We start from the raw sequence: 54,882 nt of genomic DNA, 5'->3' as shown, positions 1-54,882 counted from the left end.
CCAGGCCACCGGCCCCGGCGCTCTGGACACCGGGAACGGCATCGGCTTCCTGCACGTCCCCGCCATGCGGAACGGCGAGGTTCTGGTGGAGAAGGGCACGTCCACGAAGGTCCTCAACGACGGCGTCGCCGGCTACTACACGGACCCCGTCAAGGCGACCCTGCCGATGACCGGCAAGAAGGGCAACTTCACCCTCGCCGCCCACCGCGACGGCCACGGCGCGAAGTTCCACAACATCGACAAGCTGAGGGTGGGCGACCCGATCGTCTTCGAGACGAAGGACAAGTGGTACGTCTACAAGGTCTACGACATCCTCGACGAGACCTCGAAGTACGACGTCACGGTCCTCTCCCAGATCCCGAAGGAATCGGGCAGGACCAAGGCGGGCCACTACATCACCCTGACGACGTGCACCCCGGTCTACACGAGCCGGTACCGCTACGTGGTGTGGGGCGAGTTGGTCCGCGTGGACAAGGTCGACAACAAACGCACCCCACCGAAGGAACTGCGCTGACGCAGCCGAACAGCAGTGGGCCCCTGCCGGAGAGGTTCCGGCAGGGGCCCACTGCTGTGTGCGGCTCGGTCAGCCGTTCTGGCCGCCGAAGATGCCGCCGCCGTTGTTGCCGTTGCCGTTCTGGACCGTGATCAGGTTGACCGAGGTGCCCTGTTCGACCGTGTTGCCCTGGCCCGGGTCCGAGCTGAAGACGATGGCGTTGTCGTCCTGGGAGCCGGTGATGCTGCCGACCTGGAGGCCCGCCTGCTGCAGGAGCTGCTTGGCGTTCTTCAGGGTCTGGCCCTGGATGTTCGGCACCTGGGTCTGCTGGTTCTGCTTGGCCTTGCCGATCTGGATGTTGACCGTGGAACCCTTCTTGACCTCGGTGCCGGCCTGCGGGTCGGTGCTGATGACCTTGTCGACCTTGGAGTCGTCGTCGGTCTCGACCTGGGTGCAGTTGCCCGGAGTCAGGTTGTTGGCCGTCAGCTGGGCCTTGGCCTCGTCGCAGCTACGGCCGGAGACGTCCGGGACGGCGACCGTTTCCGGGGCCTTGGCGATGGTGAGGGTGACCGTCGTCCCCTTCTCCACCTCCTTGCCGCCGATCGGGTTCTGGTCGAGGACGGTGTTGGGGTCCTCCGAGGACTCACGCGTCTTCGTCTCGACCTTGAACTGGTAGTCGTCGCCCTCCAGCTTGGACTTGGCGTCGTCCAGGCTCAGGCCGATCACGCTCGGAACCTGCACCTTCGGCGCGCCGGTCGACACCACGAGGTTGACCGTCGACTCCTTCTTGACCTCGGTGTTCTTCGCCGGGTCCTGCGAGCAGACGTTGCCCTTGCTCTGGTTCTCGCAGGGCTGCTGCTTCACCGTGCCGAGCTTCAGGTCACTGTTGGTCAGCTGCTTCTCGGCGTCCGACTGGCTCAGGCCGACGAGGTTCGGCACGGAGACCGTGTCGTTGCCCACGCCCCCGCCGCCGAACGCCCACTTGCCGATCAGGATCGCGCCGACCAGCACCAGGATGCCCGCGACGACCAGCAGGATCGTCGAGGTGTTGGACTTCTTCTGGCGCCGCCGGTCGGGCCGGTCGTCGTAGCCGTAGCCGCCGTCGTCCGGGTTCATCGGCGGCAGCATGGTCGTCGCGCCGGCGCCCGCGTCGGCGCGCAGGGCCGTCGTCGGCTGGTCGTCGGGGTAGCCGCCGTAGCCGACCGAGCCCATCGCCGCCGTGGCCGCGACGGGCTGGCCGTCGAGGCAGGCCTCGATGTCGGCGCGCATCTCGTCGGCGGACTGGTAGCGGTAGTTGGGGTCCTTGACCAGCGCCTTCAGGACGATGGCGTCCATCTCGGGCGTGATCTCGGGGTCGAAGACGGACGGCGGCTGCGCCTCCTCGCGGACGTGCTGGTAGGCGACGGCCACGGGGGAGTCGCCGACGAAGGGCGGGCGGACCGTCAGCAGCTCGTACAGCAGGCAGCCCGTGGAGTACAGGTCGGAGCGGGCGTCCACCTGCTCGCCCTTGGCCTGCTCCGGCGAGAGGTACTGCGCGGTGCCGATCACGGCCGCGGTCTGCGTCATCGTCATGCCGGCGTCGCCCATGGCACGGGCGATGCCGAAGTCCATCACCTTGACCTGGCCGTTGCGCGTGAGCATGACGTTGGCCGGCTTGATGTCGCGGTGGACGATGCCGTTGCGGTGGGCGTACTCCAGGCCCTGGAGGATGCCGATGGTCATCTCCATCGCGCGCTCCGGCAGGAGCTTGCGGCCGGAGTGCAGGAGTTCGCGCAGCGTGGAGCCGTCGACGTACTCCATGACGATGTACGGGATCGAGACCCCGTCGATGTAGTCCTCGCCCGTGTCGTAGACCGCGACGATCGCGGGATGGTTGAGCGAGGCGGCCGACTGGGCCTCCCGGCGGAACCGGGCCTGGAAGGACGGGTCGCGTGCGAGGTCCGCGCGCAGCGTCTTCACCGCCACGGTGCGGCCGAGGCGGGTGTCATGCGCGAGGTAGACCTCCGCCATGCCACCACGGCCGAGCACCTGGCCCAGCTCGTACCGGCCGCCGAGGCGACGCGGCTCTTCCATGCTTCCTACCAGCCCTCTCCGTCGGTCCCGACCCGCACGGGTGTGCGGTCGGAGGCTGCCGTCCGGGCCTACCGTACCCGGCCCGCCTTGTGTGACCTGTCCAACCGCGTCACCCGATACAGGACCGGTATCGCAACGTGCACCGATGTGAAGGGGACGTGAGCGGGGTCACTTCTTGGAGTCGATGACCGCCTCCATGACGCTCTTGGCGATCGGGGCGGCGAGGCCGCCACCGGAGATGTCGTCGCGGTTGGCCTGGTCGTCCTCGATCACCACGGCGACGGCGACCGGGGAGCTGCCGTCGCTGAGCTTGGCGTAGGAGATGAACCAGGCGTACGGGTTCTCGCTGTTCTCGACGCCGTGCTGGGCGGTACCGGTCTTGCCGCCGACCGTGATGCCCGGGATCTGGGCGTTGGTGCCGGTGCCCTCCTTGACGACCGTCTCCATCATCGACTGCAGGATCTGCGCGTTCTTCGACGACAGGGGCTGGCTGAGCTCCTGCGGGTCGGTCTGCGCGATGGTGTCGAGGTTGGACGACTGGAGCTTGTCGACCATGTACGGCTTCATCAGCTTGCCGTCGTTGGCGACCGCGGAGGCGACCATGGCCATCTGCAGCGGGGTGGCGGCGGTGTTGAACTGGCCGATGGAGGACAGCGCGGTCTGCGAGGAGTTCATGTTGTCGGAGAAGACCGAGGCGCTGGAACGCACGGGCGTGAACTGCTCGGCGTCGAAGCCGAACTTCTTCGCCTCCGCCAGCATCTTGTCGTTGCCGAGGTCGGAGCCGATCTTGCCGAAGACGGTGTTGCAGGAGTACCGCAGCGCGACGCGCATGGTGGCGTCCTTGCAGGGGATGTTCCCCTCGTTCTTCAGCTCGGTCGTGGTGCCCTTCATGATGTAGGGCAGCGGCGAGTCGGTCTTGTCGTCGGCGGAGGTGTACAGCCCGTTCTCCAGCGCGGCCGCGGCGGTGACCACCTTGAAGGTGGAGCCGGGCGGGTAGGTCTCGCGCAGCGCCCGGTTGAGCATCGGGTCGTTCGGGTCGTACTTCTTCTGCAGCTTCTTCCAGGCGGCGGCGTCGTCGTTGGAGTTGCCCGCGAAGGAGGAGGGGTCGTACGACGGGTAGGAGGCCAGCGCCAGGATCTTGCCGGTGGAGGGCTCCAGGGCGACGACGGCACCCTTGCCGCCCTGCTTCTTCAGGCCGTTGTAGGCGGCCTTCTGCGCGGCGGCGCTGAGGGTGGTGACGACGTTGCCGCCCTGCTTCTCCTTGCCGGTGATCATGTCGAGGGTGTTGCGGAAGAAGAGCCGGTCGTCGTTGCCGGTGAGGATGCCGTCCTCGATGGACTCCAGCTGGTTGGCGCCGAAGGCCTGCGAGGCGTACCCGGTGACGGGCGCCCACATGGGCCCGTTCTTGTAGGTGCGCTTGTACTTCAGGTCGTTCAGGCCGCTGGTGCTGGTCTCGGTGGAGCCGGTGACCGGGTCGCCGTCGACGATGATGTCGCCGCGCGGGGTGGAGTAGCGGGCGATGGTGACGCGGCGGTTCTTGGGATCGTCCTTGAGGCTGTCGGCCTTGACGTACTGCAGCCAGTTGTCCCGGATGAGCAGCGTGAGGACCAGCAGGCCGCAGAAGATCGCGATCCGGCGCAGGGGCTTGTTCATGACGGACGGACCACCTGGGTCATCTCGGCGTCGGGGTTGATGGCGGGGGTGGGCGCCGGGCGGCGGGCGGTGTCGCTGACGCGGATCAGGATGCCGATGAGCGCCCAGTTGGCGATGACGGAGGAGCCGCCGTACGCCAGGAACGGCATCGTCATACCGGTCAGCGGGATCAGGCCCATGACGCCGCCCGCGACGACGAAGACCTGAAGGGCGAAGGCGCCCGAGAGGCCGGCGGCGAGCAGCTTGCCGAAGGGGTCGCGGGCGGCGAGGGCGGTGCGCACGCCGCGTTCCACGATCAGGCCGTAGATCAGCAGGATCGCCATGATGCCGGCCAGGCCGAGCTCCTCGCCGAAGGTGGCGAGGATGAAGTCGGAGTTGGCGGCGAACCGGATCAGCTCGGAGTGGCCCTGGCCCCAGCCGGTGCCGAGGGTGCCGCCGGAGCCGAACGCCCACAGGGCCTGCATGGCCTGCTCGGAGTGGCCGGCGACGCCCTTCTGGCTGAGGGTGTACTCGCGCATGGGGTCGAGCCAGGCCTGGACGCGCTGCTGGACGTGGGGTTCGAAGCTGGCCACGCCGACGGCGCCGGCCGCGGACATCAGCAGACCGAAGACGATCCAGCTGGTGCGCTCGGTGGCGACGTACAGCATGATGACGAACATTCCGAAGAACAGCAGCGAGGTGCCGAGGTCCGTCTCGAAGACCAGGATGAGGATCGAGATGAACCAGACCACCAGGATCGGCCCGAGGTCGCGGCCGCGCGGCAGGTACAGGCCCATGAAGCGGCGGCTGGCGAGGGCGAGCGCGTCGCGCTTGACCATGAGGTAGCCGGCGAAGAACACGGCGAGCACGATCTTGGCGAACTCGCCGGGCTGGATGGTGAATCCGCCGATGGAGATCCAGATCTTGGCGCCGTAGACGTTCAGGCCGAGGCCGGGCACGAGCGGGAGCAGCAGCAGGAACAGCGCGGCCACCATGGAGATGTAGGTGTAGCGCTGCAGAACGCGGTGGTCCTTGAGGAAGATCAGCGTGACGACGAACAGCGCGATGCCCATCGCGGTGTACATCAGCTGGTTGGTCGCCTTGCCGCCGGCCACGTTGATGGACTGCAGCAGTTTGGACTGGTCCAGGCGCCAGATGGCGACGAGTCCGAGTCCGTTGAGCAGCGTGGCCAGGGGCAGCAGCAGGGGGTCGGCGTACGGGGCGAACTTGCGTACGACGAGATGGGCCACGCCGGCCAGCAGGCCGAGCCCGAGGCCGTAGCTGAGCAGGCCCGCCGGCACCTGGTCGTCGATGGCGAGCCCGACGTTGGCGTAGGCGAAGACCGGGATGGCGACGGCGAACACCAGCAGCGCGAGCTCGGTGTTGCGTCTGCTCGGTGCTCCGATGGCGCCGATCGTGGACGTGTGGTGCGTCGGCGGGTTGGTAGTACTGCTCATCGTGTGACGGGGCCTCTCACGGCTTGCCTACTGCTTACCGCACATCGAGACGACCTTCTGCTCCTCCTCGGAGAGGCTGGGGCCGGGGTGGGGAGTGGCGGTCGCGGACGGGGACGTGGACGGGTTCGGGGACGTCGACTTGGACGGCGTCGGTGACGCCGTGGCCTTGGACGTGAGGGAGGTGGTGGTGGTTCCCGTGGTGCCGCCGGCCTGGCCCTGACCGGTCTTGGAGTTGTTCTCGCTCTCGGCGGCCTGCCGTTCGGCCTGCTTCTTGCAGGCGGAGGCCTGCACGGCGAGCTCGTCCACCTTCTTCCGGGCGTCCTTCAGGCCGCCCTCCGTGATCGTGTTCTTGACCTGCTTCTGCTGGTAGGGCGGCAGGTACTTGAGTTCGATCTCGGGGTGGTCCTTCTCCACCTTCGACAGCGACACCCAGGCCAGGTCCTGGCTGATGCCGCGGTACAGGGCGACGTGCTCGCCCTTGGCGCCGACGTAGTACTGCGTCTGCGTCCACCGGTAGCCGCCGTACAGGCCGCCGCCGACCACGGCGAGGGCGAGCACGGAGTAGAAGGATCTCTTCAGCCAGCGGCGGTTCTTGCGCGGCTTGACGAAGTCGTCGTCGGTGTAGTCGCCGAAGCCGCCGGCCGGGATGTAGCCGGTGGTGTCGCCGGAGCCGGGCGGGCCGAACTCGCCGCCTCCGCCGTGTCCCTGGCCCTGGCGGCCGAGTCCGGAGGCGCGGCCGGCCGGGGTCTGCATGATGCCGGGGTCGTGCAGGTGGTTCTGGTTCTCGGCGACGGCGCCGACCACCACCGGGGTGTCGGAGAGCTGTCCCGCGAGGGTGTCGCCGGTGTCGAGATCGAGGACGTCGGCGACGATGACGGTGATGTTGTCGGGGCCGCCGCCGCGCAGCGCGAGCTGGATGAGCTCCTGGACGGTCTCCTGCGGGCCCTGGTAGCTGGCGAGGGTGTCCTCGAGGGTCTGGTGGGAGACGACTCCGGACAGACCGTCGGAGCAGATCAGGTAGCGGTCGCCGGCCCGGACCTCGCGGATGGACAGGTCGGGCTCGACGTGCTCGCCGCTGCCCAACGCCCGCATCAGCAGGGAGCGTTGGGGGTGGGTGGTGGCTTCCTCTTCGGTGATGCGGCCTTCGTCGACGAGGCGCTGCACCCAGGTGTGGTCCTGCGTGATCTGGGTCAGCACGCCGTCCCGCAGGAGGTAGGCGCGCGAGTCGCCGACGTGCACCAGCCCGAGCCGCTGCCCGGTCCACAGCAGGGCGGTCAGGGTCGTGCCCATGCCCTCCAGCTGGGGGTCCTCCTCGACCATCGAGCGCAGCTGGTCGTTGGCGCGCTGCACGGCGGCGCCGAGGGAGGTCAGGATGTCGGAGCCGGGCACGTCGTCGTCGAGGGCGACGATGGTGGAGATGGCCTCGGAGGAGGCGACCTCGCCGGCGGCGGCACCGCCCATGCCGTCGGCGATCGCGAGCAGGCGCGGGCCGGCGTATCCGGAGTCCTCGTTGCCCTCCCGGATCATGCCTTTGTGCGATCCGGCGGCGAAGCGCAGTGACAGACTCATGCGCACCTCGCCCGTCGGCTCCGGGTACATCCGCACGGTGCCCACCCTCCGGTCGGGAGCGCGCCGGGGCCCGTCGTGGGGGCCGCCGCTGCGTGCTCGCTCCGCTCGCGCCTTTTCATTGATGTAGCACTACTTCCGCAGCTCGATGACTGTCTTGCCGATGCGGATCGGCGCGCCCAGCGGAACCGGCGTGGGGGTCGTCAGCCGGCTCCGGTCGAGGTACGTGCCGTTGGTGGAACCCAGGTCCTCGACGATCCAGTTGCCGTCGCGGTCCGGGTAGATCCTGGCATGACGGCTGGAGGCGTAGTCGTCGTCCAGCACGATCGTGCTGTCGTGCGCCCGGCCCAGGGTGATGGTCTGGCCCTGCAGCGCGACGGTGGTGCCGGTGAGTGTGCCTTCGGTCACCACGAGCTTGGTGGGGGCGTTGCGGCGCTGGCGGCCGCCCGCCTGCTGGCGCTGGGGCGGCGGTGCCGCCTGCTGCCGGGCGACCTGCTGCGGCCGCGCGGCCTCTCGCCTGGACCCGCGCTGGGTGACGCGCGTACCGAACAGGTCGCTGCGGATGACCTGCACGGCCACGATCACGAACAGCCACAGTACGGCCAGGAACCCCAGCCGCATGACCGTGAGGGTCAGCTCTGACATTGCCCCCGCTTCACCCTTCGGCTTGCCTATAGATAACGGTGGTACTGCCCACGACGATCCGCGAGCCGTCGCGGAGCGTAGCGCGGGTGGTGTGCTGCCCGTCCACCACGATGCCGTTGGTGGACCCGAGATCCTGGATCGTCGAGGGCGTTCCGGTCCGGATCTCGCAGTGCCGGCGGGAGACGCCGGGGTCGTCGATCCGCACGTCGGCGTCGGTGCTGCGGCCCAGCACGAGCGTCGCGCGGGAGATCTGATGGCGTGCGCCGTTGATCTCGATCCAGTAGCGGGTGCGGGTGCCGGGCGTCGGCGCGCCGACCGGGCCGCCGGGCCGCAGGGGCTGGGCGGGCTGCGGGTAGCCGTAGCCGCCGGGACGTCCGCCGGGCGGCGGCGCGGCCGGCATCGGCGGGGCGCCCGCGGGGGCGGCGGCCGGCGGGTAGCCGTATCCGCCGGCGCCCGGACGGCCCGCGGCCGGGGCGGCCGGCCCCGCGGCCTGCTGGTTGCTGGAGGAGGCGAGCGTACGGCTGCGCACCCGGTACAGACCGGTGTCGAGGTCGTCGGCCTTCTCCAGGTGGACCTTGATGGGGCCCATGAAGGTGTAGCGCTGCTGCTTGGCGTAGTCGCGCACCATGCCGGCGAGCTCGTCGCCGAGCTGGCCCGAGTAGGGGCTGAGCCGCTCGAAGTCCGGCGTGCTCAGCTCCACGATGAAGTCGTTGGGTACGACGGTGCGGTCGCGGTTCCAGATCTGCGCGTTGTTGTCGCACTCGCGCTGGAGCGCGCCGGCGATCTCCACGGGCTGGACCTCGGACTTGAACACCTTCGCGAAGGTGCCGTTGACCAGACCTTCGAGACGCTGCTCGAACTTCTTCAGGACTCCCATGGGGCACCTCCTCCGTAGCTGCTGCCGTCCTGCATCCCGCCCTGCGGGTACTGCCTTACCTGGTACTGCTTACTGATCGTATCCACGCGCCGGTGAATCGGCTGGTTCCCCCTGTCGGCCCCGTCGACGGGTGTCGACGCCCACGAAGTTCCCTCCGGAGCTCCCCTTCGAACTCCCGGGGCCCACTCCTTCTGCCCAGGATCGTAGAGGCGGCCGCAGACCAGTGTCCCGCACCTGACTGTGGACCCGGCCCGGCTCCTGGGGAGACGGGCGGTACCGGTACGAGGTTGATACGTGAACCAGTACTGGTTGATACGGAGCGGGCCGGTCCGCGCGCCGGCCGGCGCGGAGGCCGGTGTGCGGGACGGTGCTGGTCTGCGGCTGCCCCGCGGGAAGGGATGTGAACCCACCCGGTCCAGCGTGCTAATGTTCTGGGTGTCGGAAGGCGCCGGCCCCACAGGGGAAGGAGCCCGAGGACACACCCAATGCGCGGGTGGCGGAATAGGCAGACGCGCTGGATTCAGGTTCCAGTGCCCGCAAGGGCGTGGGGGTTCAACTCCCCCCTCGCGCACCAGCCGAAGGCCCCCAGGTACCAGACCTGGGGGCCTTCGCGTTGTCCGGTTCTCCGGCCGGACCGGGCGGGGTGACCGCCCCTATCTGGTGAGGACAATCACATGCCGCGGGCCGGTCAGGCGGCCAGACGCGCGGTCAGTTCCTTGGCCCGGGTGACGGCCTGCTCCAGGGCGCGCTCCCGGGAGGCCTCGTACAGGGGGATCAGCTCGGTCATCGCCGGGTTGTGGGGCGCCATGGTGAGCTCCGGGACGATGAAGTCGAGTTGGGCGCCGAAGGAGTCGACGAAGACCGCGCGCAGGTAGTTCTGCACGTACTCGTAGCCCTCGCGCGGCGTGCCGGGCGCGTAGGAGCCGCCGCGGCTGGCGACCACGGTGAAGGGCGTGCCCTTGACCTTCGACTCCTCGGCCATGGCCGTGCGGCCCATCAGGATCACGTTGTCCAGCCAGGCCTTGAGGGTCGAGGGGATGGCGAAGTTGTACATGGGGGCGCCGATCAGCACGGCGTCCGCCTGCTCCAGCTCCTCGATCAGCTTCAGCCGCTCGGCGAAGGCCGCGGTCTGGGCGGGCGTGTGCGAGGCCGGATCGGTGAAGCCGGCGGTGTGGGCGTCGGCGGTGATGTGCGGCACCGGGTCCGTGGACAGGTCGCGGTAGACGACGGTGCCGTCGGGGTGCTGCTCCTCCCAGGTCCTGCGGAAGGCGTCGGTGACGGCGCGGGAGGCGGAGGCGCCGGCGGGGGACAGGGAGGAGTCGATGTGCAGAAGCGTGGCCATGGCGGTCTCCAGGTCCGGGAAGTCAGAGCGACTTCATAGGTTCAGCGACGACGGATTCGTACGTCGCTGCGAGCGACTACGTAACTATGAATAGCACAGTCACTTACTTTTTTTCATCCCCTCACGACGGGGCAGTACCCTGGAGGCATGACGGTCGAGCAGAGTGCGGGGCAGAGCCACGACGCGTCGGCGTGCAAGCAGGTCGACGACGGGATCACCCGCGTCTTCCAGCTGCTGGGCAAGCGCTGGACCGGCCCGATCGTGTCCGTGCTGACCTCGGGGCCCGCGTACTTCGTCCATCTGCGCAGGGCGATCCCCGGCATCAGCGAGCGCATGCTCTCCGACCGCCTCACCGAACTCGCCGCCGCCGGACTGGTCGTGCGCGAGGTCGACGAGGGCCCGCCGCTGCGGGTCTCCTACCGGCTGACCGAGGCGGGGGCGGCGCTGGAGCCGGCGCTCAGGGAGCTCGGCGAGTGGGCGAAGGTGCACCTGCCGGAGGAACCGTGCGCCGGACCGGGGCCGTGCTGACAGGGGTCTGAGGGCCCGGGCCGGGCCTGGGGCATTCCGGCAGGGTCCGGCTGGGGCCTGGGGCCTGGGGCACTCCGGCAGGGTCCGGCGGGCGTCTGGGGTCCCCGGCAGGGTCCGGCCGGGGTCTGGGGCCTGGGGCACTCCGGCAGGGTCCGGCCGGGTTCTGGAGTTACTCCGCGCGGTTGTCCACAGGGACGCGGTCGTCCACAGGGTCTGACGCGATTCGGCCACCGGTTGTACGGTCTGCACGAGTTGATGTTCGTGCGGATACGTGTACGGGGGAGGCGGTCGGCATGACCGAGACCGGTGCCGGGACCACGGCGGAAGCGGCGGCGGAGCCGGCGGCGCGGTCGGCGACGGCGCGGCGGCTGCCGCCCGTGCCGGGGCTGGCCCGGCATCCCGTCGAGGGCTCCCCCAAGGACGAGGGCAAGGCGCTGCGCAAGCGGATACCGCGCGCCGCGCACGCCGAGCTGGACCTGGACCTCGCCCGGCCCGGCGCCGTCGCCGCGGTCGAGGAGTCCAACCGCGGCCGCATCCCCGAGCTGACGCCGATAAGGGTGGGCCGGATGGCGGCCACGCCGTTCGCGTTCCTGCGCGGTTCGGCCGGCCTCATGGCCTACGACCTGGCCCGCACCCCCATGACCACGATCCGCGCCCAGATCTGCGGCGACGCGCACGCGGCGAACTTCGGCCTGTACGCCGACGCGCGCGGCGGCCTGGTCATCGACCTCAACGACTTCGACGAGACGGTCGTCGGCCCCTGGGAGTGGGACCTCAAGCGGCTCGCCGCCTCGCTCGTGCTCGCGGGCCGGGAGGCCGGCGCGGACGAGGAGCGGTGCCGCAAGGCCGCCTTCGACGCGGTCGGCGCCTACCGGCGCACCATGCGGCTGCTGGCCAAGCTGCCGGTGCTGGACGCGTGGAACGCCATCGCGGACGAGGAGCTCGTCTCCCACACCGACGCCCACGACCTGCTGGGCACGCTGGAGCGGGTCTCCGAGAAAGCGCGGGCCAACACCAGCGGGCGGTTCGCGGCGAAGTCGACGGAGCCGACCGAGGACGGCGGCCGGCGCTTCGTGGACGCCCCGCCGGTGCTCAGGCGGGTGGGCGACGCGGAGGCGGCGGCGGTGACGTCGTCCCTGGAGCACTACCTGTCGACCCTCTCCGAGGACCGCCTGCCCCTGCTGGCCCGGCACGCGGTGCACGACGTGGCCTTCCGCATCGTCGGTACGGGCAGCGTGGGGACGCGGTCGTACGTCGTCCTGCTGCTGGACCACCGGGGCGAGCCGCTCGTGCTGCAGGTCAAGGAGGCCCGCCCCTCGGCGCTGGTGCCGCACCTGCTGACCGCCGGGTTCGAGGTGCCGTCGGCCGGTCACGAGGGGCGCCGGGTGGTGCTCGGCCAGAAGCGCATGCAGGTCGTCAGCGACATCCTGCTCGGCTGGACGACCGTGGGCGGACGGCCCTTCCAGGTACGGCAGTTCCGCAACCGCAAGGGCAGCGTCGACCCGGCCGCGCTGGCCGCCGACCAGATCGACGACTACGGCCGGATGACCGGCGCCCTCCTGGCCCGCGCCCACTCCCACAGCGCCGACCCGCGCCTGATCGCCGGGTACTGCGGCAAGAACGAGGAGCTGGACGAGGCGATCGCCGCGTTCGCCGTCGCCTACGCCGACCGCACGGAGGCCGACCACGCGGACCTGGTGGCGGCGGTACGGGCGGGACGGATAGCGGCGGAGACGGGGGTGTGAGGGGCCAGGGGGACCGGCCTGGCCTCCCGGCGACCCGGCGTGAGCCGGGCGGGGCGGGTTCTTGGCTAGGCTGGTCGGGTGACGAGCTCGGAACGTGAGGGTGCAGGCGCCGGTGCGGCGCGTCCCGAGGACCGGCTGGAGCGGGCCGTGCGGGCCGCCGAGCAGGCGCTGATCGAGTACGAGATCGCGGTGGAGACCTTCCGGATCGAGGTCGAGAACTTCTCCCGGCTGCACCACCAGAAGCTCGGCCCCATGTACGCCCGCCTCGACGAGCTGGACGCCCAGATCCTCGAAGCGAAGGCCGAACGCACCGGCGACCCCGAGGACCGGCGCAGGGCGGAGGAGGCGCGGGCCCGGGTGCTGCCCATGCCCGGCGTGGAGGAGCTCTTCCACGGCTGGATGGACGGCGAGGGGCTGTTCCCGGAGGCCGCCGCGATGCTCACCGACCAGCCCGTGCGGCCCCCGCAGCGCGTCCGCCCCAGCGACGAGGCCCGCAAGCTCTACCGCGAACTGGCCCGCAAGGCCCACCCCGACCTCGCCCCCGACGACACCGAGCGGGCCCGCCGCGAGGAGTTCCTCACCCGGGTCAACGCCGCCTACGCCCGCGGCGACGAGCCCCTGCTGCGGGAGCTGGCCGAGGAGTGGGCCAAGGGCCCCGCCCCCGCCGAGCGCGGCCCGAGCCGCAGCGAGGAGCTCTACGCCCGCCTGGAGTGGCTCGCCCAGCGCAAGGAACTGCTCAGCCTGGTCGCCAAGGAGCTGGAGGAGGGCGCCATCGGCTCGATGCTCCGCCTCGCCCCGGACGACCCCGACCGCCTCCTGGACGAGATCGCCGAACAGCTCCTGGCCGACGTGGCGGAGAAGGAACGCGAGCTGGCGGCCCTGCTCACCTGATCGCGGTGTTCGGGTAGCGTCGGGGGCATGCATTTCGGAGCTGGTGTGCCCACGGTCGAGGTCGGCGACCTCAAGGACGACGACTTCCTGCTGGACGTCCGCGAGGACGACGAGTGGCAGGCGGGTCATGCCGAAGGGGCGCTGCACATCCCCCTCAGCGAGTTCGTGGCCCGTTACGGCGAACTGACCGAGGCCGCCCCGCAGGACGGCCGCGTCCACGTCATCTGCCGCTCCGGCGGCCGCTCGGCGCAGGTCGCGATGTACCTGCTCCAGCAGGGCGTCGACGCCGTGAACGTCGACGGCGGCATGCAGGTCTGGGCGGCGGCCGGCCGGCCGGTGGTGACGGACGAGGGCCGGCCGGGGCACGTGCTGTAGGTCAGCCCAGCGGGTGCGCGGCCAGCAGGTCGCCCAGCGCCTCCTCGTGTGCCGCGGCCGGGCCGAGCGACAGCTCCAGGTGCTTGGCCCAGGCGTGGTAGCGGTGCAGCGGGTACTCCACGTCCGCGCCGAACCCGCCGTGCAGATGCTGTGCCGTCTGCACGACCCGCCTGACGCCCTCCGACGCCCAGATCTTGGCGACGGCGACGTCCCCGGAGGCGGGCAGTGCGCCGGGGGCGCCCGAGGTGATCCGCCAGGCCGCCTGCCACAGCGTGGCCTCCATCGCGCGCAGGTCGATGTAGCGGTCGGCGGCCTGCACGGCGACGGCCTGGAAGGTGGCGACGGGATGCCCGAACTGCTCCCGCTTGCCGGTGTACTCGCTGGTCATCCTCAGCACCCGCTCGCCCAGGCCCAGCGCCAGCGCGCAGCTGCCGGTGGCCAGCAGCTCACGCAGCCACTCCCACGCCCCGTCGGCGTCCACGACGTCCCGGCCCGCGATCCGCGCGGACTCCAGGCGCAGCTCCCCGAGCCGCTCGCCGGAGGTGGAGACCTGCTCGCCGAGCGCGACGCCTTCGTGGACGCGCGGGACCACGGCGAGCAGGGTCCGGTCGGCGGAGGTGTGCGCCGGTACGACGACGAAGTCGGCGGTGTGCGCCCACGGCACGGCCGTCTGCACCCCGTCCAGGACCCAGTCGTCGCCGTCCCGCCGCGCGCTCACGGCGAGTTCGGCCGGGTCGTGTCCGGTACGGCCGTTGGCGGCGACGGTCAGCACCACCTCGCCGCGGCCCGCCCGCGCGAGAAGCGCCGACGTCAGCTCCTCGTCGCCGTAAGCCTGCACGGCGGCCAGCGCCGCGGTGTTCTCCAGCAGCGGCACCCGCGCCAGCACCTTCGCCGACTCCCGCAGCACCAGACACAGCGCGACGGCGTCCAGCCCCGCCCCGCCGTGCCGCGGATCCAGCAGCAGGCTCAGCAGGTCCGCCTCGGCGAGCCGTCCCCACAGCGCCCGGTCGAAGTCCTCGGCCACGGCCCCCGCGACCAGCGAGGGGGAGGGCACCGCGTCGGGCGCGACCGCGGCGAACACCCCGCGGGCCGCCTCGGCCGCCGCCTGCTGCTCCTCGGTGAAGGTGAAGTCCACGTCCTGTCCTCCCGGCCGGGTCCGCTCGGCCGCGACCGGTCCGACGGCCGCGGCTGATCTGACGGTCCGTCAAGATAGAACAGGTTCTAGAAGAAGGGAACGGCCCGCCGGCCCCCAATGGCGCGCGCGTCCTCGGTCACCGGTCGAAGTCCAGCTCCACCTTCTCCGTCACCGGATGCGACTGGCACGCCAGCACGTACCCCGCCTCCGTCTCCTCCCGCTCCAGCGCGAAGTTGCGGTCCATGCGCACCTCGCCGGCGACCAGGAAGGCCCGGCAGGTGCCGCACACCCCGCCCTTGCAGGCGTAGGGCGCGTCGGGGCGGTTGCGCAGCACCGCCTCCAGCAGGGACTCGCCCTCCCGCACCGGCCAGGTCCCCCCGCGGCCGTCGAGCCGCGCGGTCACCGTGCTGTGCGCGGGCGCGGGGGTGCTCGCGGCGGGGGCGACGGGGTCCACGTGGAAGATCTCCTCGTGGATACGGGCCCGGGCCACCCCGAGACCCCGCAGGGCCCGCTCGGCCCCCTGCACCAGCCCGTACGGCCCGCACAGGAACCAGCCCGAGACCTCCCCCACCGGCAGCAGCGCCGGCAGCAGCCCGGTCAGCCGCTCCCGGTCCAGCCGCCCGGACGGCAGCCCGGCCTGCTGCTCCTCCCGGGACAGCACGGTCACCAGCTGCAACCGCTCCGGATAGCGGTCCTTGAGGTCGGCGACCTCCTCCAGGAACATCGTCGAGGCGGTCGTACGGTCGCTGCGTATCAGGCAGAACCGGGCCGCGGGCTCCCGTGCCAGCAGCGTCGAGACGATCGACAGCACCGGGGTGATGCCGCTGCCGCCCACGACCGCCGCGTACAGCCCGGGCGCCGGCTCCAGGGTGAAGCGCCCGGCCGGGGTCATCACCTCGACCTCGTCGCCGACGGCGATCTCCTTGAACGCGTACGTGGAGAACTCCCCGCCCTCGACCAGCCGCACCCCCACCCGCAGCTGCCGCGGCCCCTCGGCGTCCGGAGCCGGGGAGCAGATCGAGTACGTGCGCCGGATCTCCCGTCCGTCGGCCCTGCGCCGCAGGGCGAGGTGCTGGCCGGGGGCGTGGCGGTAGGCGGCGCGCAGCTCGGGCGGCACGGTGAAGGTCAGGGCCACGGAGTCGTCGGTGAGCCGGTCGACCGCCGCCACCGGGAGCGCGTGGAAGCGGGCCATCACAACTCCTTGAAGTGGTCGAACGGTTCACGGCAGGACAGGCAGCGCCGCAGCGCCTTGCACGCCGTGGAGGAGAACCGGCTGAGCAGTTCGGTGTCGGCCGAGCCGCAGTGCGGGCAGCGCACGGGCTCCTCGGCGCGGGTGCGCGTCGGGCCCAGTGTCAGGGCGACCGGGCCCGGCGCGGCCTGGGGGCGGGGCGGTGCGATGCCGAACTCCCGCAGTTTGCGGCGGCCTTCGGCCGTGATGTCGTCGGTCGACCAGGCCGGCTCCAGCACCGTGCGCACGGTGACCTCGCGTACGCCGTGCGCGTGCAGGGCGCGCTCTATGTCCAGGGACATCGCCTCGATGGCCGGACAGCCGGTGTAGGTCGGGGTCAGCTCGACGTCGACCGCGTCGGCACCGCGCAGGCGCACCGCGCGGACCACGCCGAGCTCCTGGAGCGTGAGCACCGGCAGCTCGGGGTCGGGCACCGACCCGGCGATCTGAAGCAGCTCCGCCTCCAGCGGGGTGGCCGTCACCATGACGCCCCCGGATGGCTGCGGTGCAGGTGCTGCATCTCGGCGAGCATCCGCCCGAAGGGTTCGGTGTGCAGGCCCTGGCGGCCCGCCCCGGCCGTCCACGCGCCGGACCGCGGCCCCTCGGGAACCGTCAGGGTCGCCCGGCCCAGCACGTCCCCGACCGCCGCCAGCCAGGCCGCCTCCAGGCCCGCCCAGTCCACGTCGAGCCCCTCGACCGGCTGGAACAGCTCGCCGGTGAAGCGCCACAGGGCGTCCACCGCCCGCTGCATCCGCTCGTGACTGACCTGCGTGCCGTCGCCGAGGCGCAGCGTCCACTGCTCGGCGTGGTCGCGGTGGTAGGCGACCTCCTTGACGGCCTTCGCCGCCAGCGGCGCGAACGGGCCGCCGCCGGTGGCCAGTCCGGCGTGCAGGAGGTGCTGGTAGGTGGAGAAGTACAGCTGGCGGGCGATGGTGTGGGCGAAGTCGCCGTTGGGCTGCTCGACCAGCTGGACGTTGCGGAAGGCGCGCTCCTCGCGCAGGTACGCCAGCTCGTCCTCGTCGCCGGCCATCGACAGCAGCACGCGGGCCTGGCCGAGCAGGTCCAGCGCGATGTTGGCGAGGGCGACCTCCTCCTCCAGGACGGGGGCGTGGCCCGCCCACTCGCCGAGGCGGTGGGAGAGCACCAGGGCGTCGTCGCCGAGGGCGAGCGCGGCCGTCGCGGGGACCGGGGTCGTCTCGGGCGTGGTCACAGGTGCTTCACCCCCTCCGGGATCTCGTAGAAGGTCGGGTGCCGGTAGGGCTTGTCGGCGGCCGGTTCGAAGAACGGGTCCTTCTCGTCCGGCGAGGACGCGGTGATGGCGGCGGAGGGCACGACCCAGATCGAGACGCCCTCGCCGCGCCGGGTGTACAGGTCGCGGGCGTTGCGCAGGGCGAACTCCGCGTCCGGCGCGTGCAGGCTGCCGGCGTGGGTGTGCGAGAGGCCGCGGCGGGAGCGTACGAAGACCTCCCACAGGGGCCAGTCGGTGTTCGTCATGCTCGCGTCGCTCCCGTCTCGCCGGTGTGTTTCGCCGCGTAGGCCGCGGCCGCCTCCCGCACCCACGCGCCCTCTTCATGGGCCCGCCTGCGCTGGGATATCCGCTGCTCGTTGCACGGGCCGTTGCCCTTGAGGACCTCGCGGAACTCCGTCCAGTCGATCGGGCCGAAGTCGTAGTGCCCCCGCTCCTCGTTCCACTTCAGGTCCGGGTCGGGGAGGGTGAGGCCGAGGGACTCGGCCTGGGGGACGCAGATGTCGACGAAGCGCTGGCGCAGCTCGTCGTTCGAGTGCCGCTTGATCTTCCACGCCATCGACTGCGCCGAGTGCGCCGACTCGTCGTCGGGCGGGCCGAACATCATCAGGGACGGCCACCACCAGCGGTCCACCGCGTCCTGCGCCATGGCGTGCTGCTCGGGGGTGCCCTTGCTCAGGGCCAGCAGCAGCTCGTAGCCCTGGCGCTGGTGGAAGGACTCCTCCTTGCAGATGCGGATCATCGCGCGCGCGTACGGGCCGTAGGAGCAGCGGCACAGGGGCACCTGGTTGGTGATCGCCGCGCCGTCCACCAGCCAGCCGATCGCGCCGACGTCCGCCCAGGTCAGCGTCGGGTAGTTGAAGATGGAGGAGTACTTCTGGCGGCCGGAGTGCAGCTTGTCGAGCAGCTCGTCGCGACCGGTGCCCAGGGTCTCGGCCGCGCTGTACAGGTACAGCCCGTGGCCGGCCTCGTCCTGGACCTTGGCCATCAGGATGGCCTTGCGGCGCAGGCTGGGCGCGCGCGTGATCCAGTTGGCCTCCGGCTGCATGCCGATGATCTCGGAGTGGGCGTGCTGCGCGATCTGGCGCACCAGCGTGGCGCGATAGGCGTCGGGCATCCAGTCGCGCGGCTCGATGCGCTCGTCGGCGGCCACGGCGGCGTCGAAGGCCCGCTCGTACGCGGCGGTGCCGGTCTCCTCCTCGGTGCCGTACGCCTGGTGCGCGGCTGCTGTCGCCATGCGGTCCCCCTCGACCTGGGCTCTGTGCGGGACTCGCTCCCGACCGATCGTTCGGTTCGTGCGATTCCATGGTGGGTCGGGCGCCGTAAGGTGTCAACCGCTGTGGATAACCTGCGGCCAACCTGCGACCACAGCCTGTGGACAACGCGGACCGCCTCGCATACGCCGTACGGCCTGAGTACCGTTCGCGCATGCGGCCGCGGGACCGGACGGCCGGACGGTTGGATGGCCGGATGGCGGATGCGGATCGGGAGAGGGGGCGCGATGGACGCGTACGACGCGGGCCCGCAGGCCGGCCGGGAGCGCGAGGGGGACGAGGACGCGGCCGGCGCCCCGGCGCCCGACGCACCGATGCCGCCCGTCCCGGCGCCCGCCGGCTCGGGAGTCTCCTCCTCCGTGCCCGGCGCCCCGCCCCGTGCGGGCGTCGCCGCCCTCTCGCTGCGCTACCAGATCGGCGCCGCCCTGGCGCTCGCGGTCGTCGCCGTCGCCGTCTGTGTGCACCTCGGCATGGTCTTCCTGCACGTCGCGCCGTCCAACACGCTCACCAAGCAGCACGGCAAGGCGATCGACGACTGGGTCTACCCGGAGTTCGAGCAGAACTGGAAGCTGTTCGCGCCCAACCCGCTACAGCAGAACATCGCCGTCCAGGTCCGCGCGGACGTGGCCACGGCGGACGGCGGGGTGCGCACCACCGGCTGGTACGACCTGTCCGCCGAGGACGGCCGGGCCATCGACGGCAACCTGCTGCCCAGCCACACCCAGCAGAACGAACTGCGCCGGGCCTGGGACTTCTTCCTCTCCACCCACGACAGCGACAACCGCGCCACGGGCCTGCGCGGCGCCCTGTCGGAAACGTATCTGCGGCGCATCGCCGTGCTGCGCCTGGACCGCGACGACGCGGCCGGCGAGGGCGGCACCCTCCAGCGCGTCCAGATCCGCTCCCGTACCACCAACGTGGCCCCGCCGAAGTGGAGCCGCGAGCAGATCTCCGACCAGCCGATGTACCGCGTGCTGCCGTGGTGGTCGGTGACGTCCGCCGACACCGAGGGAGGCGCCGGGTGAACCGCTTCGCCCTGTCGGTGTCCGCCGGCATCGCCCGTGTCACGGAGGCCGCGCTCGGCCCGTACCAGACGGCCGTGATCCGCATCGGCTTCAGCGCCACCTGGCTGCTGTTCCTGCTGCGCGAGCTCCCCCACCGCCGGGAGCTGTACGGACCCGACGGCCCGTGGAGCTGGGACCTCGCCCAGCAGCTGATCTCCGTCAACCACGCCTTCACGGCCCTGATGTGGTCCGACGGCGAGGTCTGGTTCGAGCTCGTCTACGCCGTCGCCGTCCTGTCGAGCGTCCTGCTGCTGCTGGGCTGGCGCACGCGCGCGATGTCCGTGCTGTTCATGGTCGGCGTGCTGTCGCTGCAGAACCGCAGCGTCTTCATGGGCGACGGCGGCGACAACGTCCTGCACCTGATGTCGGTCTACCTCGTCTTCACGCGCTGCGGCCAGGTGTGGTCCCTGGACGCGCGCCGGGCACGCACGCGTGGCGAGCGGACCGCCGACCGGGTCGGCCCGGCGCTGTGGGCGGTGCTCGGCTTCGTGCTGGTGGCGGCGACCGCGGGCGGACGTTTCGACGGCGTGGACCTGACCGTGCCGGTCATCCTGTGGGCGGCGTGGCTCGGGCACGCCGTGCGGTGGGCCGTCGACCGCTTCGCGAAGAGCGCCGAGCCGCGGATCCTGCTCGACGTCGTCGCCCACATCGTGCACAACGGCGCCCTGCTGGTGATCATGGCCGAAGCGTGCCTGATCTACGCGACGGCGGGCTGGTACAAGATCCAGGGCTCGCGCTGGCAGGACGGCACCGCGGTCTACTACCCGCTCCACCTGGACTACTTCTCGCCCTGGCCGGCCCTGGCCGACGCGCTGTCCGCCAGCGGCACGATGGTGATGCTGGTGACGTACGGGACGGTCATCGTGCAGGTCGCCTTCCCCTTCACGCTGTTCCACCGGCGGGTCAAGAACGTCCTGCTGGCGGCCATGATGACCGAGCACGCCGTGATCGCCGTGGTCCTCGGGCTGCCGTTCTTCTCCCTGGCGATGATCGCCGCCGACTCCGTGTTCCTGCCGACGTCGTTCCTGCGCCGGGTGGGCGGCTGGGCGGCACGCGCGCGTGCTGGCGTACGCGCCCGGGCGGGCCGTACGGCGGTTCCGCAGCCGCGCGCTCCGGAGGACTCCGAGCACCTGCGCGCGGGGCAGCCGACCTGACGGCGCACGTAGGCTGCACGCCATGACCGACCCCGTGAGCGCCTGGCACCGGCTCGCCGACACCTGCGTGCTGCTCGACGGCTTCCACGCCCTCAAGCACGCCCTGCGCTTCGGGGCCGAGGTGCCGGGGGCGGTCGCCGTCGACCGGGCGGCGGCGCTCGCCCTCGCCGACGAGCTGGCGCCGGACGTGCGCCCGGCGCTGGACGCCCTGCTCGCCGAGGTCCCGGAACCGGTGTACCGCACCCTGGTACCCCGCCCGCACCCCACCGCGGTGGCCGCCCTGGCGGTACGACCGTCCCGCGCGGCCAACCTCCAGAAGCTGGCCCGCACCCCGCGCACCGCCCCGGTCGTCGTCCTCGACGACCCGCGCAACCTCGGCAACGCCGGCGCCGTCATCCGCCTGGCCGCCGGCTTCGGCGCGACCGGCGTCGTCACCACCGGCACGCTCGACCCCTGGCACCCCACGGTGGTGCGCGGCGGCGCGGGCCTGCACTTCGCCACCGCGGTGGAGCGGCTGACGCCGGCGGAGCTGCCCGCCGGACCCCTGTTCGCCCTGGACCCGGAGGGCGACGACATCCGGGGCGTGAAGCTCCCGGACGACGCCGTCCTCGCGTTCGGCTCCGAGCGCAGCGGCCTGTCGGACGAGGTACGCGCGTGTGCCGACCAGCTGCTCGCGCTGCCGATGCGCCCGCAGGTCTCCAGCTACAACCTGGCCACCAGCGTGGGGATGACGCTCTACCACTGGAGCACGACCGGCTTCCCGGCCGCCGGCTCCTAGGCTTCCCGGCGCACCTCGACCACCCGGAAACGGCCCGCGACGAACGCGCCGTCGCACAGCGCCGCGTTCGCCGCCGGGTTGCCGCCGGACCCGTGGAAGTCGGAGAAGGCGGCCGTCTGGTTGACGTACACCCCGCCCGTCAGGTTCAGCGACAGCTGCGCGGCCTCCTCCAGGCAGACCTCCTGCACGGCCCGCTCGACGTCCTCGTCGCTCGTGTAGGCGCCCACGGTCATCGCGCCCTTCTCGCGGATCGTGCGCCGCAGCAGCTCAAGCGCGTCGGCCGTCGAGTCGACCGCGACGGCGAAGGAGACGGGGCCGAAGCACTCGCTCATGTAGGCGGACTCGTCGTCGGGTTTGGCGCCGTCCAGCTTCACGATCACCGGGGTGCGCACGACCGCGCCCGGGAACTCCGGGTTGGTGATCTCCCGCGACGCCAGGGCCACCTCGCCGAGACCCGCCGCGGCCTCCAAACGCGCCTTCACGTCCGGGTTGACGATCGCGCCGAGCAGGGCGTTGGCGCGCGCGTCGTCGCCGAGCAGGCCGTCGACCGAGCGGGCGAGGTCGGCGACCACCTCGTCGAAGGTCTTCGGGCCCTCGTCGGTGCGGATGCCGTCCCGGGGGATCAGCAGGTTCTGCGGGGTCGTGCACATCTGGCCGCTGTACAGGGACAGCGAGAACGCCAGGTTGGCGAGCATCCCCTGGTAGTTCGCGGTGGAGTCGACGACCACCGTGTTGACGCCGGCCTTCTCCGTGTAGACCTGCGCCTGGCGGGCGTTGGCCTCCAGCCAGTCGCCGAACGACGTCGACCCGGTGTAGTCGATGATCCTGATCTCCGGCCGGGTGGCCAGGGTCTTGGCGATGCCCTCGCCGGGGCGTTCGGCGGCCAGGGCGATCAGGTTCGGGTCGAAGCCGGCGTCGGCCAGCACCTCCCGCGCGAGACGGACCGTGAGCGCGAGCGGCAGCACCGCGCGCGGGTGCGGCTTGACGAGGACCGCGTTGCCGGTGGCGAGGGAGGCGAACAGGCCCGGATAGCCGTTCCACGTCGGGAAGGTGTTGCACCCGATGACCAGCGCGATCCCGCGCGGGACCGGCGTGAACTGCTTGGTGAGCGCCAGCGGGTCCCGCTTGCCCTGCGGCTTGGTCCACTCCGCCGTGTCGGGCGTGCGCACCTGCTCCACGTAGGCGTACGCCACCGCCTCCAGGCCCCGGTCCTGCGCGTGCGGGCCGCCCGCCTGGAACGCCATCATGAAGGCCTGGCCGCTGGTGTGCATGACCGCGTGCGCGAACTCGTGCGTCCGGTCGCTGATCCGCTTGAGGATCTCCAGGCACACCACCGCGCGCATCTCCGCGCCCGCGTCCCGCCAGGCCCGCTGACCGGCCTTCATGGCGGGCAGCAGCACGTCGGGGTCCGCGTGCGGGTACTCCACGCCCAGCTCGATCCCGTACGGCGACACCTCGCCGCCGACCCAGTCGTCCGTGCCGGGCTGGCCGAGGTCGAGGCGGGTGCCCAGCAGGGCGTCGAAGGCGGCCTTGCCCGCGGCCATGTCCAGGCTGCCGTTCTCGCCGTAGGCCTTGGGGTGCTCGGGGTGGGGGGACCAGTACGCGCGCGTGCGGATCGCTTCCAGCGCCTGGTCGAGGGTGGGCCGGTGCTTGGCGATCAGCTCGTGCGCGGTCAGTTCGGCGGCCATGCGGGACCAACTCCTCGTCTTGTGAACTCTCCGTCGAGCTCATGACCTGGGCAGAAACATGGGCGGGAAGGGGCCGTGAGAGTTAGAGTAACCGAACGATCGGTCGGGACAAGGGGGCCTGCCGCATCTGTGGAAAACCCCGTGCGGGAGGATCGCGCACATGACAGCACTCGACCTCAGCAGCCCCGTGGCCGTCGTCGGCACCGGCACCATGGGCCAGGGCATCGCCCAGGTCGCGCTGGTCGCCGGCCACCCCGTGCGGCTGTACGACGCCGTGCCCGGGCGCGCTCGCGAAGCGGCCGACGCGATCGGCGCCCGCCTGGACCGGCTCGTCGCCAAGGACCGCCTCTCCGCCGCCGACCGGGACGCGGCCCGCGCCCGCCTCGAAGCCGTGGAGAGCCTGGCCGCCCTCGCGGACTGCTCCCTCGTCGTCGAGGCCGTCCTGGAGCGGCTGGACGTCAAACAGCGGCTGTTCGCCGAGCTGGAGGAGATCGTCGGCGAGGACTGCCTGCTCGCCACCAACACCTCGTCCCTGTCGGTGACCGCGATCGGCGGTGCCCTGCGCAACCCCGGCCGCTTCGTGGGCCTGCACTTCTTCAACCCGGCGCCGCTGCTGCCGCTGGTCGAGGTGGTCTCCGGGTTCGCCACCGACGTCACGTCGGCCACGCGCGCGTACGAGACGGCCCGCGCCTGGGGCAAGACGCCGGTCGCCTGCGCCGACACCCCCGGCTTCATCGTCAACCGCATCGCCCGGCCCTTCTACGCCGAGGCCTTCGCGGTCTACGAGTCCCAGGGCGCGGACCCGGCCACCATCGACGCGGTCCTGCGCGAGTCGGGCGGCTTCCGGATGGGCGCCTTCGAGCTCACCGACCTCATCGGACAGGACGTCAACGAGTCGGTCACGCACTCGGTGTGGCAGTCCTTCTTCCAGGACGTGCGCTTCTCGCCCTCCCTCGCCCAGCGCCGCCTGGTCGAGTCCGGCCGCCTGGGCCGCAAGAGCGGCCAGGGCTGGTACGACTACGCCGAGGGCGCCGAGCCCGCCGAACCGCACACCGCGGAGAAGGCCCAGGCACCCGCCTACGTGGTCGCCGAGGGCGACCTGGGCCCCGCCTCCGAGCTGCTGGCGATGATCCGCGAGGCGGGCATCCAGGTCCGCGAGGAGGACGAGGACCACGGCACCCGCCTGGTCCTGCCCGGCGGCGGCCAGCTGGCGCTCGCCGACGGCCAGACGTCGGTGGAGTTCCGGGACGTCGTCTACTTCGACCTCGCCCTCGACTACCGCCGCGCCACCCGCATCGCCCTGTCCGCCTCCCAGGACACCGCCCCGCAGACCCTCGCCGAGGCCACCGGCCTCTTCCAGGCGCTCGGCAAGGACGTCAGCGTCATCGGCGACGTCCCCGGCATGATCGTCGCCCGCACGGTCGCCCGGATCGTCGACCTCGCGCACGACGCCGTCGCCAAGGGCGTGGCCACCGAGGAGGACGTCGACACCGCGATGCGCCTGGGCGTCAACTACCCGCTCGGCCCCTTCGAGTGGAGCCGCCGGCTCGGCCGCAACTGGGCGTACGCCCTCCTGGACGACCTGCACCTGCGCGACCCCTCCGGCCGCTACGCCCCCTCCCTCGCCCTGTACCGCCACGCGTACGCCTCCGACAAGCGGGAGGGCAGTCAGTCATGACCACCGCCAAGCGCGACACGTACACCCCGGAGACGCTGCTGTCCGTCGCCGTGCAGGTGTTCAACGAGCGCGGCTACGACGGCACCTCCATGGAGCACCTCTCCAAGGCGGCCGGCATCTCCAAGTCGTCGATCTACCACCACGTGGCCGGCAAGGAGGAGCTGCTGCGCCGCGCGGTCAGCCGCGCCCTGGACGGCCTGTTCGGGATTCTCGACGAGGAGCACGCACGCGTGGGGCGCGCCGCCGCGCGCCTGGAGTACGTCGTCCGGCGCATGGTCGAGGTGCTGATCGGCGAACTGCCGTACGTCACCCTGCTGTTGCGGGTGCGCGGCAACACGGACACCGAGCGGTGGGCTCTGGAGCGGCGCCGTGACTTCGACCACCGGGTCGCCGAGTTGCTGAAGGCGGCGGCCGCCGACGGGGACGTGCGCGGTGACGTCGAGGTGCGGCTCGCCACCCGGCTGGTGTTCGGGATGATCAACTCGATCGTGGAGTGGTACCGGCCGGACGGGCGCGGCATGAGCGAGCGGGAGGTCGCCGACGCGGTGGCGCAGCTCGTCTTCGGGGGACTGCGCAAGGAGGGCTGAGCTCGGGGCCGGCCTCAGCCCTGCGGCTCCAGGTCCTCCTCCTCGAACACCAGCAGCGTGCGCGTGCTGAGCACCTCGGGCATGGCCTGCAGCCGGGTCAGCACCAGCTCGCGCAGCGCCCTGTTGTCGGACGTGTGCACCAGCAGCAGCACGTCGAAGTCGCCGCCCACCAGGGCGATGTGGGAGGCGCCGGGCAGCTGTCTGAGCTGCTCGCGCACCGTGCGCCAGGAGTTCTGGACGATCTTCAGGGTGATGTACGCCGAGGTGCCCTGACCGGCGCGCTCGTGGTTGACGCGGGCGCCGAAGCCACGGATGACACCGTCTTCGATGAGGCGGTTGATCCGCGCGTAGGCGTTGGCGCGCGAGACATGGACCCGTTCCGCGACCGACCGTATCGACGCCCGGCCGTCTGCCTGGAGCATCTGCAGGATGTCCAGATCGATCGCGTCCAGCGGCCGCGGGGGCGGCAGGGGGATGCTGTCCTCCGCCCCTTCGGCCATTTGTTCAGGTGCCATGTCCCCCCGCCTTCCTACCATGGACGTACTGCGTTCATTTCAGGCTGTGGAGAACCGATTGTCCACAGCCTGAAGGGGCCTGTAGCCAAAATGTGCCGACGACCGAACAATCGGTAGGTGAGGCGCATCACACCCGTGACGCGCCTGAAGCCGCTCCCACGAGGAGGTGCCGTCATGACGGTCATGGAGCAGCGGGGCGCGTACCGGCCATCGCCGCCGCCCGCCTGGCAGCCCCGCACGGACCCCGCGCCGCTGCTGCCCGACGCCCGGCCCCATCGCGTCCTCGGCACCGAGGCCGCCGCGAAGGCCGACCCGGCCCTGCTGCGCCGCCTGTACGCCGAGCTGGTGCGCGGCCGCCGGTACAACGCGCAGGCCACCGCCCTCACCAAGCAGGGCCGCCTCGCGGTCTACCCCTCCAGCACCGGCCAGGAAGCCTGCGAGGTGGCCGCCGCCCTCGCCCTCCAGGAGCGCGACTGGCTCTTCCCCAGCTACCGCGACACCCTCGCCGCCGTCGCCCGCGGTGTGGACCCCGTCGAGGCCCTGACCCTGCTGCGCGGCGACTGGCACACCGGCTACGACCCGTACGAGCACCGCGTGGCCCCCCTGTGCACCCCGCTCGCCACCCAGCTCCCGCACGCCGTCGGCCTCGCGCACGCCGCCCGCCTCAAGGGCGACGACGTGGTCGCGCTCGCCATGGTCGGCGACGGCGGCACCAGCGAGGGCGACTTCCACGAGGCGCTGAACTTCGCGGCCGTCTGGCAGGCGCCCGTGGTCTTCCTGGTCCAGAACAACGGCTTCGCCATCTCCGTGCCGCTCGCCAAGCAGACCGCGGCCCCGTCGCTGGCCCACAAGGCCGTCGGCTACGGCATGCCCGGCCGCCTGGTCGACGGCAACGACGCCGCCGCCGTGCACGAGGTCCTCACCGACGCCGTACGGCACGCGCGCGCGGGTGGCGGTCCCACCCTCGTCGAGGCGATCACCTACCGCGTCGACGCCCACACCAACGCCGACGACGCCACCCGCTACCGCGGCGACGCCGAGGTCCAGGCCTGGCGCGAGCACGACCCGATCGCGCTCCTGGAGCAGGAGCTGACCGAGCGCGGTCTCCTCGACCAGGACGGCATACGGCAGGCACACGAGGCCGCCGAGACCATGGCCGCCGACCTGCGCGAGCGCATGAACCAGGACCCGGTCCTCGACCCCCTGGACCTGTTCGCCCACGTGTACGCCGAGCCCACCCCGCAGCTGCGCGAACAGCGGGCACTGCTGCGGGCCGAGCTGGAAGCGGAGGAGGAGAACCGATGACCACCGTCGCGGTGAAGCCGGCCACCATGGCGCAGGCCCTCACGCGCGCGCTGCGCGACGCCATGGCCGCCGACCCCGCCGTGCACGTGATGGGCGAGGACGTCGGCACCCTCGGCGGCGTTTTCCGCGTCACCGACGGCCTCGCCAAGGAGTTCGGCGAGGACCGCTGCACGGACACCCCGCTCGCCGAGGCCGGCATCCTCGGCACGGCGGTCGGCATGGCGATGTACGGGCTGCGCCCGGTGGTGGAGATGCAGTTCGACGCGTTCGCGTACCCCGCGTTCGAGCAGCTGGTCTCCCACGTCTCCCGCATGCGCAACCGCACCCGCGGCGCCATGCCCCTGCCGATCACCATCCGGGTCCCCTACGGCGGCGGCATCGGCGGCGTCGAGCACCACAGCGACTCCTCCGAGGCGTACTACATGGCGACCCCGGGCCTGCACGTCGTCACGCCCGCCACGGTCGCCGACGCCTACGGCCTGCTGCGCGAGGCGATCGCCTCCGACGACCCGGTCGTCTTCCTCGAACCCAAGCGCCTGTACTGGTCCAAGGACGCCTGGAACCCGGAGGAACCCTCGGCCGTTGAACCGATAGGCCGTGCGGTGGTGCGGCGCCCGGGCCGGAGCGCCACGCTCATCACCTACGGTCCGTCGGTGCCCGTCTGCCTCGAAGCCGCCGAGGCGGGGCGGGCCGAGGGCTGGGACCTCGAAGTCGTCGACCTGCGCTCCCTGGTGCCGTTCGACGACGAGACGGTCGCCGCCTCGGTCCGGCGGACCGGACGCGCGGTCGTCGTACACGAGTCGGGCGGGTTCGGCGGACCGGGAGGGGAGATCGCGGCCCGGGTCACGGAGCGCTGCTTCCACCACCTGGAGGCACCGGTGCTGCGCGTGGCCGGGTTCGACATCCCCTATCCGCCGCCGATGCTGGAGCGTCACCACCTGCCCGGCGTGGACCGCATCCTGGACGCGGTGGGGCGTCTGCAGTGGGAGGCCGAGAGCTGATGGCACAGGTGCTGGAGTTCAAGCTCCCCGACCTCGGGGAGGGGCTCACCGAGGCGGAGATCGTGCGCTGGCTGGTGCAGGTCGGCGACGTCGTCGCCGTGGACCAGCCGGTCGTCGAGGTCGAGACGGCCAAGGCGATGGTCGAGGTGCCCTGCCCCTACGCCGGCGTGGTCACGGCCCGCTTCGGCGAGGAGGGCACGGAGCTGCCCGTGGGGGCGCCGCTGCTGACGGTGGCGGTCGGCCCGCAGGACTCCCCGGACCCGGACGAGGGCTCGGGCAACGTGCTGGTGGGCTACGGCACGGGAGCGCCCCCGGCGCGCCGGCGCAGGGTGCGGCCGACCGGCCCGGACGCCACCGCGGGCACCGGCCCGGGGGCACCCGGACGGCGGCCGGGCCCCGCGGACGACGGCGCCGACGGCAGGGTGGCGCCCGCCATCGGACGCGGACCGCTGCGCCGCAACGGCACGGTCGCGACGGTCGCCGGTCGCGTGGCCGACGACCAGGAGACCTCCCGCGGTGACGGGCCCGTCCCGGTGATCTCCCCCCTGGTGCGGCGCCTCGCCCGGCAGAACGGCCTGGACCTGCGGGAGTTGACCGGTTCGGGACCCGAGGGGCTGATCCTGCGCGCCGACGTCGAGTACGCGCTGCGGGCCGCCGCCACCCACCAGCGCACCGCACCGGCACCCGCCGCCGAGCCCGAGCACACCGGAGCAACCCGCGTTCCCCTCAAGGGCGTCCGCGGGGCCGTCGCCGACAAGCTCTCCCGCAGCCGCCGTGAGATACCGGACGCCACCTGCTGGGTGGACGCCGACGCCACGGAGCTCCTGCGGGCGCGGACGGCCATGAACCAGTCCGGCGGCCCGAAGATCTCCCTGCTCGCCCTCCTGGCCAGGATCTGCACCGCCGCCCTCGCCCGCTTCCCCGAGCTCAACTCCACGGTGGACATGGAGGCCAGGGAGATCGTCCGGCTCGACCAGGTGCACCTGGGGTTCGCCGCGCAGACCGAACGGGGCCTGGTCGTACCGGTCGTCCGGGACGCGCACAGGCGGGACGCCGAGTCGCTGACCGCGGAGTTCGCCCGGCTGACCGAGGCGGCCCGCGCGGGGACCCTCACCCCGGGGGAACTCACCGGAGGGACCTTCACGTTGAACAACTACGGGGTGTTCGGCGTCGACGGCTCCACGCCGATCGTCAACCACCCCGAGGCGGCCATGCTCGGCGTCGGCCGCATCGTCCCCAAGCCGTGGGTGCACGACGGCGAGCTGGCGGTGCGCCAGGTCGTCCAGCTCTCCCTCACCTTCGACCACCGCGTCTGCGACGGCGGCACGGCGGGCGGCTTCCTGCGCTACGTGGCGGACTGCGTGGAACAGCCGGCGGTGCTGCTGCGCACGCTGTGACGACGACGCCGCCCCCGCGTTCCCTGTGATCGCCGCGGCACGCATACTCGGGGAGTGACCTCGTACGAGCCGCCGGCCGCGCCGGGTGCACCGGCCGCCCCGGACGCGCCGGGTGCCGCCGACACCGCGTACGACGCCGTCGTGCTCGCGGGCGGCGCCGCGCGGCGGCTGGGCGGCGCGGACAAGCCCGGAGTCCGCGTCGGCGGCCGGGCGTTGCTCGACCGGGTGCTCGCCGCCTGCGCCGGCGCCCGCACCACCGTCGTCGTCGCCGACCCCCGCCCCACCGCCCGCCCCGTCCTGTGGGCGCGCGAGGACCCACCCGGCGCGGGCCCGCTCGCCGCACTCGGCGCCGGGCTGCGCCAGACCACCGCCGAGCACGCCGTCGTCCTCTCCGCCGACCTGCCGTTCCTCCAAGCGGCGACGGTACGGCGGCTGCTGACCGGCCTGCGCGCCGCCGGCGAACACGCCGACGGCGTGCTGCTCACCGACGCCGACGGCCGCGACCAGCCCCTCGTCGCCGCGTACCGCACCGGGGCGCTGCGCCGCGAGCTGGCCGCGCTCACCCGCGAGCACGGCGGCCTCACCGGCCTTCCGCTGCGCCGGCTGACCGGCGCGCTCGACCTCACCCGCGTCACCGACCCCGTCGCGTCGTTCGACTGCGACACCTGGGACGACATCGCCACCGCCAGGGCACGCATCAGGGAGCATGGGCACGTGTTGGATGAATGGATCTCCGCAGCCAAGGACGAACTCGGCATCGACCTCGACGTCGACACCGGCGTCCTGCTCGACCTCGCCCGCGACGCCGCGCACGGAGTGGCCCGGCCCGCCGCGCCGCTGACCACCTTCCTCGTCGGCTACGCGGCCGCCCGAGCCGGCGGGGGCCCGGAAGCCGTCGCCGAGGCCGCCCGCAAGGCCGCGGCCCTCGCCCTGCGCTGGGCCGAGGAGGACACCGCCGACGGCACACCCGACGTGGCCCCCGACGCCACGCCCGACACCCGCCCCGACGCCGGATGAGCGCCCGCTCCGCCCCGGCCGGCGAGGACGCCGACGACCTCGACGTCGAGGAGGCGCTCGCGCTCGTGAAGGAACCCGACGGCCGCACCCCCGCCCCCGACCAGGTGCCCCCTCCCGCCGGCCACGGCACCCCGCACCGGCAGGACGCCCACCACCAGGCCACCCCCTGGCCGCAGGCCCGCGCGATCGCCGCCCGCGCCGCCCGCTCCACCGCCAGGTCCGCCCGCCGCGCCCCCGTCTCCGTCCCCCTCGACGCCGCTCTCGGCCTCACCCTGGCCGCCCCCCTCACGGCCCTCACCGACCTCCCCTCCTTCGACACCTCGGCGATGGACGGGTGGGCGGTCGCCGGGCCCGGTCCCTGGGACGTACGGGACGAAGGTGTGCTGGCCGGGCACGCGCGGCCGGAGCCGCTCACCGACGGCGAGGCCGCCCGGATCGCCACCGGCGCCCGCATCCCCCCGGACACCACCGCCGTGCTGCGCACCGAGCACGGCCGCACCGACGCGCAGGACCGACTGCACGCCACCCGCGAGGTCGTGCCGGGCCAGGACATCCGCCCCCGCGGCCAGGAGTGCCGCAGCGGCGACCAGCTCCTGCCGGTCGGCACCCTGGTGACGCCGGCCGTGCTCGGCCTCGCGGCCGCCGCCGGATACGACACCCTCACCGCCGTCCCCCGCCCCCGCGTCGACGTCCTCGTCCTCGGCGACGAGCTGCTCACCGAGGGCCGGCCGCGCGAGGGCCTGATCCGGGACGCCCTCGGCCCGATGCTCCCGCCCTGGCTGCGCGCGCTCGGCGCCGAGGTGACCGCCGTCCGCCGCCTCGGCGACGACGCGAAGGCCCTGCACAGGGCGGTCACGACCTCCGACGCCGACCTGATCGTCACCACCGGCGGCACCGCCTCCGGCCCCGTCGACCACGTCCACCCCACGCTGCGCCGGATCGGCGCCGAACTCCTCGTGGACGGCGTCCAGGTACGCCCCGGCCACCCCATGCTGCTGGCCCGCACCAAGGACGACCAGCACCTCGTCGGCCTCCCCGGCAACCCCCTCGCCGCCGTCTCCGGCCTGCTCACCCTCGCCGAGCCCCTGCTGCGCACCCTCGCCGCGCACCCCGCTCCGGAGCCGTACACGCTGCCGTTGCAGGATGCGGCGCACGGGCATCCGTACGACACCCGGCTCATCCCCGTCGTGCTGCGCGGCGACCGGGCCGTGCCGCTGCACTACAACGGTCCGGCCATGCTGCGCGGCATCGCGGCGGCCGACGCGCTCGCCGTCGTACCCCCGGGCGGTGCCCGGGCGGGTCAGGAGCTCGAACTCCTCGACCTGCCCTGGGCGTCCGCCGGAATCGGGGTGTGTTTCACGTGAAACAGCCGGGCCATGACGCGATCGCCCGCCAAGCGGACGAACATCTCGTGACCCATCGAGTGAACCTTCCGCGGAAGGTGGTCGAGCGGCCGATCCGCCAGGTCGCCAAACGGCTGCTGCTGGCCCTGCTGGTCCTGGTGGCCACCGCGTTCATCGTCTACGCCGACCACGGCGGCTACAACGACAGCTCCGACGGCTCGGTCGACCTGCTGGACGCCTTCTACTACGCGACCGTCACCCTCTCGACCACCGGTTACGGCGACATCACCCCGGTCGGCGACACCGCCCGGCTCACCAACATCTTCGTCATCACGCCCCTGCGCGTGCTCTTCCTGATCATCCTGGTCGGCACCACCCTCGAAGTCCTCACCGAACGGACCCGGGAGGAATGGCGCCTGAGCCGCTGGAGGTCCGCCTTGCGCGATCACACCGTCGTCGTCGGCTTCGGTACCAAGGGGCGCTCGGCGATCCAGACCCTCTGCGCCTCGGGGCTGCGGAAGGAGCAGGTCGTCGTGGTCGACCCCAGCTCCAAGGTGATCGACGCGGCCACGGCCGACGGTTACGCCGGTGTGGTCGGGGACGGGACGCGCAGCGAGGTGCTGAAGCGGGCCGAGGTGCACAGGGCCAGGCAGGTCGTCATCGCCACCCAGCGCGACGACACCGCCGTCCTGGTGACGCTGACGGCCCGGCAGCTCAACCGCGGCGCGAAGATCGTGGCGGCGGTGCGCGAGGAGGAGAACGCCCCGCTGCTGCGGCAGTCCGGCGCCGACTCGGTCATCACCAGCGCGAGCGCGGCCGGCCGGCTGCTCGGGCTGTCCATGCTCAGCCCGGCCGCCGCCATGGTCATGGAGGACCTCATCCAGCAGGGCAGCGGCCTCGACATGGTCGAACGCCCCGTCACCAAGGCCGAGGCGGGCCGGAGTCCGCGCGAGACGGACGACCTGGTGGTGAGCGTCGTGCGCGGGCACCGGGTGCTCGGGTACGACGATCCGGCCGTGGGGACGCTGGAGCTGACGGACCGGCTCATCACGATCGTGCGGGCCTCGCCGGGCACGCAGGTCACGCCCGGCCAGCGGCCGCCCGCGCCGTGACGAGGAGTAGCGTCGCCCTCATGCATGCGATCACGATTCCCGAACCTGGTGGACCCGAGGCGCTGGTGTGGGACGAGGTCCCGGACCCGGTGCCCGGCGAGGGAGAAGTGCTGGTCGAGGTGGTGGCCAGCGCCGTCAACCGGGCCGACGTCCTGCAGCGGCAGGGCTTCTACGACCCGCCGCCCGGCGCGTCCCCCTACCCCGGTCTGGAGTGCTCCGGACGGGTCGCCGCCCTCGGCCCGGGCGTCTCCGGCTGGAGCGTCGGCGACGAGGTGTGCGCGCTGCTCGCCGGCGGCGGCTACGCCGAGAAGGTCGTCGTCCCGGCCGGTCAGCTGCTGCCGGTGCCCGAGGGGATCGACCTGAAGCAGGCCGCGGCGCTGCCCGAGGTGGTCTGCACGGTCTGGTCGAACGTCTTCATGATCTCCCACCTGCGGCCGGGTGAGACGCTGCTCGTGCACGGCGGCTCCAGCGGCATCGGCACGATGGCGATCCAGCTCGCCAAGGCCGTCGGCGCCAAGGTCGCCGTGACCGCGGGCACCAAGGAGAAGCTGGACCAGTGCGCCGCGCTCGGCGCCGACGTGCTGATCAACTACAAGGAGCAGGACTTCGTCGCCGAGGTCAAGAAGGCCACCGACGGGGCGGGCGCCGACGTCATCCTCGACAACATGGGCGCCAAGTACCTCGGCCGCAACGTCCAGACCCTCGCCGTCAACGGCCGGCTCGCGATCATCGGCATGCAGGGCGGCGTCAAGGGCGAGCTGAACATCGGCACGCTGCTGACCAAGCGCGCCGCGATCAGTGCGACCTCGCTGCGCGCCCGTCCGCTCGCCGAGAAGGCGGCGATCGTGGCGGCCGTACGGGAGCATGTGTGGCCGCTGCTGGCGGGCGGCCATGTCCGTCCGGTCGTGGACCGGGAACTGCCCATGAGCGACGCGGGCGCCGCCCACCGGGTGGTGGAGGAGAGCGGCCACGTCGGCAAGGTCCTGCTGGTGACACCGCGGGGCTAGCCCCTGCGCAGCCGCAGTCCCACGAAGGCCAGCCCCAGGCCGAGGCCGATCAGTACCAGGCCGCTGCCCAGGGGGAGGATGCGCAGGACGGGCTCCGTGGGGCGCTCGGCGTGCGCGACGGCCTGCCGTACGGGCTGCGGCGGGGGCGTCGGGGTGACCTGCGCGGCGGCCTCCTGGGGCGGCTCGGAGGCGTCGGGACTCTCGTCCCCGGCTCCCTCGTCTTGCGCGTCCTGCGGATCCTCGTCGACGTCCCCCTCGCCCGCGGTCTCCTCGCCGGGCTCCTGCGTCTCCTCCGCCCGCCCGGGCCGCTCCCGGCCCTCGCCTGCCCGGCTCCCGGCCCGCGAGGGCTCGGCCGGGTGCGAGGGCGTGGGGGCCGGGGCGTGCGCCGCCGTCACGTCGTACGCCGTGGTCACCGCGTACGCGGCGCCGCCGCACCACATGCCGACCACGGCCACCACGACCCCGGCCCTCTGTAGCAAACGCACCGAAAGCATCACATCCCCACCCTCGCGCCGCACCCGGCCACCGGCATGCCGGACTCCGCCAAAGAGTGGAAAGCGCCCGTTCGGAACCGGCGGTTCGAAACCGCCGGTTCCGAACCGCCGGATGAACCGGAGTCGCTGCACAATCCGGGTATGTCGATACGTCACGGGCTGCTCGTGCTGCTGCAGGGCGGCCCCCGCTACGGCTCCCGGTTGCGCACCGAGTTCGAGGCGCGGACGGGCGGGAGCTGGCCGCTGAACATCGGGCAGGTGTACACGACCCTCGGCCGGCTGGAACGGGACGGCATGGTCGTCCAGGACGGCGCGGACGAGGCGGGACGGGCGCTGTACGCCCTGACGGACGCGGGCCGGGCCGAGCTGCGCACCTGGTTCGCGACCCCCGTGGAGCGCGCCGGCCCACCCCGCGACGAGCTGGCGATCAAGCTGGCCCTGGCGGTCGGCACACCCGGCGTGGACGTCTCCAAGGTCGTCGAGGCACAGCGCCGGCACGTGGCGGACGCGCTGCACGAGTACGTACGGCAGCGGGCGCAGCTGCTGGCGCTGGCGCCCGAGCACCCGGACCAGGTGGCGCGGCTGCTGGTGCTGGAGCAGCTCGTGTGCCACGCGGAGGCCGAGATCCGCTGGCTCGAGCACTGCGAGGCCCGGCTGCTGCGCCTCGCCCGGGGCCGTGACGTGGAGGAATGACGTAAACCCGAACGGCGTAAACGGTGGATCACCCTCCACCGGGGGCACCACGGTGATGAGATGCACGGGTGCGAGAGAATGGCGGCATGGAGATGCCGAGGAACGAAAGGTCGCCGGAGAATCCCCAGATCCTGGTCGTGGGCCAGGACGGCATGGCGATCGGCGGCGGAAGCGACGAGGACTCCCGCGAGACTCCGGTGACGGAGCAGGTCGAGCAGCCGGCCAAGGTGATGCGGATCGGCAGCATGATCAAGCAGCTGCTGGAGGAGGTGCGAGCGGCTCCGCTGGACGAGGCGAGCCGGGTCCGGCTCAAGGAGATCCACGCCAGCTCGGTGAAGGAGCTGGAGGACGGTCTGGCGCCGGAACTGGTGGAGGAGCTGGAGCGGCTGTCCCTGCCGTTCACGGACGACACGACCCCCAGCGACGCGGAACTGCGCATCGCGCAGGCCCAGTTGGTGGGCTGGCTGGAGGGCCTCTTCCACGGGATCCAGACCACCCTGTTCGCCCAGCAGATGGCGGCCCGGGCCCAGCTGGAGCAGATGCGCCGCGCCCTGCCGCCGGGCGTCGCCCAGGGGATGGGCGAGGACGGCCACCCCGGCGGCCGCTCCGGCGGACCGTACCTGTAGATCCGATCCCCCACTCCGAGACGGCCAAGGGCCCGGCGACCGCCGGGCCCTTCTCTCACCGGGAGCCGGTCAGGACGGCCGGGACGGTCAGGACGGCGGGTTGCCCGTCGAGACGCTGAGCTGGATCTCCGGCATGTCCTTCGGGTCGACGTCCGTCCCGGCGGCCGGGTACTGGTCGATCACCGCGCCCTCGCCGTACGTGTTCTCGTCGACGTTCTTGATCGTCTTGCCCCAGCCGGCGGCCTGGAGGCACTGCTTGACCGACCCGACGTACTTGAACCGGAAGTCGGGCACCCGGATCTTGTCGGGGTCGTTGTACGACTCCTGCGGCTCCGTGCACTCGGTCGTCTCGATCGTCTTCGAGGTGTCCGGCCCGCGGTAGCCCGCCGCCTTGGTCGCCGAGGCGCTCGCGCTGCTGGTGCCGCCCTTGCCCTCGTCGCCGCTGCCGTTGTTGTTCAGGACCAGCGCCGCGATCAGACCGCAGACGGCCACGACCGACACGACGACCGAGCCGATGATCACCGGCTTGTTGGTCCTGCCGCCGCCCGAGGGCACGGGCGTGGGCGGCTGGGGCGTGATGTTGTACGGCGGCGGGGTGGCCGCGCCGTGCTGCTGCGTATAGCCGTAACCGCCCTGCTGCTGCGGGTAGCCGTAGGCCGGGGACGGGGTGGGCGTGCCGTACGGGTTCGGCGTCGGCTGGTACGGCGTCTGCACCGGGCCCGTCGGTGCCGGCGTCGCCTGGTCGACCGGCGGGAACACGGCGGAACCGACGCCGGAGCCGGCCTGCGCCGGGGCGCCCGGGACGATGCTGGGCGGGGCGGCCTGGAAGGACGCGGCCACCCGCAGGCACTCGTCGCGCATGGCGACGGCGCTCGGGAAGCGCTCGTTCGGGTTCTTCTTCAGCGCGCGGGCGACCAGCGCGTCCACCGCCGGGGGCAGCGCGCGGTTGATGGAGGAGGGCGCGACCGGCTCCTCCTGCACATGCGCGTACGCGATGGCCAGCGGGGAGTCCGCGTCGAACGGCAGGCGGCCGGTGACCAGTTGGAACAGCATGATGCCGACCGAGTACAGGTCGGAGCGGGCGTCGACACCGCGGCCGAGGGCCTGCTCGGGCGAGAGGTACTGCGGGGTGCCGACGACCATGCCGGTCTGGGTCATCGAGGTGACGCCGGACTGCATGGCGCGCGCGATGCCGAAGTCCATCACCTTGACGACGCCGCGCTTGGTCATCATCACGTTGCCCGGCTTGATGTCCCGGTGCACCAGCCCCATCTCGTGGCTGATCTCCAGCGCCGCGAGCACGTCCGCGGTGATCTTCAGCGCCTTGTCGGCGGGCATCGCGCCGAACTGCCGTACGTCCGCGTCGAGTACGGAGCCGAGCGGGCGGCCCTCGATGTACTCCATGACGATGTACGGGGTCGTCATGCCGTCCAGATCGTCCTCGCCGGTGTCGAAGACGGAGACGATGTTGGTGTGCGTGAGCTTCGCCACGGCCTGTGCCTCGCGGCGGAAGCGCTCGCGGAAGGCCTGTTCCCGGCCGAGGTCGGTGTGCAGGGTCTTGATCGCGACCTGGCGGTCGAGCACGGCGTCGTACGCCAGGTGCACCGAGGCCATGCCGCCCTCACCGAGCAAGTCGCGCAGTTGGTAGCGGCCGCCGGCGAGCGCGCGCCCCGCGTACCGGCCGTGTGCGCCGTCCTGGCTCATGTTGTTGCGTCCCCCATCGGCCTTCTGGCGCCGGCCCGGCTGTCGTTGATCGAATGGCTCATTCCCGGCCAAGTCTGCCCCAGGGCACTGACACGTCAAGCTTGGTGCCCGTTCCGTGACCGTCTGCGAAAGAAGCGTCGCGCGAGCGTTACAGACGCTGTACGGCCGGTACACAGAATTTGCACGACGGCGCACGATGGCGGTTTGATGGCCGGTCCGTCCTGTGCCGGTTCCGGCACCCATCCCGGACCTGCGGCTTGCGCGGAGGCTGTAGCGTGGCCGACGGAGACCGTAACAACACCGCGCGCACCGCGGGCAGAAACGACGGCGAGGACTGATGGCACAGCAGCAGCGCGCTCAGGGCCCGTCCGACCCCGAGGCGACTGGCGGCGGTATGTCAGATGCGCCGGAGATGTGGGGTAACGGCGGGCTGGTCGGCGACGGCCGATATCGGCTGACCCGCAGACTCGGGCGGGGCGGCATGGCGGAGGTGTTCGCCGCCGAGGACGTGCGGCTGGGGCGCACCGTCGCGGTCAAGCTGCTGCGCGCCGACCTCGCCGAGGACCCGGTCTCCAAGGCCCGCTTCACGCGCGAGGCCCAGTCGGTGGCCGGCCTCAACCACCACGCGATCGTCGCCGTGTACGACTCCGGCGAGGACTTCGTGGGCGGCCAGAGCGTGCCGTACATCGTCATGGAGCTGGTCGAGGGCCGCACCATCCGCGACCTCCTCATCAACGCCGAGGCGCCCGGCCCCGAGCAGGCCCTGATCATCGTCTCGGGTGTCCTGGAGGCGCTGGCCTACTCACACCAGCACGGCATCGTGCACCGCGACATCAAGCCGGCCAACGTCATCATCACCCACAACGGCGCCGTCAAGGTGATGGACTTCGGCATCGCCCGCGCGCTGCACGGCGCGTCCACGACGATGACGCAGACCGGCATGGTCATGGGCACCCCGCAGTACCTCTCCCCGGAGCAGGCGCTGGGCAAGGCCGTGGACCACCGCTCCGACCTGTACGCGACGGGCTGTCTGCTCTACGAACTCCTCGCGCTCAGGCCGCCGTTCGTCGGCGAGACCCCGCTGTCGGTGGTCTACCAGCACGTCCAGGACACCCCGGTCCCGCCGTCCCAGGTCTCGGGCGGCGAGTCGCCGCCGGAGCTGGACGGCCTGGTCATGCGCTCGCTGGCCAAGGAGCCCGACGACCGCTTCCAGACCGCCGAGGAGATGCGCGGGCTGGTCCAGTACGGGCTCCAGATGCTCTACGACCAGGGCGGCCACACCGGCACCTGGAACACCGGCCCGGTCGACGTGCACGACGGCCGGCAGACCCCGGCGGCCGGTTTCGCCGGTACGGCGGTGCTGCCGCACCCCGGCGACGGCTCCGGCACGACGCAGATCCCCCAGCCGATCCTGCCCACCGGTTACGGCGGCGGGGACGACGGCGGCTTCGAGGGGCACGGCAACAAGGGCAGCGGCCGCGGCAAGCTGTGGATCCTCGCCGTGCTCGCGGTGATCGCCATCGCGGCCGGCGTCGCGCTGGCCCTGCAGAACGGCGGGGGCGGCGGGGGCGGCTCCGGCACCACCGAGTCGCCGACGGCGACGACGTCCACGAAGGACGACTCGGCCAGCGAGACGCCGAGCGACACGTCGAGCGACCAGCCGACGGACACGTCCACCGACGACAGCACCGGCACGGGCGGCGGCTCGGACTACACGCCGTCGTACACGCCCTCCTACACGCCGTCGCAGAGCGCGAGCAGGGAGCCGTCGAACGAGCCGTCCAGCGAGCCGACCACCCAGGAGCCGACGGACGAGCCGAGTGACACGGCGTCGCAGCCGTCGACCTCGAGCGACCCGTCGGGTGGCGCCGACGCCGGTACCACCCTGGGCGGCAACGGCCTCTGACAGCGAGCACGCGCGCGTAGGGACGTCATCGCGCCCCCACGCGCGCGCGGCGCGTCCCCGTTCGTCACCCCGTGAACGCCTCGCACACCGCCTCGTACTCCCGCGTCCACCACACCGCCAGCGCCGAGGCCGCCGGGAACTGGGGGTCCGCGCGGGTGTCGCCGCGCTCGTAGTGCCAGCGCAGCATCCAGAAGTCGTTCAGGCGCTCCCACCACACCCGGTGCACGGCCGCCGCGAGCTGGGCGGGCGTGGCGTCGGCCGTGCGCCGGTACGCGCGCGCGTACGCCCGCACCTTCGCCAGGTCGAGGGTGCCCGAAGGCTGTACGAAGAAGATCGCGGCGGCGCGTACGGCCTCCTCCGCGCGCGGGCGCACGCCGAGGCGGTCCCAGTCGACGATGGCGGCGGGCGCGTCACCCCGGTAGAGCAGGTTGAACGGGTGGAAGTCGCCGTGCACCCAGCCGACCGAGGCCCCGCGCGGCGGCCGGCGGTCGGCGTGGCGTTCCAGGAGCGCGCGCCGTTCCACGAGGCGGTGGCGGGCCAGTTCGTCGAAGGAGTCGGCGGGCCGGTGCCGGCGGACCCGGGCGAGCAGGTCGTCGATGAGGGTGAACGTGTCGGCGGGGTCGGCGCTGCCCGCCGGCTCCGCGCGCGCGTGCGCCGGCATCACGCGCTCCAGACCGGCGTGCACGGCGCCCAGGAGCGTCCCCAGCCGCGCGCACTGCCCGGTGCCGAGCTGGCCGCCGTGACGGTGGCGTCCGTCGATCCACGGGTGCAGGGCGTAGGCGTGGCCGCCGACGACGGCGACCGTGCGTCCCTCGCGGTCGGCGAGCGGGGGCGCGACCGGGACGCCGAGGCCGGCCAGGCGCTCGGTGGCGCGGTGCTGGCGGGCGATGGCGGCCGGATCGGCGGTCTCGGGGTCGAAGTGGTGCTTGAGGAAGTAGCGGCCCCGGGTGGTGCACAGGCGGTAACCGCGGTTGAGCAGCCCCTGCTCGACGGGCTCGCAGGTGACGGCACAGCCCGCGCGGTACTGGCGCAGGAGGGCGCCCAGCGGGGGCGCGTGAGGTACGTGGGGTGGTACGTGGGAGCGCGGCACGCGCCCGATGCTAGGGCAGAGGGCGGGGCTGTGAGCTGGGCTTTGTCACAGACAGTCGCATTCGGTCACGCCATGTGCTCGAAGTGGCGTTCCAGGGCGTCGTCGGTCGAGTGGACCGTGGCGAACCGGGGCGTCACGCTCAGGTAGACGGGCTCGTAGGGCTCGCCGTCCACCAGGCGGGGCGCGGGCCCGAACCGCTCGATCTCGGCGGCCGTCGGCTCGTGGACGCCGCACTCGCCGACCACCTGCGCCGACCACAGGCCCTCGCCCGGCCGCGCCGAGCCCAGGTTGTCCGCGCCGTACGCGACGACGCCGCCGGCGCACGCCCGGTGGTAGCCGCAGTTCGCGGGCAGCCGCAGCAGCACCCGGTCGCCGTCGACGATGTGCCGGGCGAAGGCGAGGAAGGGCAGGGCGCGCATGCTGGTGGCGATACGGCCGTGGTCGGTGCGGGCGAGCAGGTCGACGGCGAGCTGTTCGGCGGAGGGCATGCACCCACTGTGCGGGCGGCGGAAGCGGCGGCACCAGGGACGTAGGTCCCGAACCGGCCGGGTCTCAGTGCTTCTCCGCGTGCATCCGGGCCACGAACGCGGCCGCCTGCGAGCGCCGCTGCATACCGAGTTTGGACAGCAGACCGGACACGTAGTTCTTGATCGTCTTCTCGGCGAGGTGCAGCTGCTCGCCGATCTGGCGGTTGGTGAGCCCCTCGCCGATCAGGTCGAGGATCCTGCGCTCCTGCTCGGTGAGGTGCGCGAGCTCGTCGTCCCGCCCGCCGCCGTCGCGCAGCCGCTCCAGCACGCGCGCGGTGGCCACCGGGTCGAGCAGGGACCGGCCGGCCGCGACGTCCCGCACGGCCGCCAGGAGCTCGCCGCCCCGGATGGCCTTGAGGACGTAGCCGGCGGCGCCCGCCATGATCGCGTCGAAGAGGGCCTCGTCGTCGGCGAAGGACGTCAGCATCAGACAGCGCACCGACTCGTCCCGGGAGCGCAGCTCGCGGCACACCTCGACACCGCTGCCGTCCGGCAGCCGTACGTCGAGCAGCGCGACGTCGGGCCGGGTGGCCGGAATCCGTGCCAGCGCGTCGGCCGCGGTGCCCGCCTCGCCGACCACCTCGATGTCGTCCTCGACGGACAGCAGCTCGTGCACACCGCGCCGGACCACCTCGTGATCGTCGAGGAGGAATACCCGGATTTTTCCGTCTTCGCGCATGTAGGCAGTCTCACACGCGCGCGTGCGTCCCGCCCCAGGTGGCCTCTTCCCGTGACCTGGGTCACCGGGATAACGTGCCGTTGTTCCGGCCCCCTGCAAGGCTGTGACCAGCGACTGTTCCCGGCTTTCGCGATTTACTTGGAAATCCAAGCAAAATCGCAGGTCAGGAGGGGTTTCACAGAAATGTGGAGCACTGGGTAACGTGCCTCTTGCAGGGCGCTCGCCGGGGCACCTGTCACGCCTGTTCCCGCACGAGCCGCACCCACCCTGTGCGTCCGTGGGAGTCAGGTGAGCCGCACTGGCACCCGGCGAACCCGGGTAGCCGGACCGACGGAGGAGCACACGTGACCGTGGAGAGCACTGCCGCGCGCAAACCGCGACGCAGCGCCGGAACCAAGAGCACGGCCGGCAAGCGGACGACCGCAAAGAACGCGCCGGGCACCGACCCCGAGCTCGTCCAGCTGCTGACGCCCGAGGGCGAGCGCGTCCGAAACGCCGAGTACGACCGGTACGTCGCCGACATCACCCCCGATGAGCTGCGCGGTCTCTACCGCGACATGGTGCTCACCCGGCGCTTCGACGCCGAGGCCACCGCCCTGCAGCGCCAGGGCGAGCTGGGCCTGTGGGCCTCGCTGCTGGGCCAGGAGGCCGCCCAGATCGGCTCCGGACGGGCGCTGCGCGACGACGACTACGTCTTCCCGACCTACCGCGAGCACGGCGTCGCCTGGTGCCGCGGGGTCGACCCGACCAACCTGCTCGGCATGTTCCGCGGCGTGAACAACGGCGGCTGGGACCCGAACGGCAACAACTTCCACCTGTACACGATCGTCATCGGCTCCCAGACCCTGCACGCCACGGGCTACGCGATGGGCGTGGCCAAGGACGGCGCCGACAGCGCGGTGATCGCCTACTTCGGCGACGGCGCCTCCAGCCAGGGCGACGTCGCGGAGTCCTTCACCTTCTCCGCCGTCTACAACGCCCCGGTCGTGTTCTTCTGCCAGAACAACCAGTGGGCGATCTCCGAGCCGACCGAGAAGCAGACCCGCGTCCCGCTCTACCAGCGCGCCCAGGGCTACGGCTTCCCCGGCGTCCGCGTCGACGGCAACGACGTCCTCGGCTGCCTCGCGGTCACCAAGTGGGCGCTGGAGCGCGCCCGCAACGGCGAGGGCCCCACCCTGGTCGAGGCGTACACGTACCGCATGGGCGCCCACACCACCTCCGACGACCCCACCCGCTACCGCGGCGACGAGGAGCGTCTGGCCTGGGAGGCGAAGGACCCGATCCTGCGCCTTCGCCGGTTCCTGGAGGCCTCAAACCACGCGGACGAGGGATTCTTCGCGGAACTGGAGGCGGAGTCCGAGGCGTTGGGCAAACGAGTGCGTGAGGCGGTCCGCGCCATGCCGGACCCGGACCGCTTCGCCATCTTCGAGAACGTGTACGCGGACGGGCACGCGCTCGTCGACGAGGAGCGAGCCCAGTTCGCCGCCTACCAGGCGTCGTTCGCGGATGAAGGGGGCAACTGAGATGGCCGAGAAGATGGCTCTGGCGAAGGCGGTCAACGAGTCGCTGCGCCGCGCCCTGGAGTCCGACCCCAAGGTGCTCGTCATGGGCGAGGACGTCGGCAAGCTCGGCGGTGTCTTCCGGGTCACGGACGGCCTGCAGAAGGACTTCGGCGACAGCCGTGTCATCGACACCCCCCTCGCCGAGTCCGGCATCGTCGGCACCGCGATCGGCCTCGCCCTGCGGGGGTACCGCCCGGTGGTGGAGATCCAGTTCGACGGCTTCGTCTTCCCGGCCTACGACCAGATCGTCACCCAGCTCGCCAAGATGCACGCGCGCTCGCTGGGCAAGGTCAAGCTCCCGGTCGTCGTGCGCATCCCCTACGGCGGCGGCATCGGCGCGGTCGAGCACCACTCCGAGTCCCCCGAGTCGCTCTTCGCGCACGTGGCGGGCCTGAAGGTGGTCTCCCCGTCCAACGCCTCGGACGCGTACTGGATGATGCAGCAGGCCATCCAGAGCGACGACCCGGTGATCTTCTTCGAGCCCAAGCGACGCTACTGGGACAAGGGCGAGGTCAACACCGAGGCGATCCCCGGCCCGCTGCACAAGGCGCGGGTCGTGCGCGAGGGCACCGACCTGACCCTCGCCGCCTACGGTCCGATGGTCAAGCTCTGCCAGGAGGTCGCCGACGCGGCCGCGGAGGAGGGCCGCAGCCTGGAGGTCCTGGACCTGCGCTCGGTCTCCCCGCTCGACTTCGACTCGATCCAGACCTCGGTGGAGAAGACCCGCCGCCTGGTCGTGGTCCACGAGGCGCCGGTGTTCTTCGGCTCGGGCGCGGAGATCGCCGCCCGCATCACCGAGCGCTGCTTCTACCACCTGGAGGCACCGGTCCTCAGGGTCGGCGGCTACCACGCCCCCTACCCGCCGGCCCGCCTGGAGGAGGAGTACCTGCCGGGCCTGGACCGGGTGCTCGACGCCGTCGACCGCGCCCTGGCGTACTGAGGAGAGGGTCGTGACGACGATGACGGAAGCGTCCGTACGCGAGTTCAAGATGCCGGACGTGGGCGAGGGGCTCACCGAGGCCGAGATCCTCAAGTGGTACGTCCAGCCCGGCGACGAGGTCACCGACGGGCAGGTGGTCTGCGAGGTCGAGACGGCGAAGGCGGCCGTCGAACTGCCCATCCCCTACGACGGGATCGTCAGAGAGCTGCACTTCCCCGAGGGCACCACGGTGGACGTGGGCACGGCGATCATCGCGGTCGACGTGGCGGGCGGGGCGCCGGCTCCCGCGCCGGAGGCGCCCGCCGCCGAGAAGGCGCCCGAGGAGGGGAAGCCGGAGGGTTCGGGCCGCCAGCCGGTCCTCGTGGGGTACGGCGTGGCCGCCTCCTCCACCAAGCGCCGCCCCCGCAAGGGACCGGACGTGGTGCTCTCCCAGGCTTCCACGGCGATCCAGACCGAGCTGAACGGCCACGGGCCGGCCGCCGTCGCCGACAGGCCCCGCCCGCTCGCCAAGCCGCCGGTGCGCAAGCTGGCCAAGGACCTGGGCGTCGACCTCGCGACGGTCACCCCGTCCGGGCCGGACGGCATCATCACGCGCGAGGACGTGCACGCGGCCGTCGCCGCGCAGCCCGCGGAGACGCAGCAGCAACCTCGGCCGCAGCCGGCCGCGGCGGCGCCCGCGCCGGTGACGGTCTCCTTCGACGGGGCCCGGGAGACGCGTATCCCCATCAAGGGCGTCCGGAAGGCCACCGCGCAGGCGATGGTCGGCTCGGCGTTCACCGCGCCGCACGTCACGGAGTTCGTGACGGTCGACGTCACGCGCACGATGAAGCTGGTCGAGGAGCTCAAGCAGGACAAGGAGATGCAGGGGCTGCGGGTCAACCCCCTCCTGCTGATCGCCAAGGCCCTGCTGGTCGCCATCAAGCGCAACCCCGAGATCAACGCGTCCTGGGACGAGGCGGCGCAGGAGATCGTCGTCAAGCACTACGTCAACCTGGGCATCGCGGCGGCGACCCCGCGCGGGCTGATCGTCCCGAACATCAAGGACGCCCACGCCAAGACGCTGCCGCAACTGGCCGAGTCCCTGGGCGACCTGGTCGCCACGGCCCGCGAGGGAAAGACGTCCCCCGCGGCCATGCAGGGCGGCACGGTCACCATCACCAACGTCGGCGTCTTCGGCGTCGACACCGGCACGCCGATCCTCAACCCCGGCGAGTCGGCGATCCTGGCGGTCGGCGCGATCAAGCTCCAGCCGTGGGTCCACAAGGGCAAGGTGAAGCCCCGTCAGGTGACCACCCTGGCCCTCTCCTTCGACCACCGCCTGGTCGACGGCGAACTCGGCTCGAAGGTCCTGTCCGACGTGGCGTCCATCCTGGAACAGCCGAAGCGCCTGATCACCTGGGCGTGACCACGGAGGGGGCGGGCCGCCACACCGGCGACCCCGCCCGCCCCCTTCCGGCGCATGCACGCTACAGGCTCGGCGTCAGCCGCAGGCGTAGGTAGTCCACCCCGCCCGGGCCCGGCCTGGAACGGCCGTCCGGACGCCAGCCACGCCGGGCGTAGAAGGACCGGGCACGACTGTTGCCCTCCCACGCCTCCAGCACGCCCGTGTCGCGGGAGGTGTCGCGCAGGAACCGCACGAAGCTCGCGTGCAGCCGGCTGCCGATGCCCCGGCCCCAGCAGGACGGGCTGACGTGGATCTGGTGGAGCTGGCCGGTCGTCGCGGGGTTCAGGTCGGGGTCGTGGGGCGGTCCCATCGAGATCAGCCCCACCAACGCACGCGTCTCGACGGCACAGAGCACCGTCCGGTCCCCGGAGCGAAGCGCCCGCAGCCACGCCTCGCGCCGACTCGCGCGGGCCTCGGGGGAGGTGAGGTCCGGGGCCGTGTGGCCGCCTGCTCGGTAGTACGCGGTGCGGGCCCGGGTGTGGAGGTCGGTGAGGGCGTCCACGTCGTCGAGGGTCGCGGGACGCAGGGTCGTGGTTGTCATGACCTCATGGTGAAGGCCCGTCGCAGGCTGCGACGGGCCTTCGGGAGACGAATCGTGCGCGTGCGTCAGCTGATCTTGGCGTAGCCGTAGTTGATGAGCTTCTTCACGTCGGTCGTGCGGTCGGCCGCCGACGGAGCGGTCATCACCGCGCCCATCACCGACTCGCCGTCCTTCGTCGCGGCGAAGACGAGGCAGTACTTGGCGTCCGTACCCGACCCGGTCTTGATGCCGAGCGTGCCGTTCCAGCCGAGCAGCGTGTTCGTGTTCGTCCAGGCCGCCATGGTGCGGGTGGAGCCGGTCTTCGTGATCGTCTTCGCCGTGTACGACTTGGTCTTCACGACGGTCTTGAAGGTCGAGCTCTTCATCACGCTCCGGGCGACCTTCGTCAGGTCACGCGGCGTCGAGTAGTTCGAGCCATTGCTTATTCCGTCGAACGAGTCGAAGTGCGTGTTCGTCATGCCCAGGCTCTTGGCCATGGTGTTCATCTTGGAGATGAAGTTCTTGGTGCGGGCCGAGACCGTGGTGCCGGAGCCGTACTTGTCGGCCAGCGCCATCGCGGCGTCGCAGCCCGACGGCAGCATCATCCCGTACAGCAGCTGCCGCACGGTGACCTTGTCACCGACGATCAGGTGCGCCGACGAGGCGCCCTTGGAGACGATGTAGTCGCTGTACGCCTTCTTGATGGTGACCTTGGCGTCCAGGTTCAGGTTCGACTGCGAGAGCACGACCTTCGCGGTCATGATCTTGGTGGTGGAGGCCGTCAGCCGCTTGGTGTCGGCGGACTTGGTGTAGAGGGTCTTGCCGGTGGCGCTGTTCATCAGGAAGCCGCCCTTGGCGGTGATGCTGGGCGTCGTGACGGCCTGCGCCGGAACCGCGGTGAGGGCTCCGGTGGCGAGCACTGCGCCGGTCGTCATGGCGACGGCTGCGGCTCTGCGGAGGCGGATGCCCTTGATGCCGGTTTTCAACTGAGATACCCCGAATGAAGTCGAATGCCCCTGCTGTGCGGCCGAGTTGAGGGGAGAAGAAGGTGGGGCCGCACGTGTGTGACTCGTATCTAGCACGAAAGGTTGTGTGGCCGCTGGGGCAGGACTGGGTGTTGTGACGCGTTTGCTACACGCCCGGCCGCGCCGGGTCCACCGCACGTCCGCATCATGGACGGCCCGAACTCATGCGTACGTGTTGTATCTATGATGTGCCCATGTCCCCAGCGTCCCTCGCACCGCCGAAACAGCCCCCCGCCGCCGACCGCGTCTACACCCACGTCAAGCAGGGCGTCCTGGAGCGCCGCTACGAGGGCGGCACCCTGCTGACCGAGGGCGAGCTCGCCGAGGCCGTCGGGGTCTCCCGCACGCCGGTGCGCGAGGCGCTGCTGCGGCTGGAGGTGGAGGGGCTGATCAGGCTCTACCCCAAGAAGGGCGCGCTGGTGCTGCCGGTGTCCGCCCAGGAGATCGCGGACGTGGTGGAGACCCGGCTGCTGGTCGAGGAGCACGCGGCGAAGAAGGCTGTACCCGCCCCCGCCGGCCTCGTCGAGCGCCTGGAACACCTGCTGGCCAGGCAGAAGGAACAGGCCGCCGCCGGCGACCTGGCCGGGGCCGCCGTCACCGACCGCTGCTTCCACGCCGAGATCGTCCGCAGCGGCGGCAACGAGATCCTCTCCCGGCTCTACGACCAGCTCCGCGACCGCCAGCTGCGCATGGGCGTCGCCGTCATGCACTCCCACCCCGACCGCATCGCCAAGACCCTCGCCGAACACGAGGAGATCCTCCAGGCGCTGCGCTCCGGTGACGCGGCGGCGGCCGTCGCGGTCGTGCACCGGCACATCGGCTGGTTCTCGCACCTCGCCCGGGGTGAGGTCCGATGAGGCCCGCCTCCGCAACCACTCTTCCGGGTGACCCGCCGGGCGGCCGGCGCGCGATGTGGGTCTGGGGCATCGGCGTCGCGGTCTACTTCGTCGCCGTCATCTTCCGTACGTCCCTCGGCGTCGCCGGCCTCGACGCGGCCGACCGCTTCCACGTGGGCGCCTCCGCGCTGTCGACGTTCTCGATCCTGCAACTGCTCGTCTACGCCGGCATGCAGATACCCGTCGGCCTGCTGGTCGACCGGCTCGGCACCAAGAGGGTGCTGACCATCGGCGTCGTCCTGTTCACCGCCGGCCAGCTCGGCTTCGCGTTCTCGGCCTCCTACGGCACCGCCCTGGCCTCCCGCGCCCTGCTCGGCTGCGGTGACGCGATGACGTTCATCAGCGTGCTGCGGCTCGGCACCCGCTGGTTCCCGGCCCGGCGCGGCCCGCTGGTCGCGCAGCTCGCGGGACTCGTCGGCATGGCGGGCAACCTCGTCTCCACCCTGGTGCTGGCCAGGCTGCTGCACGGCATCGGCTGGACCCCCGCGTTCGCCGGCAGCGCGCTCGCCGGAGTCGTCGTCCTCGTCCTGCTGCTGGTCTTCCTCAAGGACCACCCCGAGGGACACGAGCCGGCACCCACGCCCCACCAGGGCGCCGCCTACGTGCGCCGCCAGATCACCGCGTCCTGGCGCGAGCCCGGCACCCGGCTCGGCCTGTGGGTGCACTTCACGACCCAGTTCCCGGCGATGGTGTTCCTGCTGCTGTGGGGGCTGCCGTTCCTGGTCCAGGCGCAGGGCCTCAGCCGCGCCACGGCCGGCGAACTCCTCACCCTGGTCGTGCTGTCGAACATGGTCGTCGGCCTGGTCTACGGCCAGATCGTCGCCCGGCACCACGCGGCGCGGCTGCCGCTGGCCCTGGGCACGGTCGGGGCGACGGCGGTGATGTGGGCGCTCACCCTGGCCTGGCCCGGCGCCCACGCGCCGATGGCGCTCCTGCTGGTGCTGTGCACGGTGCTCGGCGCCTGCGGCCCCGCCTCCATGATCGGCTTCGACTTCGCACGGCCGGCGAACCCGCCGGAGCGGCAGGGCACGGCCTCCGGCATCACGAACATGGGCGGCTTCGTCGCCTCCATGACGACCCTGTTCCTGATCGGCGTCCTGCTGGACGCGACCGGCGACGACTACACCATCGCCTTCTCCGCGGTCTTCGTGCTCCAGGCGCTCGGCGTCAGCCAGATCCTGCGGCTGCGGCGGCGGGCGGCGCGCCGGGAGCGGGAGCGGCTGGTCGCCAGCAGGGTGGAGACGGTGCACGTGCCGGCGTGACCCGGTGCACCTGGTGCACCGGGTCGGCCCGGACGACCCGGTTCACTCCAACGCGCCTTCACAGCGCAGGTGTTGCTCTGTCATGGCGGTGTGACAGGGGTGTCCTGAAGCGGGGACGGGCGTTACCAGGGAGGGCCCGGCGACCTCTTGGTCGTCGAACGCAGTCTCGCACCGAGGCTCACGACGCTCCCGAAGGGAACCTCCTGATGAACCGCCACCTGCGCAAGGCCACCCTCGTCACCGCCGCGATCACGGCCGGCCTGCTGATGACGGCGTGTCAGAACGGCTCCACGAACACGGGGACCTCCAGCTCGCACCACACGTCGACCACCAAGACCACCAGCCCGGCCAAGACGTCCGGCTCTTCGAAGACGGCTTCCAAGACGTCCAAGAGCTCGGGCCGGTCCACGTCCGCCGGCGCCTCCGCGCAGCACGCGGGCACGTCCGAGCAGGGGGTGAACGCGTCCGTCAGCGGCGGCACGGTCATCTACCTCGCCCCCGGCAAGTACATCGCCCATGTGCCCGGCAAGACCGACCAGGCCTTCTACGTCGCCGACGACACCGCCGTCTACGGCGCCGGCCGGATCTGCGGCAGCCCCCGCTCCGAGGCCCGCCCGCGCTGCACGCTGGACCAGCTGGAGACGGCCACAAAGAAGGCCGCCGTCACCGCCGACGTGACCATCAGGAACGGCGTGGCCACCGTCGTGCGCGAGCGCCATGACGCCGGCGCCACGTACGACGGCACCGTCTCCTACCTCGCCCCCGGCAAGTACACGGTCACCCCGAAGGGCGGCACCGCGCACGCCTTCTACGTCGCCGACGACACCGCCGTGCGGGGCGCGGGCACCATCTGCGGCAGCCCCATGTCCGAGTCGACGTACACCTGCACGCTCGACCAGTTGGAGGCCGCCGCCAAGAAGGGCGTGGCCGCCCAGGTCGTCGTGGTGAACGGCGTCGCCACGTCGGTCACGGAGGACCGCTGAGGCCCGCCGTCGCCTTGACTGCCCGGCCGCTTCGGCTGCTACGGCGTCACCGCGAAGTTCCGCAGGATCGCGCCCGTCAGCGCCGGCTCCCCCTCCGCCTTCACCCGGTCCGCCACCGCCTCCGGCGTCACCCGGCCGCAGGCCAGCCGGACATACGTCTCCCAGTCCAGGGTGAAGGTGGCGGCGGGGCCGAGCGCGGGCGCCGTCTCCAGGGTGCCGCGGCCCTGGATGTCGACCCTTATGGTGCGCAGGAACTCCACGGGCCCGTGCACGTCGAAGACGATCGCCGAACTGCGCGGCGCCTCCGCCTTGTTCGCCACGACCTCCGGCAGCGCAGCGAGCAGCACGTCCCGGGCGACGTGCGCGCCGGGGGAGTCGAGGTTGCCGGGCCGGCCGAGCGCGGCGCGCAGGTCCTGCTCGTGCACCCACACGTTGAACGCGTGGGAGCGCATGGCCTCTTCGAGCGTGAGCTCGGTGCCGAGCGGTCCGCGCACCTTGGTGCCGGGGTCCCGGGACTCGTTGCGCAGCTGGCGGTTGCGGCGGATGATCACGTACTCCAGCTCGGAGGTCATCTCCGGCGCCGTGTGGTGCCGGCGGACGTCGACCTGCATCTCCATGTAGCGCTGGTGGTCGTTGGTGACGTGGAAGAGGTCGCGCGGCAGGGTGTGGATGGGGCGCGGGTCGCCGAGCATCTCGCAGTCGAGGCCGATGACATGGGAGACGACGTCCCTGACCGACCATCCCGGGCACGGCGTACGCCGGTTCCACTCTCCCTCCACAAGCGGCCCCACCAGCTCGGATATCGCTTCGATGGAGTGGGTCCAGGCGTCGGCGTAGGGCTGGAGGGTGGGATGCAGACTCACGGAACGGGACCCCTCGGCGGTCGGTACACGGGCGGTTGGTGGCGGCGTTGCCAGCGGGAGGTGGCTGCACTCGGCGGGTGTCTTGAGACGCTAAGTTACGCTGCTGTGAGGCACCCCGGCAGTGCTTTCGTGTGACGATCGTAGGCCCGTGTGGACGGCTCGAATGCCAGGACGGTGGTAGTGTGCGCGCCTCTCTGCTCCAGATCGACGTGAACGAGGGCGAATCGGTCGAATCGCGTCGGCGGCGTGTGACGTCGCTGGTGCGGGAGCAGGCCGGCGCCGATCTGGTGGTGCTGCCGGAGCTGTGGACGACGGGGGCCTTCGCCTACGAGGAGTTCGCGGACGAGGCCGAGCCGCTGGAGGGGCCGACGTACGAGGCCATGGCGAAGGCGGCGAGCGACGCGGGCGTGTGGCTGCACGCGGGCTCGATTCCCGAGCGGGACCCTGACGGACCTCTCTACAACACCTCCCTCCTGTTCAGCCCGTCCGGTGACCTGGCCGCCGCCTACCGCAAGATCCACCGCTTCGGCTTCGACAAGGGCGAGGCCGTGCTGATGGGCGCGGGGCGGGACCTGGTGACGGTGCGGCTGCCCGAGACCGTCCTCGGTGTGGCGACCTGCTACGACCTCCGTTTCCCCGAACTCTTCCGCGGTCTCGTCGACGCCGGCGCCGAGAGCCTGGTCATCCCGGCGGGCTGGCCGGAGCGCCGCCGGGCGCACTGGACGCTGCTGGCTCAGGCGCGGGCGGTGGAGAACCAGGCGTTCGTGCTTGCCTGTGGAACGGCCGGGACGCATGCGGGAGTTCCGCAGGCGGGTCACTCGATCGTGGTGGATCCGTGGGGCGAGGTGCTGGCCGAGGCGGGCGCCGGCGAGCAGGTCCTCACCGTGGACTTCGACCCGGCCAGGGTGGCGACGACGCGCGAGCAGTTCCCGGCACTGAAGGACAGGGTCCTCTGAAGCACCCGTCCCCGCGCCCGGCCCTCCACCCCGCCCCTCAGTCCTCCTCCCGCTCCTTCTCCGCCAGGTGGATCACGCACACCGCCACCGCGATCAGCAGGGCCGGGTCCGCGTCCTCGCGGACGACGTCGACGCCGTACGTCTCGCGCACGTGCAGCCAGCGCCGCGAGACGACGGCGAGCAGCTCACCGTCGTACTCGATGGCGAACTCCCGGTCGAGGATCTTGCCGCTGACGTCGAGTTCGGTGCCGTCGACCAGGGTGACCCGGTAGTGGTTGCGCAGCAGGGACAGCCGTTTGCGCCGGATGGTCGCCAGCGCGTCGCCCTCCCGCTCGATCACCATGGTGTCGCGCAGCGCGAACATCTTCTGGTGGATGTCGATCAGGACGCGCCCGTGCGTGTCCTTGATCTCGAAGGTGTCCCGCAGACGCATCGCCTTGCCGTCGACGAGGAACACCTTTTCGCCGTGCTCGTCCTCGATCCAGTAGTCGTCACCGATGCCGAGGAGCCGGTCGCGTACGAGGAATCTCATACCGTCACCGCTTCCCCGGCGGCCGGTCCGAAACGCCGCCGGTAGGCCGACGGGCTGAGCCCGGTCTCACGCCGCACGCGCGCGCGGAGGTTGGTGGCCGTCCCGAGGCCGCAGCGCGCCGCCACCACGTCCAGCCGCTCCTCCCCCGCTCGATCAGCCGGCAGGCCAGCGCCACCCTCCCCCACTGCCTTGAAGGCGTGGGGGACCCCACCCCCGTCAGCCACGCCAGCGGCGTCGTGCCCAGCTGTGTCCTGAACCGCCGGTGCAGCGTGGCGGGGGAGACGGCCGCGCGGGCCGCCAGGTCGGCCACCGTCAGCGGCTCCCCCAGCCGCTCCTGCGCCCACGCCAGCAGGGGCCCCGGCGACTCGTCCGGCACCTCGGGCACCGGCCGCTCCACGAACTGCCGCTGCCCGCCGTCCCGGTGCGAGGCGAACACCACCCTCCGGGAGACGGCGTTGGCGAGCTCCGCCCCGTGGTCGCACACCCGGCATCCGGCATCGGGCCGTACCAGACCTCGACGCCCGGCTCGTCTGACGGCCCGCGGCGGCTGTCAGTGGCGGATGGCACCCTTGGGGCATGAGCGATTCCTCCCCGGCGCCGACCACCCGACGCGTCCGCGTCCGCGCCCCCGAGCTGACCGGCAGGGCCGGCTGGCTGAACACGGGCGGCCGGCAGTACACCCTCGCCGACCTGCGGGGGCGCATCGTCGTGCTGGACTTCTGGACGTTCTGCTGCATCAACTGCCTGCACGTCCTGGACGAGCTGCGGGAGCTGGAGGAGAAGCACGCGGACACGGTCGTGGTGATCGGCGTGCACTCGCCGAAGTTCGTGCACGAGGCGGAGCACGCGGCGGTGGTGGACGCCGTCGAGCGGTACGGGGTGGAGCACCCGGTGCTGGACGACCCGGAGCTCGCCACCTGGAAGCAGTACGCGGTGCGCGCGTGGCCGACGCTCGTGGTGATCGACCCGGAGGGGTACGTCGTCGCCCAGCACGCCGGTGAGGGGCACGTGCACGCCATCGAGCGGCTGGTGACGGAGCTGGAGGCCGAGCACGAGGCCAAGGGCACCCTGCGCCGCGGCGACGGGCCGTACGTGGCGCCGGAGCCGGAGCCGACCACCCTGCGCTTCCCGGGCAAGGCCCTCCTCCTGCCGGGTGGGAACCTGCTGGTCAGCGACACCACCCGGCATCAGCTGGTGGAGCTGGAGGCCGACGGCGAGAGCGTGGTGCGGCGGATCGGCTCCGGGGCGCGCGGGTTCGCGGACGGCACGGCGCGTACGGCGGCCTTCAACGAGCCGCAGGGGCTCGCCCTCCTCGACGAGGGCTCCGTCGTCGTCGCCGACACCGTCAACCACGCCCTGCGCCGCCTCGACCTCACCACCGGCGAGGTCACGACCCTGGCCGGCACGGGCCGGCAGTGGTGGCAGGGCTCCGCGACCTCGGGACCGGCCCGCGAGACCGACCTGTCCTCCCCGTGGGACGTCGCCCTCTTCGCCGGCCGGGTCTGGATCGCCATGGCCGGCGTCCACCAGCTGTGGGCGTACGACCCGGCGGACGACACCGTCGCCGTCACGGCCGGCACGACGAACGAGGGGCTCGTCGACGGCCCCGGCCCCGAGGCGTGGTTCGCCCAGCCGTCCGGCCTCGCCGCCACCGCCGACCGCCTCTGGCTCGCCGACTCCGAGACCTCCGCCCTGCGCTGGGTGGACCCCGACGGGACCGTCCACACCGCCGTCGGCACCGGCCTGTTCGACTTCGGCCACCGCGACGGACCGGCCGGCCAGGCCCTGCTCCAGCACCCGCTGGGCGTCACGGCCCTGCCCGACGGCTCGGTCGCCGTCAGCGACACCTACAACCACGCCCTGCGCCGCTACGACCCCGCGACCGGCGAGGTCACCACCCTCGCCACCGACCTGCGCGAACCGAGCGACGCGGTGCTCGTCGGCGAGGACATCGTGGTCGTGGAGTCGGCCCGCCACCGCCTGACCCGCCTGCGCCTGCCGGAGGAGGCGGTCCGGGTCCCCGCCGT

General features: G+C 72.1%; 52 protein-coding genes, 1 tRNA gene and 1 pseudogene (2 of these 54 only partly in view). 29 read left to right on the top strand and 25 right to left on the bottom strand.

The window, feature by feature from the left end; all coding sequences use genetic code 11:
- A protein-coding gene (locus ACYF6T_RS16100) for a class E sortase (protein WP_461696931.1) crosses the window boundary here: on the top strand, positions 1–514 show its 3' portion. Its footprint begins 239 nt before the window's first position; the window shows 514 of its 753 coding nt (coding positions 240–753); its start codon lies beyond the left edge, outside the window; the stop codon is at positions 512–514.
- A gap of 69 nt (positions 515–583) precedes the next feature.
- Here ACYF6T_RS16100 and pknB read toward each other — a convergent pair whose 3' ends face one another.
- From pknB to ACYF6T_RS16070, 6 genes are all read right to left on the bottom strand, one after another.
- On the bottom strand, positions 584–2,566 hold the full coding sequence (gene pknB, locus ACYF6T_RS16095) for a Stk1 family PASTA domain-containing Ser/Thr kinase (protein WP_461696930.1): 1,983 nt from the start codon (positions 2,564–2,566) through the stop codon (positions 584–586).
- 168 nt (positions 2,567–2,734) lie between these two features.
- On the bottom strand, positions 2,735–4,219 hold the full coding sequence (locus ACYF6T_RS16090; RefSeq protein WP_461696928.1) for a peptidoglycan D,D-transpeptidase FtsI family protein: 1,485 nt from the start codon (positions 4,217–4,219) through the stop codon (positions 2,735–2,737).
- Positions 4,216–5,655 (bottom strand): FtsW/RodA/SpoVE family cell cycle protein, encoded by a 1,440-nt coding sequence (locus ACYF6T_RS16085; protein ID WP_461696927.1) that lies wholly within the window; start codon positions 5,653–5,655, stop codon positions 4,216–4,218. The genes ACYF6T_RS16090 and ACYF6T_RS16085 overlap by 4 nt, the downstream gene beginning before the upstream one ends.
- A gap of 27 nt (positions 5,656–5,682) precedes the next feature.
- Positions 5,683–7,254: a Stp1/IreP family PP2C-type Ser/Thr phosphatase gene (locus ACYF6T_RS16080; RefSeq protein ID WP_461697113.1), complete on the bottom strand. Its 1,572-nt coding sequence runs from the start codon at positions 7,252–7,254 to the stop codon at positions 5,683–5,685.
- Positions 7,255–7,353: 99 nt separating this feature from the next.
- Positions 7,354–7,866, bottom strand: a complete 513-nt coding sequence (locus ACYF6T_RS16075; RefSeq protein ID WP_461696926.1) for an FHA domain-containing protein FhaB/FipA — start codon at positions 7,864–7,866, stop codon at positions 7,354–7,356.
- Positions 7,867–7,876: 10 nt separating this feature from the next.
- Positions 7,877–8,743 carry an FhaA domain-containing protein gene (locus ACYF6T_RS16070; RefSeq protein WP_461696925.1) on the bottom strand — a complete coding sequence of 289 codons (867 nt, stop codon included), beginning with the start codon at positions 8,741–8,743 and terminating at the stop codon, positions 7,877–7,879.
- A gap of 487 nt (positions 8,744–9,230) precedes the next feature.
- On the opposite strand from ACYF6T_RS16070, the gene ACYF6T_RS16065 reads away from it, so the two are divergent.
- Positions 9,231–9,317, top strand: a tRNA-Leu gene (locus tag ACYF6T_RS16065).
- A gap of 114 nt (positions 9,318–9,431) precedes the next feature.
- Here ACYF6T_RS16065 and ACYF6T_RS16060 read toward each other — a convergent pair.
- A complete protein-coding gene (locus ACYF6T_RS16060) occupies positions 9,432–10,085 on the bottom strand; it encodes an FMN-dependent NADH-azoreductase (protein WP_461696923.1) in 654 nt (217 codons plus the stop codon).
- A 147-nt stretch (positions 10,086–10,232) separates the two neighbouring features.
- On the opposite strand from ACYF6T_RS16060, the gene ACYF6T_RS16055 reads away from it, so the two are divergent.
- From ACYF6T_RS16055 to ACYF6T_RS16040, 4 genes are all read left to right on the top strand, one after another.
- Positions 10,233–10,613: a winged helix-turn-helix transcriptional regulator gene (locus tag ACYF6T_RS16055; RefSeq protein WP_461696921.1), complete on the top strand. Its 381-nt coding sequence runs from the start codon at positions 10,233–10,235 to the stop codon at positions 10,611–10,613.
- A 293-nt stretch (positions 10,614–10,906) separates the two neighbouring features.
- Positions 10,907–12,358 (top strand): DUF2252 domain-containing protein, encoded by a 1,452-nt coding sequence (locus ACYF6T_RS16050; protein WP_461696920.1) that lies wholly within the window; start codon positions 10,907–10,909, stop codon positions 12,356–12,358.
- Between the two features lie 78 nt (positions 12,359–12,436).
- Entirely contained in the window at positions 12,437–13,249 is an 813-nt protein-coding gene (locus ACYF6T_RS16045; protein WP_461696918.1) for a J domain-containing protein, read from the top strand.
- Between the two features lie 45 nt (positions 13,250–13,294).
- On the top strand, positions 13,295–13,624 hold the full coding sequence (locus ACYF6T_RS16040; RefSeq protein WP_461697112.1) for a rhodanese-like domain-containing protein: 330 nt from the start codon (positions 13,295–13,297) through the stop codon (positions 13,622–13,624).
- A 1-nt stretch (position 13,625) separates the two neighbouring features.
- Here ACYF6T_RS16040 and ACYF6T_RS16035 read toward each other — a convergent pair whose 3' ends face one another.
- The 6 genes from ACYF6T_RS16035 to paaA all read right to left on the bottom strand — a co-directional run bounded on the left by ACYF6T_RS16035 (position 13,626) and on the right by paaA (position 18,470).
- On the bottom strand, positions 13,626–14,759 hold the full coding sequence (locus ACYF6T_RS16035) for an acyl-CoA dehydrogenase family protein (protein WP_461696916.1): 1,134 nt from the start codon (positions 14,757–14,759) through the stop codon (positions 13,626–13,628).
- Between the two features lie 136 nt (positions 14,760–14,895).
- Positions 14,896–15,951 (bottom strand): 2Fe-2S iron-sulfur cluster-binding protein, encoded by a 1,056-nt coding sequence (locus ACYF6T_RS16030; protein WP_461696914.1) that lies wholly within the window; start codon positions 15,949–15,951, stop codon positions 14,896–14,898.
- Complete coding sequence (paaD, locus tag ACYF6T_RS16025) at positions 15,951–16,472, bottom strand: 1,2-phenylacetyl-CoA epoxidase subunit PaaD (RefSeq protein WP_461696912.1); 522 nt, start codon at positions 16,470–16,472, stop codon at positions 15,951–15,953. Before paaD ends, ACYF6T_RS16030 begins: the two co-directional genes overlap by 1 nt.
- Entirely contained in the window at positions 16,466–17,197 is a 732-nt protein-coding gene (gene paaC / locus ACYF6T_RS16020; RefSeq protein ID WP_461696910.1) for a 1,2-phenylacetyl-CoA epoxidase subunit PaaC, read from the bottom strand. Before paaC ends, paaD begins: the two co-directional genes overlap by 7 nt.
- Positions 17,194–17,481, bottom strand: a complete 288-nt coding sequence (gene paaB, locus ACYF6T_RS16015; RefSeq protein WP_133043987.1) for a 1,2-phenylacetyl-CoA epoxidase subunit PaaB — start codon at positions 17,479–17,481, stop codon at positions 17,194–17,196. Before paaB ends, paaC begins: the two co-directional genes overlap by 4 nt.
- Positions 17,478–18,470 (bottom strand): 1,2-phenylacetyl-CoA epoxidase subunit PaaA, encoded by a 993-nt coding sequence (gene paaA / locus ACYF6T_RS16010; RefSeq protein ID WP_461696909.1) that lies wholly within the window; start codon positions 18,468–18,470, stop codon positions 17,478–17,480. The genes paaB and paaA overlap by 4 nt, the downstream gene beginning before the upstream one ends.
- Before the next feature lie 264 nt (positions 18,471–18,734).
- Here paaA and ACYF6T_RS16005 point away from each other — a divergent pair, with 264 nt between their 5' ends.
- From ACYF6T_RS16005 to ACYF6T_RS15995, 3 genes are read left to right on the top strand one after another with little or no spacing between them, the layout of a single operon-like run.
- A complete protein-coding gene (locus ACYF6T_RS16005) occupies positions 18,735–19,532 on the top strand; it encodes a DUF5819 family protein (protein WP_461696907.1) in 798 nt (265 codons plus the stop codon).
- Positions 19,529–20,725 carry an HTTM domain-containing protein gene (locus ACYF6T_RS16000; RefSeq protein WP_461696906.1) on the top strand — a complete coding sequence of 399 codons (1,197 nt, stop codon included), beginning with the start codon at positions 19,529–19,531 and terminating at the stop codon, positions 20,723–20,725. Before ACYF6T_RS16005 ends, ACYF6T_RS16000 begins: the two co-directional genes overlap by 4 nt.
- A 22-nt stretch (positions 20,726–20,747) precedes the next feature.
- Positions 20,748–21,503, top strand: coding sequence for a TrmH family RNA methyltransferase (locus tag ACYF6T_RS15995; RefSeq protein WP_461696904.1), 756 nt, complete (start codon positions 20,748–20,750; stop codon positions 21,501–21,503).
- Here the strand turns inward: ACYF6T_RS15995 and paaN are convergent.
- Positions 21,500–23,191: a phenylacetic acid degradation protein PaaN gene (paaN, locus tag ACYF6T_RS15990; protein ID WP_461696902.1), complete on the bottom strand. Its 1,692-nt coding sequence runs from the start codon at positions 23,189–23,191 to the stop codon at positions 21,500–21,502. The two genes, ACYF6T_RS15995 and paaN, sit on opposite strands and share 4 nt — an antisense overlap.
- Positions 23,192–23,351: 160 nt before the next feature.
- Between paaN and ACYF6T_RS15985 the strand changes: the two genes are divergently transcribed.
- Together ACYF6T_RS15985 and ACYF6T_RS15980 are read left to right on the top strand one after the other, a co-directional pair.
- The gene (locus tag ACYF6T_RS15985) at positions 23,352–24,869 is read left to right on the top strand and encodes a 3-hydroxyacyl-CoA dehydrogenase (RefSeq protein WP_461696900.1); all 1,518 of its coding nucleotides are present in this window, start codon (positions 23,352–23,354) and stop codon (positions 24,867–24,869) included.
- Positions 24,866–25,456: a TetR/AcrR family transcriptional regulator gene (locus ACYF6T_RS15980; protein ID WP_461696899.1), complete on the top strand. Its 591-nt coding sequence runs from the start codon at positions 24,866–24,868 to the stop codon at positions 25,454–25,456. The genes ACYF6T_RS15985 and ACYF6T_RS15980 overlap by 4 nt, the downstream gene beginning before the upstream one ends.
- Positions 25,457–25,470: 14 nt before the next feature.
- Here ACYF6T_RS15980 and ACYF6T_RS15975 read toward each other — a convergent pair whose 3' ends face one another.
- The gene (locus ACYF6T_RS15975) at positions 25,471–25,971 is read right to left on the bottom strand and encodes an Lrp/AsnC family transcriptional regulator (RefSeq protein WP_461696898.1); all 501 of its coding nucleotides are present in this window, start codon (positions 25,969–25,971) and stop codon (positions 25,471–25,473) included.
- A 174-nt stretch (positions 25,972–26,145) separates the two neighbouring features.
- Between ACYF6T_RS15975 and pdhA (ACYF6T_RS15970) the strand changes: the two genes are divergently transcribed.
- The 7 genes from pdhA (ACYF6T_RS15970) to ACYF6T_RS15940 are packed head-to-tail and all read left to right on the top strand — an operon-like array spanning position 26,146 to position 34,153.
- On the top strand, positions 26,146–27,276 hold the full coding sequence (pdhA, locus tag ACYF6T_RS15970; RefSeq protein WP_461696896.1) for a pyruvate dehydrogenase (acetyl-transferring) E1 component subunit alpha: 1,131 nt from the start codon (positions 26,146–26,148) through the stop codon (positions 27,274–27,276).
- Positions 27,273–28,277, top strand: coding sequence for an alpha-ketoacid dehydrogenase subunit beta (locus ACYF6T_RS15965; RefSeq protein ID WP_461696894.1), 1,005 nt, complete (start codon positions 27,273–27,275; stop codon positions 28,275–28,277). Before pdhA (ACYF6T_RS15970) ends, ACYF6T_RS15965 begins: the two co-directional genes overlap by 4 nt.
- Complete coding sequence (locus tag ACYF6T_RS15960; protein WP_461696893.1) at positions 28,277–29,674, top strand: dihydrolipoamide acetyltransferase family protein; 1,398 nt, start codon at positions 28,277–28,279, stop codon at positions 29,672–29,674. The genes ACYF6T_RS15965 and ACYF6T_RS15960 overlap by 1 nt, the downstream gene beginning before the upstream one ends.
- 54 nt (positions 29,675–29,728) lie before the next feature.
- Positions 29,729–30,691 (top strand): NTP transferase domain-containing protein, encoded by a 963-nt coding sequence (locus tag ACYF6T_RS15955; RefSeq protein WP_461696892.1) that lies wholly within the window; start codon positions 29,729–29,731, stop codon positions 30,689–30,691.
- Complete coding sequence (locus ACYF6T_RS15950; protein ID WP_461696891.1) at positions 30,688–32,055, top strand: molybdopterin molybdotransferase MoeA; 1,368 nt, start codon at positions 30,688–30,690, stop codon at positions 32,053–32,055. Before ACYF6T_RS15955 ends, ACYF6T_RS15950 begins: the two co-directional genes overlap by 4 nt.
- The gene (locus ACYF6T_RS15945) at positions 32,052–33,146 is read left to right on the top strand and encodes a potassium channel family protein (RefSeq protein WP_461696890.1); all 1,095 of its coding nucleotides are present in this window, start codon (positions 32,052–32,054) and stop codon (positions 33,144–33,146) included. Before ACYF6T_RS15950 ends, ACYF6T_RS15945 begins: the two co-directional genes overlap by 4 nt.
- Positions 33,147–33,166: 20 nt before the next feature.
- The gene (locus tag ACYF6T_RS15940; protein WP_461696888.1) at positions 33,167–34,153 is read left to right on the top strand and encodes an NAD(P)H-quinone oxidoreductase; all 987 of its coding nucleotides are present in this window, start codon (positions 33,167–33,169) and stop codon (positions 34,151–34,153) included.
- On the opposite strand, the gene ACYF6T_RS15935 is transcribed toward ACYF6T_RS15940, so the two are convergent.
- Positions 34,150–34,638 carry a hypothetical protein gene (locus ACYF6T_RS15935; RefSeq protein WP_461696886.1) on the bottom strand — a complete coding sequence of 163 codons (489 nt, stop codon included), beginning with the start codon at positions 34,636–34,638 and terminating at the stop codon, positions 34,150–34,152. The two genes, ACYF6T_RS15940 and ACYF6T_RS15935, sit on opposite strands and share 4 nt — an antisense overlap.
- 150 nt (positions 34,639–34,788) lie before the next feature.
- On the opposite strand from ACYF6T_RS15935, the gene ACYF6T_RS15930 reads away from it, so the two are divergent.
- Positions 34,789–35,340 carry a PadR family transcriptional regulator gene (locus ACYF6T_RS15930; RefSeq protein WP_461696885.1) on the top strand — a complete coding sequence of 184 codons (552 nt, stop codon included), beginning with the start codon at positions 34,789–34,791 and terminating at the stop codon, positions 35,338–35,340.
- Positions 35,341–35,426: 86 nt separating this feature from the next.
- Complete coding sequence (locus ACYF6T_RS15925) at positions 35,427–35,966, top strand: bacterial proteasome activator family protein (RefSeq protein WP_461696883.1); 540 nt, start codon at positions 35,427–35,429, stop codon at positions 35,964–35,966.
- An 87-nt stretch (positions 35,967–36,053) separates the two neighbouring features.
- Here ACYF6T_RS15925 and ACYF6T_RS15920 read toward each other — a convergent pair whose 3' ends face one another.
- Positions 36,054–37,670, bottom strand: a complete 1,617-nt coding sequence (locus tag ACYF6T_RS15920) for a protein kinase domain-containing protein (RefSeq protein ID WP_461696882.1) — start codon at positions 37,668–37,670, stop codon at positions 36,054–36,056.
- A 337-nt stretch (positions 37,671–38,007) separates the two neighbouring features.
- On the opposite strand from ACYF6T_RS15920, the gene ACYF6T_RS15915 reads away from it, so the two are divergent.
- Complete coding sequence (locus tag ACYF6T_RS15915) at positions 38,008–39,576, top strand: protein kinase domain-containing protein (RefSeq protein WP_461696881.1); 1,569 nt, start codon at positions 38,008–38,010, stop codon at positions 39,574–39,576.
- A 64-nt stretch (positions 39,577–39,640) separates the two neighbouring features.
- Here the strand turns inward: ACYF6T_RS15915 and ACYF6T_RS15910 are convergent, their stop codons facing one another.
- From ACYF6T_RS15910 to ACYF6T_RS15900, 3 genes are all read right to left on the bottom strand, one after another.
- Entirely contained in the window at positions 39,641–40,666 is a 1,026-nt protein-coding gene (locus ACYF6T_RS15910) for a phosphotransferase (RefSeq protein ID WP_461696879.1), read from the bottom strand.
- Between the two features lie 65 nt (positions 40,667–40,731).
- A complete protein-coding gene (locus ACYF6T_RS15905) occupies positions 40,732–41,154 on the bottom strand; it encodes a pyridoxamine 5'-phosphate oxidase family protein (RefSeq protein ID WP_461696877.1) in 423 nt (140 codons plus the stop codon).
- A gap of 64 nt (positions 41,155–41,218) precedes the next feature.
- Positions 41,219–41,872 carry a response regulator gene (locus tag ACYF6T_RS15900; RefSeq protein WP_461696876.1) on the bottom strand — a complete coding sequence of 218 codons (654 nt, stop codon included), beginning with the start codon at positions 41,870–41,872 and terminating at the stop codon, positions 41,219–41,221.
- 344 nt (positions 41,873–42,216) lie between these two features.
- On the opposite strand from ACYF6T_RS15900, the gene pdhA (ACYF6T_RS15895) reads away from it, so the two are divergent.
- Genes pdhA (ACYF6T_RS15895) through ACYF6T_RS15885 form a run of 3 tightly spaced genes read left to right on the top strand, consistent with a single transcriptional unit; the run spans position 42,217 to position 45,779 of the window.
- Positions 42,217–43,395 (top strand): pyruvate dehydrogenase (acetyl-transferring) E1 component subunit alpha, encoded by a 1,179-nt coding sequence (gene pdhA / locus ACYF6T_RS15895; protein ID WP_461696874.1) that lies wholly within the window; start codon positions 42,217–42,219, stop codon positions 43,393–43,395.
- Position 43,396: 1 nt separating this feature from the next.
- The gene (locus ACYF6T_RS15890; protein ID WP_461696873.1) at positions 43,397–44,374 is read left to right on the top strand and encodes an alpha-ketoacid dehydrogenase subunit beta; all 978 of its coding nucleotides are present in this window, start codon (positions 43,397–43,399) and stop codon (positions 44,372–44,374) included.
- Between the two features lie 10 nt (positions 44,375–44,384).
- Positions 44,385–45,779 (top strand): dihydrolipoamide acetyltransferase family protein, encoded by a 1,395-nt coding sequence (locus ACYF6T_RS15885; RefSeq protein WP_461696872.1) that lies wholly within the window; start codon positions 44,385–44,387, stop codon positions 45,777–45,779.
- A gap of 61 nt (positions 45,780–45,840) precedes the next feature.
- On the opposite strand, the gene ACYF6T_RS15880 is transcribed toward ACYF6T_RS15885, so the two are convergent.
- Both ACYF6T_RS15880 and ACYF6T_RS15875 read right to left on the bottom strand, forming a co-directional pair.
- Positions 45,841–46,359: a GNAT family N-acetyltransferase gene (locus ACYF6T_RS15880; protein ID WP_461696871.1), complete on the bottom strand. Its 519-nt coding sequence runs from the start codon at positions 46,357–46,359 to the stop codon at positions 45,841–45,843.
- 65 nt (positions 46,360–46,424) lie between these two features.
- Positions 46,425–47,273, bottom strand: coding sequence for a D-alanyl-D-alanine carboxypeptidase family protein (locus tag ACYF6T_RS15875; RefSeq protein WP_461696870.1), 849 nt, complete (start codon positions 47,271–47,273; stop codon positions 46,425–46,427).
- A gap of 284 nt (positions 47,274–47,557) precedes the next feature.
- Here ACYF6T_RS15875 and ACYF6T_RS15870 point away from each other — a divergent pair, with 284 nt between their 5' ends.
- From ACYF6T_RS15870 to ACYF6T_RS15860, 3 genes are all read left to right on the top strand, one after another.
- Entirely contained in the window at positions 47,558–48,220 is a 663-nt protein-coding gene (locus ACYF6T_RS15870; protein WP_461696869.1) for a GntR family transcriptional regulator, read from the top strand.
- Positions 48,217–49,521: an MFS transporter gene (locus ACYF6T_RS15865; protein WP_461696867.1), complete on the top strand. Its 1,305-nt coding sequence runs from the start codon at positions 48,217–48,219 to the stop codon at positions 49,519–49,521. Before ACYF6T_RS15870 ends, ACYF6T_RS15865 begins: the two co-directional genes overlap by 4 nt.
- Before the next feature lie 206 nt (positions 49,522–49,727).
- Positions 49,728–50,504, top strand: coding sequence for a hypothetical protein (locus ACYF6T_RS15860; protein ID WP_461696865.1), 777 nt, complete (start codon positions 49,728–49,730; stop codon positions 50,502–50,504).
- Between the two features lie 38 nt (positions 50,505–50,542).
- Here the strand turns inward: ACYF6T_RS15860 and ACYF6T_RS15855 are convergent, their stop codons facing one another.
- Positions 50,543–51,367 (bottom strand): maleylpyruvate isomerase family mycothiol-dependent enzyme, encoded by an 825-nt coding sequence (locus tag ACYF6T_RS15855; RefSeq protein WP_461696863.1) that lies wholly within the window; start codon positions 51,365–51,367, stop codon positions 50,543–50,545.
- A gap of 182 nt (positions 51,368–51,549) precedes the next feature.
- Here ACYF6T_RS15855 and ACYF6T_RS15850 point away from each other — a divergent pair, with 182 nt between their 5' ends.
- The gene (locus ACYF6T_RS15850; protein ID WP_461696861.1) at positions 51,550–52,323 is read left to right on the top strand and encodes a carbon-nitrogen family hydrolase; all 774 of its coding nucleotides are present in this window, start codon (positions 51,550–51,552) and stop codon (positions 52,321–52,323) included.
- Between the two features lie 37 nt (positions 52,324–52,360).
- Here the strand turns inward: ACYF6T_RS15850 and ACYF6T_RS15845 are convergent, their stop codons facing one another.
- A complete protein-coding gene (locus ACYF6T_RS15845; protein WP_461696859.1) occupies positions 52,361–52,855 on the bottom strand; it encodes an LURP-one-related/scramblase family protein in 495 nt (164 codons plus the stop codon).
- Positions 52,852–53,333 (bottom strand): annotated as a pseudogene (locus ACYF6T_RS15840) (helix-turn-helix domain-containing protein); the annotation flags it as partial. The pseudogene ACYF6T_RS15840 and the gene ACYF6T_RS15845, both read right to left, overlap by 4 nt.
- Positions 53,334–53,431: 98 nt before the next feature.
- Here ACYF6T_RS15840 and ACYF6T_RS15835 point away from each other — a divergent pair.
- On the top strand, positions 53,432–54,882 hold the 5' portion of the coding sequence (locus tag ACYF6T_RS15835; protein ID WP_461696858.1) for an NHL domain-containing thioredoxin family protein. Its footprint extends 385 nt past the window's final position; only the first 1,451 of its 1,836 coding nucleotides appear in the window; the start codon lies at positions 53,432–53,434; its stop codon lies beyond the right edge, outside the window.

It is taken from the genome of Streptomyces sp. 7R007 (assembly GCF_054850255.1).
Note: the sequence above shows the minus strand (reverse complement) of the source record. Positions and strands in the feature narration are given on the sequence as shown.

What these genes read in the sequence shown, in the direction of transcription:
- pknB (WP_461696930.1), bottom strand. Translation starts at nt 2,566, where the DNA reads ATGGAAGAGCCGCGTCGCCTCGGCGGCCGGTACGAGCTGGGCCAGGTG.
- ACYF6T_RS16090 (WP_461696928.1), bottom strand. Translation starts at nt 4,219, where the DNA reads ATGAACAAGCCCCTGCGCCGGATCGCGATCTTCTGCGGCCTGCTGGTC.
- ACYF6T_RS16085 (WP_461696927.1), bottom strand. Translation starts at nt 5,655, where the DNA reads ATGAGCAGTACTACCAACCCGCCGACGCACCACACGTCCACGATCGGC.
- ACYF6T_RS16080 (WP_461697113.1), bottom strand. Translation starts at nt 7,254, where the DNA reads ATGTACCCGGAGCCGACGGGCGAGGTGCGCATGAGTCTGTCACTGCGC.
- ACYF6T_RS16075 (WP_461696926.1), bottom strand. Translation starts at nt 7,866, where the DNA reads ATGTCAGAGCTGACCCTCACGGTCATGCGGCTGGGGTTCCTGGCCGTA.
- ACYF6T_RS16070 (WP_461696925.1), bottom strand. Translation starts at nt 8,743, where the DNA reads ATGGGAGTCCTGAAGAAGTTCGAGCAGCGTCTCGAAGGTCTGGTCAAC.
- ACYF6T_RS16060 (WP_461696923.1), bottom strand. Translation starts at nt 10,085, where the DNA reads ATGGCCACGCTTCTGCACATCGACTCCTCCCTGTCCCCCGCCGGCGCC.
- ACYF6T_RS16055 (WP_461696921.1), top strand. Translation starts at nt 10,233, where the DNA reads ATGACGGTCGAGCAGAGTGCGGGGCAGAGCCACGACGCGTCGGCGTGC.
- ACYF6T_RS16050 (WP_461696920.1), top strand. Translation starts at nt 10,907, where the DNA reads ATGACCGAGACCGGTGCCGGGACCACGGCGGAAGCGGCGGCGGAGCCG.
- ACYF6T_RS16030 (WP_461696914.1), bottom strand. Translation starts at nt 15,951, where the DNA reads ATGGCCCGCTTCCACGCGCTCCCGGTGGCGGCGGTCGACCGGCTCACC.
- paaD (WP_461696912.1), bottom strand. Translation starts at nt 16,472, where the DNA reads ATGGTGACGGCCACCCCGCTGGAGGCGGAGCTGCTTCAGATCGCCGGG.
- paaB (WP_133043987.1), bottom strand. Translation starts at nt 17,481, where the DNA reads ATGACGAACACCGACTGGCCCCTGTGGGAGGTCTTCGTACGCTCCCGC.
- paaA (WP_461696909.1), bottom strand. Translation starts at nt 18,470, where the DNA reads ATGGCGACAGCAGCCGCGCACCAGGCGTACGGCACCGAGGAGGAGACC.
- ACYF6T_RS16005 (WP_461696907.1), top strand. Translation starts at nt 18,735, where the DNA reads ATGGACGCGTACGACGCGGGCCCGCAGGCCGGCCGGGAGCGCGAGGGG.
- ACYF6T_RS15995 (WP_461696904.1), top strand. Translation starts at nt 20,748, where the DNA reads ATGACCGACCCCGTGAGCGCCTGGCACCGGCTCGCCGACACCTGCGTG.
- paaN (WP_461696902.1), bottom strand. Translation starts at nt 23,191, where the DNA reads ATGGCCGCCGAACTGACCGCGCACGAGCTGATCGCCAAGCACCGGCCC.
- ACYF6T_RS15985 (WP_461696900.1), top strand. Translation starts at nt 23,352, where the DNA reads ATGACAGCACTCGACCTCAGCAGCCCCGTGGCCGTCGTCGGCACCGGC.
- ACYF6T_RS15980 (WP_461696899.1), top strand. Translation starts at nt 24,866, where the DNA reads ATGACCACCGCCAAGCGCGACACGTACACCCCGGAGACGCTGCTGTCC.
- ACYF6T_RS15975 (WP_461696898.1), bottom strand. Translation starts at nt 25,971, where the DNA reads ATGGCACCTGAACAAATGGCCGAAGGGGCGGAGGACAGCATCCCCCTG.
- pdhA (WP_461696896.1), top strand. Translation starts at nt 26,146, where the DNA reads ATGACGGTCATGGAGCAGCGGGGCGCGTACCGGCCATCGCCGCCGCCC.
- ACYF6T_RS15965 (WP_461696894.1), top strand. Translation starts at nt 27,273, where the DNA reads ATGACCACCGTCGCGGTGAAGCCGGCCACCATGGCGCAGGCCCTCACG.
- ACYF6T_RS15960 (WP_461696893.1), top strand. Translation starts at nt 28,277, where the DNA reads ATGGCACAGGTGCTGGAGTTCAAGCTCCCCGACCTCGGGGAGGGGCTC.
- ACYF6T_RS15950 (WP_461696891.1), top strand. Translation starts at nt 30,688, where the DNA reads ATGAGCGCCCGCTCCGCCCCGGCCGGCGAGGACGCCGACGACCTCGAC.
- ACYF6T_RS15940 (WP_461696888.1), top strand. Translation starts at nt 33,167, where the DNA reads ATGCATGCGATCACGATTCCCGAACCTGGTGGACCCGAGGCGCTGGTG.
- ACYF6T_RS15930 (WP_461696885.1), top strand. Translation starts at nt 34,789, where the DNA reads ATGTCGATACGTCACGGGCTGCTCGTGCTGCTGCAGGGCGGCCCCCGC.
- ACYF6T_RS15925 (WP_461696883.1), top strand. Translation starts at nt 35,427, where the DNA reads ATGGAGATGCCGAGGAACGAAAGGTCGCCGGAGAATCCCCAGATCCTG.
- ACYF6T_RS15920 (WP_461696882.1), bottom strand. Translation starts at nt 37,670, where the DNA reads ATGAGCCAGGACGGCGCACACGGCCGGTACGCGGGGCGCGCGCTCGCC.
- ACYF6T_RS15915 (WP_461696881.1), top strand. Translation starts at nt 38,008, where the DNA reads ATGGCACAGCAGCAGCGCGCTCAGGGCCCGTCCGACCCCGAGGCGACT.
- ACYF6T_RS15905 (WP_461696877.1), bottom strand. Translation starts at nt 41,154, where the DNA reads ATGCCCTCCGCCGAACAGCTCGCCGTCGACCTGCTCGCCCGCACCGAC.
- ACYF6T_RS15900 (WP_461696876.1), bottom strand. Translation starts at nt 41,872, where the DNA reads ATGCGCGAAGACGGAAAAATCCGGGTATTCCTCCTCGACGATCACGAG.
- ACYF6T_RS15890 (WP_461696873.1), top strand. Translation starts at nt 43,397, where the DNA reads ATGGCCGAGAAGATGGCTCTGGCGAAGGCGGTCAACGAGTCGCTGCGC.
- ACYF6T_RS15880 (WP_461696871.1), bottom strand. Translation starts at nt 46,359, where the DNA reads ATGACAACCACGACCCTGCGTCCCGCGACCCTCGACGACGTGGACGCC.
- ACYF6T_RS15875 (WP_461696870.1), bottom strand. Translation starts at nt 47,273, where the DNA reads ATGACGACCGGCGCAGTGCTCGCCACCGGAGCCCTCACCGCGGTTCCG.
- ACYF6T_RS15870 (WP_461696869.1), top strand. Translation starts at nt 47,558, where the DNA reads ATGTCCCCAGCGTCCCTCGCACCGCCGAAACAGCCCCCCGCCGCCGAC.
- ACYF6T_RS15865 (WP_461696867.1), top strand. Translation starts at nt 48,217, where the DNA reads ATGAGGCCCGCCTCCGCAACCACTCTTCCGGGTGACCCGCCGGGCGGC.
- ACYF6T_RS15860 (WP_461696865.1), top strand. Translation starts at nt 49,728, where the DNA reads ATGAACCGCCACCTGCGCAAGGCCACCCTCGTCACCGCCGCGATCACG.
- ACYF6T_RS15845 (WP_461696859.1), bottom strand. Translation starts at nt 52,855, where the DNA reads ATGAGATTCCTCGTACGCGACCGGCTCCTCGGCATCGGTGACGACTAC.